Source organism: uncultured Dokdonia sp., assembly GCF_947496725.1.
Taxonomy (GTDB): domain Bacteria; phylum Bacteroidota; class Bacteroidia; order Flavobacteriales; family Flavobacteriaceae; genus Dokdonia.
The window spans coordinates 173,015-230,685 of sequence record NZ_CANMDS010000001.1; the positions used below are offsets into that span (position 1 = coordinate 173,015).

Sequence of the window (57,671 nt, forward strand, 5' to 3'; positions counted from 1 at the left end):
GTAATTACAATAGCCGTTACAGACCTGCAGAGGTACTCATAAAAGGCGGTAAAGCTCACCTTATACGCAAGCGAGAGACCTTTGATGATCTTATTGCAAATCAAGTTCTCATAGAAGAATAGTAATGATATATTTTATAAAAAGACCAGTCCTAAGCTGGTCTTTTTTATGAATACTAACTACATTTATAATATGAGATATGTACTTATATTATGTTTATTTATGGCAAGCTGCTCTACACCCATAGAGAAAGCCCTTAACTCATCTAGCCCGCTTATCACAAGGGTTACAGATGGTATAGACAAATACGAAGTCCAGATTCTTTTTACTCAGATTGACTCCACAGATAGTGGTGAAGTTCAGTTTACAGATTACAGTTACGGACTCAATGAACAGAATTACTTTTACCCAGCAAGCACTGTAAAACTTCCAGTTGCTGTACTCGCCGCAGAATATACAGATGCTAGAGAAGATATAACCCTAGATACACCTTACATCATAGACGGTGATGAGGAGTTGCACAGCATAAGTAATGACCTACGACAGATTTTTGCCGTAAGCGATAATAAAGCGTATAACCGTCTTTATGAATTACTAGGTAGAGATTATATAAACTCCCGCTTACGCGAAAAAGGCTACACACAAACTACCATACAACATAGACTAGCTACACCTGAAGCAGCAGTTAATGCTAGAAAAACAATTCAATTTTTCCCAAGCTATACAGCCGAAAGTGTTATTATCACAAATAAAGAAGACAAAGACCTCATTCCTAACAATGTGGTAGGTAATAAAAAAGGACAGGGCTATATTGAAAATGGAAAACTTGTAAATGAGCCTATGGATTTTGGTTTAAAAAATCACTTCCCATTACAAGAGCAACATCATTTTGTAAAAAGTCTGGTATTTCCAAACTCTTTTGAAACCTCAAAAAGATTAGAACTATCTGAAACATCTAGACAAAGAGTACTTAAGGCTATGAAAACGCTCCCACGTGATGCAAAGTATAATCAAGAAGAATACTACGACAGCTATGTAAAATTCTTTATGTATGGAGATGTAACAACACCCATCCCAGATAATATACATATCTATAACAAAGTAGGGTTTGCATACGGCACGCTTACAGAAACCGCCTATATTGAGGATACTCAAAATGATTTACGCTTTATACTCTCTGCCACCATACTTGTTAATGAGAATCAAATTTTTAATGACGACACTTATGAGTATGAGCAAATAGGTATTCCCTTTCTCGCTCAATTAGGACGTGAATTTTACGAGCAAGAAAAAGAGCGAAAGGAATAACTAGCTTACGGCTAAATTTTGTTTCTTCGCGCTATTACCCTACATATTCTTTTTATCAATAAAAACTAATTGCCGTGAGCTTAAGAGAACTTAATAAACGTACCATCATTTGTGAACTTTGTAGTAATGAGTATGACCTCTCCCCTTTTATAGTAGTTCCTAAAGAAGAAGATATACTCGCTTGCAAGACTTGTATTACTCAGATAGAAAATCCTGAGGAGGTAGATGTAAATCACTGGCGCTGTCTTAATGATAGTATGTGGAGTACTGTACCAGCTGTACAAGTCGTGGCGTGGCGTATGCTTACTAAACTTCGTAAAGAAGGCTGGCCACAAGATCTTCTTGATATGATGTATTTAGAAGAAGAAACCTTAGAGTGGGCAAAAGCTACAGGTGAGCATATAGAAGAAGATGAGAATACAGTAATACACAAAGACGCAAATGGTACACGCCTAGCAAATGGTGATAGCGTCGTGCTCATAAAGGATCTTGATGTAAAAGGAGCAAACTTTACAGCAAAGCGTGGAGAGTTTATGAGAAACATAAGTCTAGTACACGATAATGCAGAGCATATAGAAGGTAGAATACAAGGGCAACAAGTTGTTATTGTAACAAAATATGTAAAGAAGAGCAACTAGTAAATAACAAGATTCATACATCTCAAAGGTGTTTATAAATTGAATAAAAAAGACCAACTATCACATTAGATAGTTGGTCTTTTTTTAATCTATAATAGTAGTATTACCAGTTATCAAAATTGAGTAATGCATTTTTTGCCTCCGTATACTCAGCTATCATATCGCTTACTATAGTTGCAGCAGGTTTTATGTCATTTATAAGTCCAGATATTTGTCCTATTTCAAGTTCTCCTTGTTCTAGGTCTCCCTCAAACATCCCTTTTTTTGCTCTTGCACGACCTAATAATTGAACTAATTGCTCTTTAGTAGGTGCTGTAGTATATAAGGCTGCTACCTCTTCATAAAATTTATTTTTTATAAGTCTTACAGGTGCCAGTTCTTTAAGAGTTAATACCGTATCTCCCTCTTGCGTATCTATAATGGCTTGTTTAAATAATTGATGCGCGCTAGACTCATCACTTGCTGCAAACCTACTTCCTACCTGCACACCGTCTGCTCCTAGTGTCATTGCGGCAAGCATACCTCTACCTGTAGCAATACCTCCAGCTGCAATAAGAGGTACATCTATCTTATCTTTTACCATAGGGATGAGTGTAAAAGTTGTTGTTTCCTCACGACCATTATGACCACCCGCTTCAAAACCTTCGGCTACAACGGCATCTACACCAGCTTCTTGAGCCTTTAGTGCAAACTTCACACTACTTACTACGTGTACAACTTTAATACCGTGCTTCTTTAATTCTTTAGTCCAAAGCTTTGGATTACCTGCGCTTGTAAAAACAATAGGCACCTTATAATCTACCACAGTCTTCATATGCTCTTCTATGTTAGGGTACAACATAGGTATGTTAACCCCAAAAGGTTTATCTGTAGCTTTCTTGCACTTCTCAACGTGCTCTACAAGCACATCTGGATACATAGAAGCAGCACCTATGATACCAAGACCGCCAGCGTTACTTACAGCACTAGCAAGACGCCATCCAGAGTTCCAAATCATTCCTCCCTGTATAAGAGGATATTTTATTTTAAATAACGAAGTAATTCTATTCATTAGGACTTTATAAATTTTTGTGTGATAAGCGTGGTACCATCATTTATCTGTATGAGATACACTCCTTTTTTTAGATTTGATACAGGTAGATAACTTGCCTGAGACTCTACTGTTTTTGTCGCTACGAGTTTTCCAAGAATATCATAGATATGTACATCTACTTTGCTTACATCTTGAGGAAATACTATCATAGCAATCTCCGAGGCAGGATTAGGCACGATTTGGTACGTGCTCTTATTATTATAATCTTCTAGAGTTAATAAATCATCTAGTGCTGCGCCAAAATCTGGTATTCCGTACCCAAGCTGTGCCGTAGGGTTTGTATATAGAGAAGCAGACTCCCTCACTATTTGCATAACATCTGCATTAGTACGTTGCGGGTTTGCTTGCCAAAAGCTTGTAATAGCACCAGCCATTATAGGTGAACTAAAGCTCGTACCATTGTTTGTAGTTATGTTATTATTTTGATCTATCACAGCACTACCAGCACCCTTTGCAACCACATCTGGTTTGATACGACCATCACTAGAAGGACCTATACTACTAAAACTCGCATAATCGCCGTTTTCATCTACAGCTCCTACCGTAAAAGATCCAAAAGCATCTGCTGGGGCACTTATCATCCCATTACCACTGTTGCCAGCACTAGTTACGACAAGCATTCCTTTCTCAAAAGCGAGATTTGCACCGCGCGATATAAAGGTAGTCTGGCCATCCATATCTGCATATGTATAGTCATAATCTGGATTGTCAAAAGTGCGATAGCCTAGTGAGGTATTTATAACATCTACACCCAGACTATCTGCTCGCTCTGCTGCTTCTACCCAGTAAGACTCCTCTACAGGATTTTCACTAGCTACATCTTCTGTACGGAAACAATAAACAGCAGCATCTGGAGCTGTTCCCACAAACTCATCTTCTATAAAACCTACAATATCGCTCAACACACGTGTACCGTGACTGCTATTTGAAAATGCAAACTCATTATCTTCTCTACTTACAAAATCATAACCATCTAGTAACTTTCCTGCATCTCTTAATCGTGCAAAACCTTCATTTTCATCTACTCCAGGAAAACCAGAATCCATAACGGCTACAACCATCCCCTCGCCTGTATAATCTTGCAAATGCAACTCATCTACCGATAGCATAGTAACTTGATTATCTGTCACCCCATAATTAAAAACTACTCTACTTTGAGATTGTAAAGGATCTTCTTTAGAAAAAAGTATTGGTGTCGCAGCTCTAGTAATATTCTTATTTGCATACTCAATAGCGCTAACAAATGATAGGCTTTCTAGTGTTGCTATCTGGGTTTCTGTACCACGTACGTGTACACAGTTCATCCATTTTGATTTTGCAAGCACTGTAATACCTGTTTGTGATTTTATCTCAGTAATGTAACTTTCATTTACAGGGACATCACGCTCATCTATAATAACACCGTGTAGTTCTTTACGATCAAGTGCTTCTTGTGAGAGTATCGTTATGGGATTTTCTAGGCTCTGGGTGACATTTTCTTTATCTACAAAATAAACCCAGGCATCTTGTGCGTCTTGAGCATTTGTGTAAAAGGATACAAACAGTAGACTTAAAAATAATAGGGATCTCATAGCGACATAGTTTATGAGCCAAGGCTCGTAGGATTTCGTACGTAAGTTACGAAATAACCCCAGAACCAAGACACTCCTCACCGTGATGCCAGGCTACAAATTGCCCCTCGGCTATGGCTGTTTGTGGGTTGTCAAATATGACATACATACCCCCATCTACTCTATATAAAGTGGCTTTCTCAAGAGGTTGACGGTAACGTATGCGTGCCTCTACCTGCATTGTCTCATCTACCGCAAGTGTAAGATCTTCTCGTATCCAGTGTATCTCTTCTTCCTTTACAAAAAGTCCTTTACGGTATAAACCTCTATGGTTTTTACCTTGACCGGTGTATATCACATTATCCTTTACATCTGTATCTATTACAAAGAGTGGCTCTACCGTTCCTCCTACGCCTAGTCCTTTGCGCTGGCCTATGGTAAAATAATGAGCCCCTTGATGCTTCCCTACTACTTTTCCTTCGGCTACGGTATATGATGGTTTTTTTACAAGGTTTTCTAATTCCGCTTTCGCGAAAGCGTTACTAGCCTTCTCCCCACCCGCAACTTCAGGTATAACGGTCTCTGGCACCTCAACGATAACACCTTCCTTAGGTTTAAGCTGCTGCTGAAGAAAATCTGGCAGACGTACCTTCCCTATAAAACAAAGTCCTTGAGAATCTTTCTTACCTGCAGTAACGAGTTCTTGTTGTAGTGCAATGTCACGTACCTCTGGCTTTTGTAAATGGCCTATAGGAAACAACGTTTTTGCCAGTTGCTCCTGCGATAGCTGACATAAAAAGTAAGATTGATCTTTATTATTATCTGCCCCAGCGATAAGTTGGTATACTGTCTTACCATCTACCTCTATAGATGATTTCTGACAGTAATGTCCCGTTGCGACGTAGTCTGCACCCAGTGAAAGTGCAATTTTCATAAACACGTCAAATTTAATCTCGCGATTACATAAAACATCTGGATTAGGCGTGCGCCCCATCTCATACTCTCTAAACATATAATCTACAATACGTTCTTGGTACTGCTCACTAAGATCTACCGTTTGAAAAGGGATTCCTAACTTTTCGGCAACAAGCATCGCATCGTTACTATCATCTAGCCACGGGCACTCATCAGAGATTGTTACAGAGTCATCGTGCCAGTTTTTCATAAAAAGGCCTATCACATTGTATCCCTGCTCCTTAAGCAAGTATGCTGTAACACTACTATCTACTCCTCCACTTAGACCTACTACTACCGTTTTCATAACTTTTACTTAGATATTGTATACTCAATAGTCTCTTTTGAGACTCGCATAAAGTGTCTAGAAACACTTAAAAAAATTGTGGCGCAAAATTACAAAATAACAAGCCATTATAAGAATGGCAAAATGTTACTTATATACCCACTATATAACTACATATTTATACTAGTCTATTGTAGTAGTAACTGGTAAGATATCCTTACAGTACTATTGTACGCCTATTTTATTGCGAGGATACTTAATCTCCTTGTCTACTTGACCATTTTTGAAATACTTCCAGAGGCCGTGTTTTCTATTATTCTTATAATTACCCTCTACCTCTTTCTGTCCATAACCGTTATAGAAGATGGCTGGTCCTTCTAGTTTATCTTGTTTATAGGTTACACTTTTAAGCACCTTTCCCTCTTCTGTATATGTGAGAGCCTTTCCTTCTTTGTTTCCATCTACATACTGCTCGACTAGTGCTGGAAGTCCGCTTATAAAAAAGACATTGCGCTGTCCTTCAAGAAGACCATTACTATAAGCTTCTTTTATCATCACAGTTACACCATCTTGATGATAAGACAGCCACTCACCTCGTCTTTTACGGTCCTTCATCTTACCTGAGCTTACTTTCTTTCCTTCTGTGGTATAAAAAGTAACGTCTACAAAGGGTGTATCTGTCGTATATTCTTTTATAGCCGTGGGGTGACCACCACTAGAATCAAAAAATTTAAATACTCCTACTTCTTTACCGTGGTTAAAAGATCCGGTATATCTTAGTTGTTTTGAGCTGTCATAAAACTTTTGCCAGCTACCGTGACGCTTACCTTGAGCGTCATATTCATTGAGAGCTTGCGCAGATGCTGTAAGGTTAATATGGGCAGTTATTAAGAAAAAAAGGATTGTTAATTTTGACATTTTAACTTTCTGTTGGGATTATTTTTTGTTTATCTATTCTAGTTTTACATTAAACAAAAACTACAAACTATGAAAAATCTATTTAATTTTACAAAACTAGCGTTTCTTGCATTAACGCTATTAGTCTCAGTATCGTGTGATGATGATGATGATAATGGAAATATTATTGAAGGTGAAAGCAATACCATCGCAGATTTTGTGGCCGGTAATGATGATTACAGTTCGCTACTAGCTGCGCTACAAGAGACAGATCTAGATGCAACACTTGCAGGTAGTGGTACTTTTACAGTATTTGCTCCTAACAATGCGGCTTTTGAAACATTTCTAGATGGAGCAGCCCTAGAAGACGTAGATACAGATGTATTACGTGAGGTATTACTAAATCACGTTCTTAACACGACACTTACATCTACAGACCTAACAACTGGTTATGTAACAAACCTCGCAACAGAACCTTCTTCTAATGCAAACATTAGTCTCTATGTAGACACAACAGATGGTGTTGTTCTTAATGGACAGTCTACTGTAACAACACCAGATATTGAAACTGATAATGGTGTCATACACGCTGTAGATACGGTTATAGCCCTACCTACCATAGCAACATTTGCCACAACAAACCCTGCACTTACCTCACTAGTTGCAGCACTAACAGATGAGGGAAACACAACGTTTACAACACTACTAAGCGACACAGAACAAGACTTTACAGTATTTGCTCCTACTAATGATGCTTTTGCAGCTTTTCTTGATGGTGCAGCGCTAGAGGATGTAGATAATGATGTACTAGCACAGGTATTATCTAACCACGTGGTTCCAGGTGCAGTTGCCATCTCTGGAACACTTACTAATAGTTATGTAAATACTGCAGCTACCTTTAATGGTGAGGTAGATGCTCCTTTAAGTTTATATATTAATACAGATAACGGTGTCACTCTTAACGGTGGGTCTGATGTAATCATCGCCGATATTGTTGCGGTAAATGGTGTCGTACACGTAGTAGATACAGTAATAGGGTTGCCAGATGTAACAACATTTGCTACGGCAGATCCTAACTTTTCTACACTAGTTGCAGCGCTTACAGCAGATGCATCATTTGGATACGTAGGTGCTTTACAAACTCCTAATGGAACAGATCCTGCGCCATTTACTGTGCTTGCTCCCGTAAACACGGCTTTTGAAAATTTACTTACTGATCTTGGCGTAGATTCTCTAGATGATATTGATACTGCTACACTCGCTGCTACACTAGAACTACACGTTATTGCTGGAGCAAATGTAAGAGCAGAAGATCTTGCTGGTCTTGATGGAATGATGGTAGAAACACTAGGCGGTACAAATATTACTATCCAGGCAGATCCTGCTGCGGCAATTGATCCAGATAATGGTGAAAACCCAATAGTTGCTACAAATGTACAGGCTACAAATGGCGTTATACACGCTGTGAGCAGAGTATTAAGAGACTTATAATTTTCCCCCGAAATTTGTTTAGATAAGCTCCATTGTCCTTCTCAGACAGTGGAGCTTTTGTTTACTTAGATTTCTATTGATAAAAAAGGCTCTCTTTCAATGTTGAAAGAGAGCCTTTTTACTTTTCGCGAAAGCGCTATCCTATTTTAGTGAGCCATACTTAGATGCATACTCTAGCATTTGTGACTCAAAGCTTTCTGGTTGCTGTATAGAAAAACCAGTGATCTCCTCACCATCCATAGTAGGTACAATAGCTGGGTTTACAAAACCGCTGTAAGGTGCACTTTTAAACTGGCTGTTACGGTCAAGCACTTCTTTGTGAATGTCTTGATCTACTTGTACTCCATAATCTTCTACAAGATTTTTTGCAGCTTCATAATCTCCTTCAGAAGTAATGCGTTGTGTTTCTCTAAGAAGTTCTCCAAAAATCTCACGCAGCTTTACATAGTCATTTATGTTATAGTATGTCTTACCATCTCTAGTAACTTTTTCTATCACATTATCTTCTAGGCCACGCTCGTAAGACCAAGCACTCACCCACTGGCGGTTTACCATATGTGCTTCTTCTACCATATCACCAAGTTCTAATCGTATAAGTTGCGTCATAAGACCGTTACGTATGTAACCGTCATAGGCCGCCTTACCAGTTTTCTCCCAGTCTTCTACAAGACCTAGTTCTTGAAGTTTTGGATCCATAAGATAGTACAGCCCAAAAAGATCTGCTCTACCCTCTTCTATGGTAGACTTATAACGTTTAAGCGTTTCCTTAGGTGTACCTACTCCTTTATTAATTTGACCAGAGGCGTGACCTACTACTTCGTGTAGCGCTGTGTGAAGTTTATCTCCTAGTTGACCATATTGCTCCTCTAGTGCAACCTCTTCTTCATCGTGTGCAAATTCTTTAAGACGTCCAGAACCTCCCGCATTGTTATATGCGTTTATAATATTACCTAGCGATACAGACTTACTACCGTGCGTCTGGCGTATCCAGTTATTGTTAGGTAAGTTTACTCCTATAGGTGTAGAAGGTGATGCATCTCCAGCCTCACCAGCAACAATTACTGTTTTATAAGAAACACCTTTTACAGTTTCCTTTTTATGCTCTGGCATAAGTGGTGAGTTATCTTCAAACCATTGTGCCTCTGTAGAGAGTACAGCCATCTTTTTTGACATATCAAAATCTTTGATTTGTACGATGGTTTCATAAGACCCCTTATATCCCTTAGGGTCATTATATACTTCTATAAAACCGTTTATCCAGTCTATATTTCCCTCGGTAGAAGTTGCCCAGGCGATACAGTAATCATCCCACGTGTCTAGACTTCCCGTCTGGTAGTACTCGATAAGTAATCCTAAGGCTTTTTCTTGTTGCTCATTTTCGGCAACAGTTTTTGCCTTTTCTAGCCATCCTATGATATTATCTATCGCCTCTCCATAAAGACCTCCGCTCTTATAGACTTGCTCTACAAGTTTTCCGTTTTCTTTTACTAGACGTGTATTAAGTCCTTTTTCTATAGGCTCATTTGCATCTACTTTTATGGCGTCATAAAACTGCTCTGCCTCTGCTGTGGTAACATCTGGACCATAAAAATTTATCGCACTCTCAAGTACAATATCTGCATCTTTAGAAAGGTTTACTTTCTTGCTGTCTTTATCATTAAAAAGTACATCAAAAGCCTCACCTTCTAGCGTAGCACCGCTCTCTACAAGTACTTTTTTAAGATACTCTGGTGAGAACGCAGGTTTCATCTTTGCATTGCTATAATGGTGGTGTATCCCGTTTGCAAACCAGATTCTCTTTAGGTATGTTTCAAACTGTGCCCACTCTTCGCCTGTTTTTTCAACCTTATCTGATGTATATACAGTCTCAAGAGCCTCTCTAATAGTAAGATTATGTCTGTAGTTTTGTGCCCACATAATATCACGACCAGCAAGACCAGCCTGTGTCATATAGTACACTAGTTTTTGCTCTTTTAGTGTAAGATCTTCAAATCCTGGTATTTGATAACGTAGTATTTTAATATCTGCAAACTGACCTACTGTAAAATCAAAGTCTGTTGTGGCGGTTTTTTCCGCTTTCGCGAAAGCGTTATCACCCTTCTTTTCTTCTGCACATCCTACTGCTACCATAGCGGCAATGGCAAGTGCGTATACTCCTTTATATTTCATATGTTTTGTGTAAATAATGGTCGTAAATATAACGAAATTCCACACGATGAATTTTATTATCTTTACCCATAAACCAAACCACCACCAATGAAATTTTTAAAATTCTTCCTTTTTCTTATCCTTATCGTAGTTATAGGAGGTGCTATTTATTTTGGTACGCAAGACGGTACCTATAAAATAGAATCTACTCGTACTATAAATGCACCAAAAGAGGTGATTTATGATATAGTAAATGAGTATAAAACTTGGGAAGACTGGGGACCTTGGAAAAAAGAAGAACCTACAATGGTTTTTAATTATGCAGATAAAACATCTGGCGAGGGAGCTTCATATAGCTGGCAAGGTGAGATGGATGGTAGTATGACTACTACAGAAGCTGTACCACACACTTCTATAAAACAAAATATGACTTTACAAACTCCTGGAGGAGAGCGCAAGCCAGAGGTTTACTGGACTTTTGAAACAACACCAGAACTAGCAACCATTGTTACCTGGGGTATACAGGGAGAGCATACACTTATGGATAAAGTATATTATGCTATCACAGGGATGGACTTTGACGGTGATATGATGGCAATGTATGAAGAAGGACTTACTGGTCTTGAAACGGCTGCAAGAAAAGAAATCTCAAAATACACGATAAATGTAGATGGTATCACGCAATACAGTGGTGGCTTCTACCTCTATAGAACTACCTCTGCAAAGGCTAGTAAAGTCTCTCAAATAATGGGCGAGAACTATGGTGGCATAACGTCATTTATGAGTGAGAATAACATTGCAATAACTGGAATGCCATTTACAATTTATAACGAGACACTTGAGAATGGAGATGTTATTATGACTAATGCACTTCCAGTAAGAGAAAAAATAATCGTTGCAGGTGATGCAAACGTCTTTAGCGGTTATATGCCTACCGTAACAGCTGTAAAAGCAACTTTAAAAGGCAATTATGTAAAACTAGGAGAAGCCTGGGCAACTGCAATGCAATATGTACAAGATCAAGGATACACCTTATCAAGCGAAAAACCGTTTGAGGTGTATGTGACAGATCCTCAAAATCACCCTAATCCTGCAAACTGGGTTACAGAGATTTATGTACCTATAGAAGATATAAAATAAGCTATTTTGAAATCGCTCTTACTCGTTTTTATAGGTGGTGGTACTGGTAGTGTAGCCAGATATTTATTAGGTAAATATCTTAACAGCACGACAACGGGAATACCCTATGGTACCTTTGCAGCAAACGTACTGGGTAGTTTGCTTATAGGTATCATCTTAGGGTGGGCGCTTAAAAACAATTCTCTTTCTAGTAATACTGCTCTGTTGCTCGCTACAGGTTTTTGTGGTGGCTTTACGACCTTCTCAACCTTTGCTTATGAGAACCACGTGTTTCTTAAATCTGGAGATTTTATGACCTTTGCCCTCTATGCAATTGCTAGCTTTGCGCTAGGGATACTTGCCGTTTTTGGCGGTATGGAAATTGCCAAAGCTTTATAAATAAGAAGCACGCACTACAACATTGTTATAGTTTAATACGCTTTTTCATTTCTTCTACTATATTAAAAGCAGCTGGGCACATTTTTACATTTTGTAATGTAAGCTTAGAGATTTGTTGAAATTTCTTTCTATCCGTATGCGGAAACTCTCTGCAAGCCTTAGGACGCACATCATATATAGAACAGTAATTATCTGTACCTAGAAACGTACACGGCGTTTCTTGCAGTACATAGTCCTTATCTTCATCTATTCTAAGGTATGCGTTTATAAAATCAAATTCCTTCATTCTAAAATGTTTAGAAATACGTTTTATATCCTTATCTGTAAATAAAGGTCCCGTGGTTTTACAACAGTTTGCACACGTAAGGCAGTCTGTCCTTTCAAACTCCTCTTCGTGCAATTCTTGCATTATGTAGTCAAGCTTTTTTGGCGGTTTATTACGCAACTTTGCAAAGAACTTTTTGTTCTCATTCTGCTTATCTTTGGCCAGCTGTGGGAGGCTTTTTAATACTTCTTCCATCGCGCAAAGGTAATAATAAAGGTATGGGTACAAAGGCAGATATTTTTGGGGCAGCGCTTCTTGATTTTATAAATGATGAGTATACAGAAGATATTCTGGTACACTCTTCTATAGCCGAAGATGATGTAATACCTGTTCCTTACCTATTCAGAGATTTTAAAGAAATGCCTCTGCTTGAACAGAAAGCCTTATCCCTTTCTAAAGGAAAAACACTTGATATAGGGAGTGGTGCCGGTAGCCATAGCCTTTGGTTACAAGAGCAAGGTCTTGATGTTACTGGCATTGATATAAGTGAGGGTGCTGTTACGCTTTCGCGAAAGCGTGGTCTTAAAAATTCTATACACGGTACTATACTTGATCACAAGGGCACTTATGACACGCTACTATTACTTATGAACGGCACGGGAATATTTGAAAAAGTGCAAAAAATAGATAGCTACTTAAAACATCTCAAATCACTCTTATCGCCGGAAGGGCAAATTCTCATAGATGGGTCTGATATTGCCTATATGTTTGAAGACGAAGATGGTGGTTTCTGGGTAGATACACATCGTGATTATTATGGTGAAGTTACTTACAGTATGAGCTACAAGGGTGAGCAGGGAGACACTTTTGACTGGTTATATCTAGATTATGCAAAGCTTGAGTGGTATGCAAAAAAAAATGAGCTCAAGTGTGAGCTCATTTTTGAAGGTGATCATTATGATTATCTTGCAAGGCTATCGCTTACATAGAGTATCCCTTTTCGGCAAGTTTATCTACCATAGAGCGATATAAATCTCTACTCCATATTTGAGAAATCTCTCCTATATTTTGTGCTATATCTGGCTCTGCCATTAATATTTTTTGTCCTGTAGGTGTGTTGTAAAATACAGATGCTTCTTTTTGCTGTTCATAATCTAGCGCTGTTCTATCTGCAAGTAACTGGCGACCTGTACCTGTTTCATAAAAGGCAAGCATATTCTGTATATCCTCGTGACTATATGTCCCTCTGTAAGCAGAAACTAGCATATTTAATACACGCTCTACCTGTTTTGGAGAGTCTGCTTTAAGCTCTGTCCATACAGATTCTGGCACATTTTGACTTTCATATTGCTTTTTAAGTAAATCAAATAATCCGTCTGTTGCATTACTGTACTGAGCGGCGGTTCCATTTACTTTAAAATAAGCAAGTACATCTTCGTGATAACTAGTATCTTGAGCCTGAATAGTCAGAGAAGAAATAAAAAATATGGCTAAAAGTAATTTTTTCATCATTTTTACGATTAAATTATAGCGATAAATATAGAACATATTACATATGAAATCCTCACAATGGCTCACATTTTTATTTGTATTCCTTACTATCACTTTAGGTTGTAGTGACGATGATACAACAACCGTTCCAGAAACAAATGAAAATGCAGCAAACCAACAACCTCTAGGTAGCTCTGCTGCAGAATTACTCTCAAGCGAAGACTTCACGAGCTTACGTGTAGAGGTAGCTTACCCGCAAGGCTTTAGACCTACACAGCAAACTCTAGATTTATTGATTCCGTTTTTAGAAGAAAGACTAGATAAACCAGACGGTATTACAATGGTGGAATCTATAATAACAACAGATGAAACAGGACCTTATGATATAAACGAGATAGTAGCTATTGAGGATGCTAATAGGACGGTGTTTAACAATGGTGATGAACTAGGCGTGTGGCTTTTCTTTTCTGACGAGCGTAGCGAGGGAGACAGTGGCAACTCTGTGGTACTAGGCTCTGCTTATAGAAACACATCTATGGTTATTTATGAGAAAACTTTTATTGATATAGCAAATAACTCAACTACACCTGTTAATAGAACACTTATAGAGACCTCTACCATACGTCACGAGTTTGGACATATATTTGGCCTTGTGAATGTGGGAACTCCAGATCTATCTGCTCACGAAGATTTAGATAACCCTAGACATTGTAATGTAGAAGATTGTCTTATGTATTTCCAGACGGTAACAAACTCTTTTAATACAAGTTCATTAGAAAGTATACCAGACTTTGATGATTTATGTATTCAAGATTTACAAGCAAATGGTGGGCTATAACGCACACTAACTTGAATAAAAAAGGGCGATTGATTACTCAATCGCCCTTTTTTGTTATCTAATAAGATAAAGGTTTAATCTTCTACCTCTGTAAAAAGTACTTCTTCTAGTTGTAAACCATCTGTGTACTTTAGTAAGTACACTGCCTGATTAGAAAAACCACCTGCCCCTCTTCTATCGTACTTAAATTTATTCTCTATATAATCTGTCTCTACTCCAGAAGAAGCTGCACTATATAAATCTTGTGCATATGCTAGACGTAATAACGTATCATACATAAGGTCATACCCACGTATTGCATACTCACTAGGACTTACATTATATCTACTCTCATAGCTGTCTACAAAAGCTTTTACATCTTTATACTTATACTCTTTCTCTACAGATGGAAAATGAAAAGAAAGATTTTTTAAATGCTCGTGTTGTATCTCATCGCTGTCATAAGCACTACCTCTGTTTGTAGTAAATAATATAACCTTACGAGCTCCTACTTGCGCATTAAGATTAGTCGTTACATTACTTATTAATGGGACATCATTAGACTCTATAAACACCCAGTTTTCTAACTCGTCAGAAAGTTGATTAGGTATATCATCTGGATATAAATAGTATCCATTATCACCAGAACGTGGTGTTACAGTTTTTGCGCTAGGAAAAAGTGCTTTTATTTTTGATTTTGTAGTTCCATTTTTTGCATCTGCAATAATCACTACGTTTTTACCTTGCCCATTAAGTTTAAGGTAAGAAAGCATTTTATCTCTTAACAACCCGTCTGCAGGTCTTGATACAAAAATATTGCTTCTACCATTAACCTTATTAGACATAGGTGATATTACGGGTACATTTTGAGAAGCCAATAATGATGAAGCTCGGTCTATATTACTACCTAAAAGAGGTCCTATTACAGCATTTACACCATTAAAATCATTAGACTGTATCACAGTCTCAACTTTTCTAGCATTTACTGCCTTACCGTCTTTACGGTTATATGCTGTATCATAAGTATCTAGTTGTACAGATATTCCTAGCTTTTTTGCATCTTCTGCAGCCATAAGGATACCGCTATATAAATCTAATGACAAACGTAGGATACGATCATTTTTAAGCAAATCTTCATTAGTCTCTACATTATCACTAGAAACACGGTTTACACCAAAGGGCAACATAACCGCAACTCGCTTTGTAGAAAAATCTGTTAGACTAGTAGCTAGGCTACCTTTTTTACCCTGTGCTATAATCACTTCTGTTTGTGTAGAGGTCTCGCCGTATGCTGGCGTAGGGTTATCTGAACCTGGACTTCCTTTAGGTACTTTAAGTATCATCCCCTCCTTAAGTCCTTCGTCTAGTGCAGGGTTAAGGGTTAAAAGTTCGTCTGCCTCAAGGTTTAAAGAACGTAATAAACTATACATTGTATTACCTTTCTTAACTTCATAAAAAGCATACTTGTCATTATTAATAATTGTACTCTCTGCAAAGTTTGCTTTAGGTACATTTATAACATCTCCTATCTTAAGCCCACCTTTTACTTGTGGATTTGCCTGCTCGAGCTCTGCTATTGTGATACCATACTTTCTGGCAATACCGTACTTGGTCTCTTTTGCAATTACCTTATGAGTGGTTTGCTCAAGAGTAGTTTGAGGCTCAGGAAGTGTTACAACAGACTCCGTAACTATTTCTGGTTTATAGTTAGTCGGGATACGAAGTTTATCACCCTTTCTAAGAGTCTCACTGTATAAACGCTTATTGTATCTCTTAATCACATCTTGAGGCACTCCATAACGCTTAGATAAACTATACAATGTCTCCTTGCGTTTTACTTTATGCGTCTTAAATTTAAGATTATCTTGTTCTACAACTTGTGCACTTCCTTGTGAAGAAGCTGGTAAGATGAGTACTAGACCATCATAGATTTCCTTTTTGGCATCTGGATTAAGCTTAGTGATCTCTTTCTCACTAATACCGTACTTTTTTGCAATATCCTTTACAGTCTCACCGCCTTTTACTTGGTGAGATATAAACTTTTGAAAAAAGGTGCTAGATGCTTTTGAGACTGCTGTGGTTGGGTTCGCTTTCGCGAAAGCGAAACAAAAAACAACCGCTATTACTGCAATATATTTAGTCATATTCATATTTTATTCCCACTCAATAGTGGCTGGTGGCTTAGAGCTTATATCATATACTACTCTATTAACGCCTTTTACCTTATTAATTATATCGTTAGACACTTTTTGTAAAAATTCATAAGGAAGATTTACCCAGTCTGCCGTCATACCATCAGTACTCTCTACTGCTCTTAACGCTACACACTTCTCATAGGTGCGCTCGTCTCCCATAACTCCTACAGAGTTTACCGGGAGAAGCATTGCTCCTGCTTGCCATACCTTATCATATAATCCCCACTCACGAAGACCACTTATAAATATATGATCTACCTCTTGTAGTATGCGTACTTTCTCTGCCGTAATATCACCTAGTATTCTAATAGCTAGACCAGGCCCTGGAAAAGGGTGTCTACCTAAAAGCTCTTGTGATAACCCCATACTCGCTCCTACTCTACGTACCTCGTCTTTAAATAACATTCTAAGTGGTTCTACCACCTTAAGTGTCATATAATCTGGTAATCCACCCACGTTGTGGTGAGATTTTATTGTTGCACTAGGACCTCCGGTTGCACTTACAGATTCTATCACATCTGGATAAATAGTTCCTTGACCAAGCCACTTTGCATTTTCTACGAGCTTGCTCTCATCATCAAAAACCTCTACAAAAACGCGACCTATAGCTTTACGCTTAGTCTCTGGATCACTTTCACCTTCAAGAGCATCCAAGAAGCGTGCCGAAGCATCTACTCCTTTTACATTAAGTCCCATACCTTCATACTGCTTAAGTACTTGTGTGTACTCATCTTTGCGCAGTAAACCGTTGTTTACAAAGATGCAGTATAAGTTTCTTCCTATTGCTTTATGTAGTAATGTAGCTGCAACTGTGCTATCTACACCTCCAGAAAGACCGAGTATCACACGATCTTCTCCTAGTTTTTCTTTTAAATCTGCCACAGTGGTATCTACAAAGGCATCTGGCGTCCAAGTTTGTGCTATACCAGCAATTTTTACTAAGAAATTTTCTAAAATTTTCTTACCATCTGTAGAGTGATATACCTCAGGGTGAAACTGTATACCATAAGTATCTTCACCTTCTATTTTATACCCTGCATTTTCTACATCGTGGGTAGAGGCTATGCGCTTTGCTCCTGCTGGTAATTTTTTTATGGTATCACTGTGACTCATCCATACTTGACTACCAGTAGATACACCTTCTAAAAATGTTTCTCCCTCTTCTACCATAGATAGATTTGCACGACCATACTCACGTGTGTTAGACTGCCCTACTTCTCCATCAAAAAATTGTGCTAAGTATTGCGCTCCATAACATACGCCCAGTAAGGGTTTTTTTCCTTTTATTTCAGAAAGGTCAGGATGTGGTGCATCTTCACTACGTACAGAGTGTGGAGACCCAGATAAGATTACAGCCTTGTAAGAAGACAGATCTTTAGGTTGATTGTTAAATGGTTTAATCTCGCAGTAGATATTTAACTCACGCACACGTCGTGCTATTAACTGCGTATATTGAGACCCGAAGTCTAAGATGAGAACGTTATTTTGCATAGACAAAAATAGTATAATTATATAAAGTTATAAGGCATATAATTAGACAAAAAATAACGGAGTTTTTAACAGTATATATCTGCTCCGTATTTTGTCTCATAGCCGTTATTTAAAAGTCTTTTTTTCTGCATTATGACTTCTTGTACTATGTAGCAATACGTACACTTAGTTTTTATAATTGAAAAACGCATCCCCTTGTCGAGTCTTTCTCTCTAGTTATCGAAAAGTGAGCTACATACGTCTATTTAAGAATAATACAATCTAAATAAACTGTACATTTATAAGAAACCAATAGGCTTTAAAAGGCTCACTGCTTTAACTATACCAACTTTACTACCCAATTATGATAAATGACGAAGATGAGCGTTTTAATAGTGAACTAGACGAGTGGCGTAAACTTCCTGTTTTTAAACAAGGTCTCGTTATTCTCCATCTTATAGAGCATATTATAGAGAGTATACACTTAGATGATCCACATCCAAGCACTCATTATAAACTTAAATTATACGAGCGCTATACGAGACAAATGATGGAAAATGCACTGCTCATCCCTTCAGAAATAGCCACTGCAGACTCTACAGACCTTTATGATCATAAAATGGAGAATGCAACTATGATACGTAAAGCAGCAAAAGAAATTCTAGTAGATAGTAAAGGCTTACAAGCCTCTGGATACAAAGAAACAGAGTACTTAGAGCTACTTTATGATGCCGTAGAAGAATTTAGACCACTCTTTGCAGAGTGGGTGCAATCTTTTGATACAAAAAACTTTATCATAGATCGCTGGGGGCTATTTAATCCTCCAGGAATCGCATATGATGACCCTATAGATAGTTTGAGCTTTGACTCCTCTGCATTTTTAAGAGACTTAGAAGATGACTGGGATGATGGAGATGATGACGACCTTATTTAACAATAGGATTATAAGACACTACGTGTGACAATACAATCTGGGTTTTAGACTCACCATAGGTAATAACCCTGTCTATAAGCTCTTCCAGATGCTTCTGGTTACGGAGTACAACTTCCATAACAATATTCTCATTACCGGTAATACGATAACAGTTTACTACCTCCTCCCATTTTTTTACATTTTCTAAAAATGGTTTTAATTTACCCATAAAAGCACGTATTGTTATAATTGCCTTGAGTTGATATCCCATTGCCTCGGGGTTAACTATTGCTTTATACCCTTGTAAAATACCTGCATCTTCCATTTTACGTATACGCTCACCTACTGCCGGAGAGCTCACGCCTACCTTTTTTGCAATAGCAGTATTAGACTGCCTAGCATCTTCTTGTAAACATTGTAAAATGCGATTATTTAATGAATCAATCATAATTTTTAAAGTTATTACTTAAAAATACATTTATTCATAAGCAAAACAAATTTTTTACTTAAAAATCTAAATAGAGTTATCAACTCAAGCTTGTATTTTTACCTTACTGATGGTAACTTTTAAAGACATACAACTTGCAAACACTAAGGATGTTTCTAGATGCACGCTATATGCAGATGCAGTAGCATTTTTTACGCTTTCGCGAAAGCTGTCTAAAAATCATTTATCATCAAGCGCTTGGCGCTGCTTAAAACAAAGGAATATAGCTTCAAACCTAAGTCAAGATATTTCTACAAGCGCACTAACACTACCTATGACAATAGCCGAAGCATCTGTTACTGCAGATTATGGCAAGAAACTATTTTTTAAAGAAACTCTAGAACAACGTGTAGAAAAGATTCTCACACTATGTGTTACTCTACAAAACGTATATCAGCCACAAGACAAAAGAGCAAAGCAATTGTATAAAGCTGCAAATAAACTACAAGCCGGACTCAAAAAATGGTCTCTCCATTTAACATCTCAAAATTAAAAACTGTAACGCCCATAGGCTCTTAAAGAGCTAAGGCAATATTTACTTTAAGACTTTGTTGTTAAATATCGTTAAGCCATACTGAGCTACATAAAAACCAATGTACTTTTAATGTATGATGATTAATATCAACTATATACCAATAAGGTGATATTAATTATTTAAAAACAATTAACCATTAAAATCAAACATTATGACAAAGAGATTTTTAACACTAGTAGCTGTAGCCATATTTACACTTTCATTCTCTAGCTGTAGAGAAAAAACAACAGGAGAAAAAGTAGGTAACGCAGTAGAAAACGCTGTAGATGATGTTGAGAATGCCGTAGATTAATCATCAATACATATAAACAAGAAGCCTTTCTATAACAAGAAAGGCTTTTTTTTGTGATCTAAAATTAAAAAAGGTCTTAACACTGTAGCGTTAAGACCTTTTATTATCCAGAGGAGGGTATAGATAACGATGGCTATTTATTAATCTATTGTAAACGAAACCTTATACGCTCAAATAGTCAATACAATTTATATACGTCAAAACAAGAATTATGGATCTCTAGAGAAAAAAATATTGCGCAAAAAACACTCACAGCAAGCACGTTACCATAAATATCCTAAGCTATGGAAACAAATTTTGTAAGTGCCTGTATAATGCTACGTCAAAGAACTCATAACAATCATACAGTCTCTAAAATAGAAACTGAAATAAAAAAATCAAATAAAGAAAAAATTGCTATGAAAAAATTAATCTCAATGTTCGTTTTACTTTTATCTGTAACATTTGCAGCACAAGCGCAAGATAAAATGATGAAAGATGCTCCTACAAAAGTTATTGCCTTAGAGCAAACTAAAGGTGAGTTCACTCAAAAACAAATCGTTGTAAATGAAGGAACTTACACCTTCTCTATTGCAAATAACAACGTAGGTACAGATGTAGGGTTTGTTTTAGTGCCAAAAGGTAAAGACATTTCAAATCCAGAAAATCACATTAAAACGGCTTATGTAACTGCCGTTGTACCTAACAATACGACAGGTAGCTCAAACGCAACTACACTTAAAAAAGGTGAGTACGTATACTTCTGCCCGCTTAACAAAACAACTACAGATAACGTTCTTATAGTACAATAAGATACACTACTGTTATCAAAGCCCCATACATAAGGTATGGGGCTTTTTTTTGGTTATTTTTGAACCAGAAAACTATCACTATGAAAAAATACATCGCATTACTATCTCTTTTTGCCATAACGATAAGTTGTAATGAAAATTCAAAAACAGCAACTCAAGATGAAGCAGAAGTAGCATTTACTCCCACTACCGAAGCCGAAAAAATTGCTTATGCAAACGGTATAGAAAACTGGGATAAGGTAACACAGCTAGACTTCACCTTTAATGTAGATCGCGGGGGTAATACCGTCGCAAAACGTTCTTGGTCTTGGAAACCAAAACAAAATGAAGTCACAATGACCGCTGCCAGCGATACCGTTACTTACAATCGTGCAAGCGTAGACAGTACATCTATGGCGGCAGACCAAGGTTTTATAAATGATAAATACTGGCTACTTGCACCTTACCAGATATTATGGGATGAAGGAACAACAGTAACTGTAAATGATAGTGTTATGAGTCCGCTTTCGCGAAAGCGTAGTCATAAACTTACCTTACTTTATGGAGATGAAGGTGGTTATACACCAGGAGATGCTTATGATTTTTATTACGGTAATGATTATCGTATCACAGAGTGGGTTTTTAGAAAGGCAAATGCTAGCGAGCCGTCTATGATTACCACTTTTGAGGGTTATGAAGATATAAATGGCTTACAGATTGCTACAGATCATAAAAGTGAAGATGGCAGTTTTAGGCTCTATTTTACAGATGTAAAAGCATACAATTAATATGAGTTTTAGTCAAAAAAGCAAAAGCCCAAAGTGGAATTTAATCACCTTGGGCTTTTTTATATTTCTAAGTTCCTTAATGCTATCATACAGCGATTATGGAACGCTACAGAAGTCTTCACAGTCTATTGTATACATACCTGTCATTATAGGCATTGCAAGCATTATTGTTTATGCGCTATCTAGGCTGTTTACAAAGCGTTACAACTGGATTGTAACGCTACTGGGCATTGCTATTATGCTTATGATTGCTATCCCCATTTTTTTTGGGGCAGCAAAGCATAATTAATTATTTACCCTTAGACATTGCTCTGTGACGCTCTCTTGCTAGTAATGTGTTTTTAAGTAACATAGCAATAGTCATAGGCCCTACTCCACCAGGTACTGGGGTAATAAAACTAGCTTTCTTACTTACAGCATCAAAATCTACATCACCCGTGATGTAATACCCTCTCTCTCTAGACTCGTCTGGGACACGTGTGATACCTACATCTATAATTACTGCATCATCTTTTACCATCTCTGCCTTAAGGAAACCAGGGACACCTAATGCGGTAATAATAATATCTGCTTGCGAGGTAATCTGCGTTATATTTTTTGTGTGACTGTGAGTTAATGTCACCGTAGAGTTTCCTGGAAAACCTTTACGTCCCATAAGGATACTCATAGGTCTTCCTACTATATGACTACGACCTATTACAACAGTATGTTTACCCTTAGTCTCTACACCATAACGATCCATAAGTTCTAATATACCAAATGGTGTTGCAGGTATAAACGTACTCATATCTAGTGACATCTTTCCAAAGTTTGTAGGGTGAAAACCATCTACATCTTTATCTGGATTTACTGCTAGTAGTACCTTTTGAGTATTTATTTGTGGTGGTAATGGTAACTGTACGATAAAGCCATCTATATCATCATTATCATTAAGTTCCTCAATCTTATCTAGCAACTCTATCTCACTAGTGGTATTAGGCATACGTACCATAGTAGACTCAAAGCCTACACGCTCACAAGCGCGCACTTTGCTACCTACATAAGTAAGAGAAGCACCATCATTACCTACAATTACTGCAGCAAGGTGAGGCACCTTCTCGTTATTTGCCTTCATCTTATCAACGTCGGCTTTGATTTCGTTTTTAATGTCGTTTGAGGTTTTTTTACCGTCGAGAATTACCATAAGTGACTCCTTATTATTTTGATTAGTTAGGTATATAAAAGAGCAAAGGCATCCTTTTAGAATGCCTTTGTATATAATTTATTTCATTTGATTCATCATCTGCATCATCTTTCGGCCACCGCCGCCTTGCATCATTTTCATCATTTTGCTCATTTGGTTAAACTGCTTGAGCAACTGGTTTACTTGTTGTACAGAGGTGCCAGATCCTTTTCCTATGCGCTTTTTACGACTTGCGTTTATAGTAGAAGGGTTTTCACGTTCTCCTGGTGTCATAGAGTGTATGATTGCTTCTATATGTTTAAAAGCGTCGTCATCTATATCTACATCCTTGAGCATTTTTCCGGCACCTGGGATCATCCCCATTAGGTCCTTCATATTACCCATTTTCTTTACTTGCTGAATTTGCTTTAAGAAATCGTCAAAACCAAACTGGTTCTTTGCTATCTTCTTTTGAAGCTTTCTAGCTTCTTCCTCATCAAACTGCTCTTGTGCTCTCTCTACTAGTGAGACAACATCTCCCATACCTAAGATACGGTCTGCCATACGAGAAGGATAAAAGACATCTATAGCCTCCATCTTTTCTCCAGTACCTATAAACTTAATAGGTTTATCTACTACAGATTTTATTGAGATTGCTGCTCCACCTCGTGTATCACCATCTAACTTTGTAAGTATAACTCCATCAAAGTTAAGAATATCATTAAAGGCTTTTGCTGTGTTTACAGCATCTTGACCTGTCATTGAGTCTACTACAAAGAGTGTCTCTTGTGGTTGTATAGCAGTGTGTACATCTGCTATTTCTTTCATCATTGCTTCATCTACTGCTAGACGACCTGCGGTATCAATGATTACTACGTTGTGACCGTTTGCTTTCGCGAAAGCGATACCATCTTGAGCAATTTTTACAGGATTCTTCTCATCACGGTCTGAGTATACATCTACCTTAATCTGGTCTCCCACTACGTGTAGCTGGTCTATTGCCGCTGGACGATATACATCACAGGCTACTAGAAGTGGTTTTTTAGTTTTCTTAGTTTTAAGAAAGTTTGCCAGTTTACCAGAGAATGTTGTTTTACCAGAACCTTGCAATCCAGACATAAGGATAATAGACGGAGTTGCAGAAAGGTTTATGCCTGCAGCATCACCTCCCATAAGTTCTGTAAGCTCATCCTTTACTATCTTAACCATTAATTGACCCGGTTGAAGAGTCGTTAACACGTCAGATCCTAGTGCCTTTTGTTTTACACGATTTGTAAATTCTTTGGCAGTTTTAAAGTTAACATCGGCATCTATAAGCGCACGACGTACTTCCTTAAGAGTTTCGGCTACATTTACTTCTGTAATGCTTCCGTGTCCTTTTAAGACGTGGAGGGCTTTATCTAACTTATCACTTAAATTATCAAACATAGTTTTCTGGTAGTATGTAAAGGTTGCAAATTTAAGAATTTGAAGCGGTTTTGCATAGATTAACAGATGTAGATTCTATAAAAAAGAACCAAAAAAATATGGCTACCTATAAAGATAGCCATATCATATATGTCGCTTACTCAGTACTGCGATTGCCTCACCTACTCACAATCTTCTGGAATTAAGTTTATAGCAGCAACTGTATACTCAAGTGTATCTGGGTTTTCAATACGGGCATAAACTACTTGAGTTCCCGCTGTAGCACTTATAATATATTGATCTACAAGTACATTTATTGCAGCATCTGCATCACTTTGAGAAGCATAGTAGGTAATACCCCACTCTACTAGTGGTGATACTTCACCCGTGACCTCATCTACTTCTTGTTGTGGTGCCGCGATAATTACAACACAATCATCATAATCTGATAATGTAAATGAAGCTTCTCCATCTATAATACAACTCTCAAAGTCTAAAGTTTTACAATAGTCTGCCTCATCACATTCTTTATTGAGCACAAAAGAAACACCCTCATCATTTTCAATAGTAAAACTATTATTGTTGTCTACAATTAACTTCCAATCAAAATTCCAATCTGATTGTACATCTCCATCTCCCTGTAGATTAATATTAACGTGTACCTCTCCTTCTATTGCAAAAACAATCCAAGTCCCATTATAAGACTCTCCTCTATAATAAAACTCTGTGAGGCCTTCATTACCGTTGTCAAAAACGGCATTTGTATAGGTGTTAAAAACCTCATCTTCTGGTAACATCACTTCCCAAACACATTCAAGAAGCAACTCTGTTCCCGATTCTATGAGTTGTTGCTCTTCCTCGGCCCTACAAGCAATTATTGCTTCCTCAAGCTCTTCTTTATTTGCTACTTCAAAAGTAGTTCCATCTTCTAGCTGACTAGTTATAGGAAAACTTACATTTATAAAGTGATTTTCTTCTATGCTACTTAGTAGAGACGCAAACTCACTATCATTTGAAACGGTTTGAGATGAAATAATCTGTAAATCTTCATTATACTCAATAACAACAAAGGAATACACAAAGTCTATACAAGTAACTTCTCGAGCATCTGGATCATCTGTAACAATACGATCTATTAAATTAAAAAGGTTAGACTCTTCGGCAATAAGGTCTGCTGTTGTGATTTGACTTAAATCGTCTACATCTTCATTATCGCAACTAGCAAAAACTAGAAGTGCAAAAATTGAGAGGATTATGTGTGATAGTTTCATAGATAAAATTTAATTGATGATTATTGAATATCTGTTTATACCTATAAGACTACTATCTACGTATAGGTTGCGTTATTTTTACTATTATCTATAGAAAAATATTATTGTGCTGAATATGATAATTTTTTGCACAAAAAAAGCCTCCTTGAATAAGGAGGCTTTTTATAAATTAAAGTATAAGAATTACTTCTTAAACTTAGCGTATTTGTTTTTGAACTTGTCAATACGTCCAGCTGTATCTACTAGCTTAGCTTTACCAGTATAGAATGGGTGTGACGTTCTTGAGATTTCAAGTTTGATTAAAGGATACTCAGTTCCTTCTATCTCAATTGTTTCTTTTGTATCTGCAGCAGACTTAGTTAAGAACACCTCATCGTTAGACATATCCTTAAATGCTACTACTCTAAAATTTTCTGGGTGTATTCCTGCTTTCATCTTAATTCAGTGCTTTAATATTCGATTTTTCGAGGTGCAAATTTACATAATTTTTAAAAAACTACAACTATTATTTAAAATAATTCTCACCTATTGTACGAAGTTACGATTTTTATAGGCTCGATGTAACGATATTGTATCTTTGTGTACTAACTAGCCATAACCAAACCATCATACTATTATGAAAATTGAAACTACAAACACGACCACTATCAAAGATGTAATGATTAAATTCGGTGTCGTACTTGGTGTAATGTCTATACTCTTCAATGTTGTACTTTATGCAACAGATAATTTTCTTGCACCACACTGGTCACTAGGGGTTTTAAACTTTGTGATTACAATCATTATAATTATAATGGCTCTAAAAGCTTTTAAACAAGGCAATGGCGGGTTTATGAAGCTTGGTCAAGCGATAAAAATTGGACTAGGCGTATCACTTATAGCAGCACTACTAGGAGGTATATGGCTTCTTATACTCACCCAAGTGCTAGAGCCTAATTATTCTGAACTTGCACTAGATGCGGCTCGTAATCAAATAATCGAGATGTACCCAGATATGAGTGATGCACAGTTAGACCAATCTATTTCTTTTCAAGAGCCTTTCACAAAGATTAGCTTTATGTTACCAGTAGCTATAATGATGTCTCTGTTTTTTGGTTTTATCATATCGCTTATAGGTGGATTAATATTAAAGAAAGAGAACCCGCACGCAGACGCTTAGAAAATACATATGCAAATATCTGTTGTTATCCCTCTACTTAACGAGGAAGAATCACTAAATGAATTACACCATTGGATTTCAGAAACCCTGGATTCCAATGGTTTTTCTTATGAAATCATATTTGTAGATGATGGTAGTACAGATGGCTCTTGGGAGGTGATAAGTACGCTTTCGCGAAAGCGTAACAACATAAAAGCGATACGTTTTAATCGCAATTTTGGAAAATCACAAGCGCTACACGCTGGTTTTAAAGCTGCCGAAGGTGATGTAATTATCACAATGGATGCAGACCTTCAAGACAATCCCGAAGAGATCCCTGAGCTCTATAAAATGATTACAGAACAAAATTTTGATCTTGTCTCTGGCTGGAAAAAGAAGCGCTACGACTCTGTAATTGCAAAAAACTTACCTTCAAAACTCTTTAACGCCGCCGCTCGTAAAACGAGTGGTCTTAAACTACACGACTTTAACTGCGGTCTTAAGGCTTATAAAAATGAAGTTATAAAAACAGTCGATGTTTATGGCGAGATGCACAGATACATCCCTGTACTGGCAAAAAATGCTGGTTTTTCTAACATAGGTGAGAAGGTTGTACAGCATCAAGCTCGTAAGTATGGGGAGACTAAGTTTGGGATGGAACGTTTTTTAAACGGTTTTCTTGATCTATTGACTATTTGGTTTTTAGGAAGTTTTGGTAAGCGACCTATGCACCTTTTTGGGGCACTGGGCGTGGTGATGTTTATAGTAGGTTTTGGCTTTGCGGCATATTTAGGTATTGATAAGCTATTCTTAAATAAAGCCGGGAGGCTCATTACACAAAGACCACAGTTTTATATCTCTCTTGTATCTATGCTCATAGGTATACAACTATTTATAGCTGGTTTTATAGGAGAACTCATCTTACGTACAAAGAGAGAAAAGCAACGATACCACATTAAGGAAACATTATAAATCACCTCTTGTTATTAAAGTAAAGAAACCATATGTAGTTCTTTCTTCATAAGTGATTTTATACCAGTATGTATTAGTTGCTAGTTTTCTACCGTTGTGGGTACCATCCCATCCTGGTGAGTTACTTGTGAGTGAGGTCATTTGTTTTCCAAATCTATCAAATACCTCTACGGTCAATCCTGGATAATTTTGAGCATTTATAACGTGCCAGGTGTCATTGTAACCATCGCTGTTAGGTGTAAAGAACTTGGGCGCACCCCTTACTTCTACCTCTCTCGTAATATAATTGCAACCCACTTCATCTCTCACAGCGATATTATAGATGCCAGGAGATAAGTCCTCAAACACATTTGATGTACCAAAAGTCGCTCCTCCATCTATACTGTAATAAATAGTCCCTTCTGCAAGGTAGGCATCTACAATAATCGTGTTACTCTGTAAAAAATCCTCTACTTCTACCTCTACTTGTAATTCTAGCCCTGCTACAACTTCATAATATAGTGAACCACTACAACCTGCAAATAAAGTAACATCTAGTGTATATACTCCTGCCTCTGTTATGAGCAAGTCTTTTGTAGTTTCTCCAGTACTCCACTCATACTCCATAAAGCCTTCTGGACCTTCTAAGACGGTGCCCTCTTCTGTAAAACAAATAACGAGTTCTTGATTTTCTAAGTCTAGAGGTTCACCTAGCGTTATCGATGCTAAACCCACGCCAATACAATCATCTGGCTCACCTAGTCTGTAGTATAACGAAGTGGGTTGAGAAAAATCAAATAGGATTGAACCCTGGATTTCATTGGTCTGTAAACCCGCAAACTCAATAGATTCATATAGACGTATTAAAACGTCAGGATAAATATCTTGCAGAGCATCAATAATGTTTTCTACTTGTACTACTGATGAGTTCTCCCCTTCTACTGATGGGCATATAAGCAACTCGATATCTTCAAAAGGTTGTCCAAGATCGACACTTAGAATAATCTCGGTCGCTCTTCTACAATCTAAAGATGATTGAACACTGGCGTACACCGTTTGTCCATTATTCAAATTAGTATAACTCTCCGGATTAATAATTTGATTTTGGTCTAATAGCGCATCAATTTCAGTTTCATAAAACTGAAGGTTAACTCCACCTACAAGCGTGCCATCTTCAATAAAAAGTACATCAAGCGCGTCATATAGATTAAATTGAGAAATACCATCGAGATTTCCATCTACATCACATTGATATAAAAAAGCAGGTATAATTATTGGCGCTAAGACATTTTTTACAAGCACACTGTAAACCTCTACTAATCCAGACAAATATGTAACCTGTGCAGTAACTGTATATGTACCTACTCCAGAAAAAATATGTGATGGTGCAAGCTGAACACTTTGATTTGAGACTCCAGAATCTGGGTCTCCAAAATCCCAAACAACACTAGTTATCGCATCTTGAGTATTTAAGCTAAATAAAGTTTCATCACCGCTACATAAATTTTCATACTCTATAATGTTTCTATAGTTATCTTCATTTGTTATCGGTAAACCTAAAGAAGAAGTATTATTTCCTAATCCTACCGCTCTAAATTCAAAATTACAATCTACTCCTAGTCTATTAGGCAAGGTTATTACAGATAGTGTAGCACCTCCAAAACTATGATACAGTTTACCATCAATAGAAAGTTGTAATAAGCCTGCAAGGTTAATAAATGGACTTGATAGATAATCTGCTAGCTGTATTCTTGACCCAGGTATATCTGCTACTTGCAGGTTATATTGAAATACTCTAGAATTACCTGTGTCTTGCCCTCCTACAATGGGCACCTTTCCAGAAGCATAAAGCACTTGAGAGTTTGGAGAAAAAGAAGCTCCATAATAAACAACATCATCACCAAGTAATTGCTCATTACTCAAAACGCCAGTACTCATATTGAAATCATATAAATACAATTCACCAGCAAGTGCTGGTTCAAAATAAGAGTGACAGATGGCAACCTTAGAGCCGTCTGGAGAAAATTTTATAGCTCCTCTTATGTTTCTAAAATCGGAAATATTAGGTCCTATTGTAGTTATAACAGGAGTACCTACTCCAGCCGCTGTAACAGGATATGCATAAAAACTATCTTCATACTGAGTTAAAACCCAATAACCATTTGCGTTCCTTACAGCTGTTAGCTTTTCTGAACCTTGATTTAAAATATTTATATTTTTTTCTACCACAGCACCATTACCACCCGCAGCGTTCATATCTACGACAGAATAATTAATACCGTTACCCTGAGCGCTAGACTGGTAATGCTGTACCGCATCTGCAGTAAAAATGTAATATCTAGTAAGGCTGCCAGGTTCTGGTATTATGAGTGTACCATTCGTAGATGAAAGTTCTCCTAGAAGTCCGGTGCCATTTTCCATCACTTCATTATCTGCTGTATAAACTGTAAGTCCATCACTATAAAAAAGAAGAGCTCCAAATGAACTACATATAGCACCACTACTTTCAATAGTGTTGATAACACTTCCATCAAATGGCATTGGGCAACCCTCAGAAAAATCTAACCCTGCCCCATTACCAAAATACCACTTACTCGCTTCGAGCTGACCAAAGCTAACTGTGCTGCATAATAGTAAAAGAAGCGAGAGATTTTTAATTGACATACGTCAAATATCAAATCTATTTATGAGAAATTGGTATTTCCCGATAAAAATTAACACAAAACCGTACTTTTGTTACTCTAACAAATAGAATATTATGGTATACCACGATCCTGCAATTTTAGAAAAGGCAAATGCCTGGCTTACTGACACTTTTGATGCACAGACACAACAAAGCATTAAAAATAACATAGCTCATAACCCAGATGAGCTCGCAGATAGTTTTTATAAAAATCTAGAATTTGGTACAGGAGGTATGCGCGGTGTTATGGGCGCAGGAACCAATAGAATTAATAAATATACCCTAGGTAAAAACACTCAGGGACTCTCAGACTATTTATATACTCAGTTTACAGATGAGCAAATAAGTGTCGCCATAGCTTATGACTGTCGTCACAATAGTAAAGAACTAGCACAAGTTGTAGCAGATGTATTTTCGGCAAATGGCATTAAGGTTTTCTTATTTTCAGACCTAAGACCTACACCAGAGCTTAGCTTTGCTGTGAGACACTTAAACTGTCACTGTGGCATTGTACTCACTGCGAGTCATAACCCACCAGAGTATAACGGTTATAAAGTATACTGGCAAGATGGAGGACAACTAGTGCCACCACAAGATGCTGCAATAATTAAAACCATAGATGCACTAGACTTTAGTGATATAAAGTTTAAGGGTAATGATGATCTCATAGAGCGTATAGACACCACAGTAGATAAAGCTTTTATAGACGCAAGTGTTGCAAAGGTATCTTTTGGTCTTGACAATAAAACCAAAGAAGATTTAGGTATCGTTTTTACTTCTTTACACGGGACTTCTATAACTTTAGTGCCAGACACTTTGAAGCAGGCTGGTTTTACAAACCTATCTATTGTAAAAGAACAAGAAGTACCAGATGGTAACTTCCCTACCGTGGTATCTCCTAACCCAGAAGAGACTGCTGCTCTTAAAATGGCTTTAGAGCTAGGAGAAAAAGAAGGAGCAGATATAGTGATAGGTACAGATCCAGATTGTGATCGCCTAGGTATAGCCGTGAGAGGTGATAATGGTAAACTTACCATACTCAACGGTAACCAGACTATGATCTTAATGACAGATTATTTATTAGAACGCTTTCGCGAAAGCGCAAACCAGCACCCACAACCATTTGTAGGGAGTACAATCGTATCTACACCTATGATGGACGTACTTGCTGCCTCTTACGATGTAGAGTGTAAAACTGGACTTACTGGCTTTAAGTGGATAGCAAAAATGATTGAAGACTACCCACAGCAACACTTTATAGGTGGTGGTGAAGAAAGCTTTGGCTTTATGGTAGGTGATTTTGTGAGAGATAAAGACGCCGTAACCGCTACCCTACTCGCTTGTACCATCGCAGCAGAAGCAAAGAAAAATGGACAAACACTATTTGAAAAACTAAAAGCGCTTTACCTAAAGCACGGATATTATCAAGAGTCTCTAATCTCACTTGTTAAAAAAGGACAATCTGGCGCAGCCGAAATAAAACAAATGCTCAAAGATTTACGTGAGAACCCTATGCAAGAAATAAATGGTAGCAAGGTGACTCGTGTAGAAGATTATCAAGCATCTACTTCTCTTGACCTAGCCACCGGAAACACTACTACCATTGACATTCCAAAATCTAACGTGCTTATTTATTATACAGAAGATGGTAGTAAAGTAGCCGCTAGACCAAGTGGTACAGAGCCAAAAATTAAGTTTTACATAAGCGTTAATGCACCACTTTCATCTCTTGAGGAGTATGACAGTATTACTGCAAATCTAGAAAATCGCATTGCTGGTATAAAAACTGCATTAGGGGTATAAACTTTTTTAGCTTTCGCGAAAGCGCACACATACTTTATGGAATATTTTAAGAAGATTATTTCTTACGCAATGCCTTACAAGGGATATGGGATTCTCAATATCATTTGTAATGTCTTTTATGCATTGTTTAGCACATTAGGTTTTGTAGCACTTATACCTATGCTACAGGTCCTTTTTGATAAAACAAAAACAGTTACCGAAAAACCAGAGTGGAACGGCCTCCTCAAAGCAAAAGACTTTATGGAAGACTCTCTGGGATATTATGTTACAGAAATTGCTAGAGATGATAAAGTGCAAGCCCTCACGCTAATGATAGGATTTGTAATTGCGGTATTCTTACTCAAAAACCTTTTCGGTTATCTAGCGATGTACTTCATTACCTTTTTAAGAAATGGAGTCTTGATGGATATTAGAAATGCAATGTATGAGAAAATTGTCTCACTACCTGTGGCTTACTTTACAGAAAAACGCAAGGGTGACACCATTGCTCGTGTCACATCAGACGTGCAGGAGGTACAGCATTCATTTTTAAGCATCCTTGAGCTCATTGTAAGAGAACCTCTTACCATCATATTTGCACTGGGAACTATGTTTTTACTCAGCCCGCAGCTGGCAGTATTTGTGCTTACATTTATACCTATAATGGGATTTGTAATATCACTCATAGGCAAGCGTCTTAAAAAGAAGTCTGACCGTGTACAACGTGAGCAAGGAGAGATTTTATCAAAACTAGAAGAAACTCTAGGCGGACTTAAAATCATAAAAAGTTTTAATGCCGAAGACCGTTTTCAAGATAGCTTTAACACGAGCACAAAACGCTTTAATGATTATGCAAACAGCTTGATGCAACGCCAGGCTCTTGCCTCTCCTACTAGTGAGTTTTTAGGTATTGTAGTGATAGGTGTTTTACTTTGGTTTGGTGGTAATATGGTGCTTACAGAAGGAACTCTAGATGGCCCTACATTTATCGCATTTATGGGACTCGCTTATGGGATATTAACCCCGGCTAAAGCATTTTCTAAAGCTAGTTACAGTGTAAAACGTGGTAATGCCTCTGCTCAACGTATTCTAGAAATTCTTGAAACAGAAAATACGATTACAAATAAAGATATCACAACACCAGTAGAAGGCTTTGCAAAGGCTATTGCGATTAATAATATTTCATTTAAGTATGAAGAACAACTAGTACTTAAGAATTTCACACTTAACGTCCCAAAAGGCAAAACAGTTGCACTAGTAGGCCAGTCTGGTTCTGGTAAGAGTACCATTGCAAACCTACTTACCCGTTTTTATGATGTCGTTTCTGGTGATATTACAGTAGATGGGGTAGACATACGCGATATGTCTCTTAAAGACTTAAGAAAAAATATAGGTATTGTAACGCAAGATGCTATTCTATTTAACGATTCCCTACGCAATAATATGATTGTAGGTAAAGCAAATGCAACAGACCAAGAGATTATAGAATCACTTAAAATTGCAAATGCTTGGGAGTTTGTAAAAGAGCTTCCAGAAGGTCTTGATACTAATATAGGTGATAGTGGTAATAAGCTAAGTGGTGGACAAAAGCAGCGACTGTCTATCGCGAGAGCAGTGCTTAAAAACCCGCCTATTATGATACTTGATGAAGCTACCTCTGCTCTTGATACAGAGAGTGAGCGTCTCGTGCAAAAGGCCCTAGAAAATATGATGAAAAATCGTACCTCTATTGTGATTGCTCACAGACTCTCAACTATTCAAAATGCAGATGAGATTGTGGTTATGCAAAAAGGTGAAATTGTAGAACAAGGAAAACATCAAGAATTAATAGATCAGAAAGGAATGTACCACAAACTGGTATCTATGCAATCTTTTGAGGAGTAGACTACTCTTCTTTTACAATAATAACGGTAGCGGTAAATCCAGAAGCAAGAAACCAAGAGTTTGACGAGATGACCTGTCGCTCATCATCATACATAACAAACTGTGCAGTATTTGCTCCTACAGAGCCTTGATTTAAGGCCTTTACTTCTATTTTATTAAAACCTTTTACAAGATCAAGATAAAAACCTTGAAACTCTCCTTCTAAAAAGATACGAGGGTGAATTACTGTACCATTAACGCTTACACTCACGAGGTCACCATCTACAGTACCGTGATCACGATACGTAAAGTTTACAAACTTAGAGCCACTTTTAAAATCTCCTAGATATTGATCTCTATAATATTCTGGCTTTAATTTTTCTTTATCCTTTGCGTTAGAGTTATTCATTTTATTCTCAAGAGCGCTAAAGTCTTTTTTTGCAAAATCGTCTCCTTTTATGAGATTGATTTCGCGCTTTTCCTTTGCGGCAAAAGGGTCGCTTAACTTTATCTTACTCTTAAATATGAGTGATCCAGACTGTATCGTGTTATCCTTTTTTGGAGCTGTAGGTGATACAAAAACTTCTGTAGGCACCTCATTAGGTTGTTCTCCCTTTATTTCTATAGAAGCTCTAGGTGCATCTATCTGCGCATTTACTGTACCTGCAAAGCATACCACTACACCCAGTGTAATGAGCCATAACGTTATGGGAGAAATAGTTTTCAAGGGGTCAATTCGTTTTTTTAAAAATGTGACATTATGTAATAAGGGTGTTACACAAAGTATGCCAATAGTGGATTTTAGTACGCTTTCGCGAAAGCGTTATCTCATTAATCTACATTCAAATATAAAATAATTACAACTCTTAACGTATTTAATAGGTAGTGAAAAAATAGAATCCATTACAATTACAAAGAAATAAATACAAAAGTAAGGCGTTCTTTAGTCAACAATCTCAAATGACTAATTATGAAATTATACATATTAATTTTTACCCTTGTAAGTATTTCAATTTTCACCTCTTGTAGCTCAAGAGACGATGATGGAGGTGGTGATGATAGCATTGCTTGTCTTAACTTAGGTACCCAAGAATTAAATATTACCATACAAGAATCATACACAACCTTACCATCTAAGGTTTCTGTATTTTTTAAAGTAAATGGTACAGATGGAAGCCCTGTGGCCGGGTTAACTCCTTCCAGCTTTACCATTTTTGAACAAGGTCGCAATGATGACTGTTATAATGAAATCTCTAGCTCAGAAGCATCTGCCGCGATATCTCCAAATGCTCAAATTTTTTCAAACAACACCCTCCTTGTACTTGATTTGAGTAATAGCGTGTTGAGTTCAAGTCTACAAGAATTAAAACAAGCCTCTACCAGTTTTATTACTAATGTGATGCCAGCCGTACCTACAGAATCTTTTAAAATGGCTATTTATTGGTTTGATGGAGAAGATGTACTGCACGAGTTACAACCACTTACTACGAGCGCAACTCAACTTCAAGAGGCTATAGATGGTATTACAGATGACATAAGTAATGACCCCTCTACAGACTTGTATGGAGCTGTAATCAAAGCAGCTACGAATGCCGAAAATATAGTAGACACCTTAGAAAATGAAGATTTATTTGCAGCTGCATCTGTCGTAATATTTACAGATGGGAAAGATCAAGCTGCTAGATATAGTGAGCAAGAAGCACTAGACGCTGTAAGTAATGCCGGAGAAGATATAAGTTTTTTTACCATAGGTTTAGGCTCAGAAATAGATGAGGAGGTTCTCACAGCAATAGGTAAAACAGGTAGCGCTTTTGCCGAAAATAGTAACGAACTGGAAACTGTTTTTAATGACATATCAAACGGAGTCGCTGGGCAGGCAAATAGTTTCTATCTTTTTGAATATTGTAGCCCAAAACGTGATGGTAGTGGTGATAATGATCTTATTATACAAGTCATAACTGGTGACAGAGATGGTATTGTTCAAACCTCTTTTGATGCAACAGGGTTCACTAGTGGCTGTGAATAACACAATATTTTACTCATTTACAGTACTTTATCGATAACTTTAAACCTATTATCTATTGACATACTCACTTAAAATCTTTAAATTTAAGATTATTACTAAAGATTTAATTTTGACATATGTTAGTATCCGAATCAAATCTTAATTACGAATTACAAGACATCTACATTCTTGATAATGGCACTTTTTACTTCTTTGATAATTTTATTATCTCAGAAATAAAAGAAGGTGTGTTATTTGACTGGGAGATGGCTCAAGAAATTATAACTATCGCAGAGTCTTACTATGGTGTAGGTCAAAAGGTAGCTTACATTTCTAACAGAGTACATCCATACTCACTTGTTCCTCAAGACTGGCTAAAGTTTTTTAAAGCTAGAAACTCTATTAGCGCTTTTGCTGTGGTATCATACAGCCAGCAAGAACGATCTAATATTTTACTAGAACGTTTATTTTTTAAATCAAAAATTAAAAAATTCTTTGATTTAGAAGAAGCAGTAAAATGGGCTATAAGTGAGCAACTAAAGTATGATGATCGTAGAACTACTGCTTAAGTGAAGAATGAATGAGTGGAGATGTATAAAAATTTATACCTAGTATCTCCATTCTAGAATAGTGTTTTTGTAATCTCCCTCTGTAATTATCCCAATTATAATTTGCTGGATTACTCCAGCCTAATTCTGCGTGCCCTATAACTCTAGGGAAAGCCAGATACTCAATATCTTCTGATGTTTGTATTGTCTCTGCCCATAATGGTGATTCTAAACCTAGTAATTGCGAGGTATCTATATCCTTAAATATAGAAGACGGCTGCCAGATATAAGCACTATCTACCTCTACCATACCCGCCCAAGTAAGACCTATGGGAGACTGTTTTGTGTATTTCATATCTAAGTACATCTTCTTAGCCGGTGAGAGAATCACTTTTGCCCCTTTATCTATTCCTTTTTGAGCGGTAGCTTCTTTTTGCCAGTGCTGTATTACATAGGTACTATCTATATCTGCACTTTGTATTTCTTCCCAGCCCACAACACTTTTACCATACTTTTTTACAATAGGAAAAACCTTATTTAAAAATATATTATAGTCCGTTTTTGAAGTAACGTGAGATTCATCACCACCTAGATGCATATACTCTCCAGGAGTTATTGCTGCTACTTCTCTTATTACATCGTCTATAAATTTATACGTGATATCTTTATCTACACATAGCGTACTAAAACCTACACGCATACCTCTATAAAGTTTTGTTGCTTTACCATTGCAATTAAGCTCTGGGTATGATGCAAGAGCTGCATTAGTATGACCTGGCATATCTATTTCGGGAATTACCGTAATATATTTACTTTGTGCATAAGCCACAATTTCCTTGTATTCTTCTTGTGTGTAAAAGCCTGGACTCTCATCACGTACAGATGAGCTTCCTCCTATCTCTGTAAGTTTGGGCCAAGATTTAATTTCAATACGCCATCCTTGATCATCTGTAAGGTGCAAGTGTAGCTTGTTGAGCTTATAAGACGCCATTTGATCTATGACACGCTTTATTTGGTTTACGGTAAAAAAATGTCTGGCTACATCAAGCATCATCCCTCTGTATGCAAATCTAGGCTCATCTATTATACGTATACCTGGTATAACAAGACTATCCAAACGCTTAGCTGCTATTAGACTGTCTGGAAGTAGCTGGGTCAATGTTTGCACACCTTTAAAAAGTCCCGCTTCTGTAGATCCTGCAAGGGCAATTTTATGATGCGTTATGTCTAGCACATAACCCTCTTCAGATTGAATACTATCTGGAGAGACCAGAGAAAATGAGATAACATTTTCTTCTTTCTGGGTGGTTTGTACGGCTTCTTTTAAAAATGGTGTTACCTTAAAGTACTTTTTAAAATCACTAGCCACATTTCTAACTTCTGTGAGCGTGTCACTTACTATAACTGTTTCTATATCAAAAAGAAAACCATATGAGTGCGCTTTTACCTCATTAGGTATAGGGATAAAATTTACATCTTCTATAGTGGTTTCTACAAGCGGTTTTTCTTCTTTACAAGAAAGTATAGCTATCGATATAAAAAGAACCAGTAGGCAACGCATATGTTTATTTTTAGTATAATTAATTAAGCCTGTAATACCCACATTTGAGATAAGCACCTTCTGGAAAACCTATAGGGTGATCTATGTCGTGGTAGGTTTTATCTTCTACATTAAAGGTTCTATTAGACTTTCTTATATGTGCCTCACATATATCAAAAAAGACCTGAGCCTCCACTCTAGAAGAGCAAGACGCTAGTACCAGTAACCCATTTCTCTTAGTGAGCTGCGCTCCCAGTTGTGCCAGTCTTGCATAACTATTTCTAGCAGTAGGCACTTCTCTTGCACTTTTTGCAAAACTAGGTGGGTCTATTACCACAATATCAAACTGCTGTTGCTCATCTATAAGTTGCTGTAATCCCACAAAAGCATCTATAGCCATCGTTCTATGTGTACCCTTATGCGGGTTTAACTTTCCGTTTTGTACGGCCACTTCTAGAGCCTGTGCGCTTATGTCAAGACTCACTACCTCTTTTGCCCCACCAGCAAGCGCGTGTACAGAAAATCCTCCGGCATAACTAAAAACGTCTAGTACGCTCTTTCCTCTAGAAAGTTCTCCCACACGCTTACGGTTGTTGCGATGATCTAAAAAGTAACCTGTTTTATGACCATAAATCACATTTGCCGAAAATTTTACACCGTGCTCCACAAAAGTGACAACGTCGTTTTTAAGTACGCCGTGTATCACCTGTCCATCTGCAAGACCGTAAGTATTGCCTTTACCCACGTTACGACTCAACCTCAACACCATAGTCTCAGTATGAGAAACAGCTAATAAATGTGGTAATACCATCTCTAAGTATGGAAACCAGATAGCACTATATACTTTTACTACAATCACGCTATCGTACACATCGGCAATGAGCCCAGGAAAACCATCATTCTCACCAAAAAGAAGTCGATAACTATTAGTATCTGTACGTAAGAGTTTAGCTCTTTTTTTAAAAGCTACTTGAATTTTATCCCTAAAAAATACTTCGTTTGCAGTAGCTGGGGTACTACTTAGTACCTTAAGACGTATGGGTGAATCTGGATCATAAAGAGCGATACCATACACCTTATCTGCCCTGTTATCAAAAAGAATAGCAAGATCTCCAGCTTGACCTTCCTTATTGAGTTTTGCAATACTATTATCAAAAACCCAAGGGTGCCCTTGTTTAACAAGCTTTTCAGCTCTAGCAGTGAGCTTTACAGCAAGACGTTTGGTTTCAATTTTAGGTAAATCAATCATTAAGGAGCGTTGTATTATTAAAATTACGCTTTCGCGAAAGCGTAAAAAACCAAATTAATCGTAATTTTCCAGTATGAAGATATATCGCACGTTTTTTTTAGTACTATCAGCACTTTTTTTTCTTGCAATGCAAAGCGATCAAGAAAGTCCGCTGGTGAATATAGCCGAATTTGATTCAAAATTTTCATATGATGTACGCTATGCTACAGATGATAATTTTCTAGAACAAACCGTTTACGACTGTGTGCAATGTCTCCTTATACCAGAGGTTGCAGAGGCGCTCGTTGAGGCAAATAATTACTTTTGCGAGTTAGGGTATATGATACAGCTTTATGATTGCTATCGCCCACTCTCTGTACAAAAAAAGATGTGGGAGATTTACCCTAACCCTGGCTACGTGGGCAATCCTTACGGTAGTGGGTCTATACACAACCGTGGTGCTGCAATAGATATGACCATTGTAAAGCTGGATGGCACACCGCTAGATATGGGTAGTGACTATGACTTTTTTGGAAAAGAAGCTCATATAGACCACCCACATAACGATACCATTACGGCAAATAGAAAACAGCTGTGGTCTGTGATGAAAAAATTTGGCTTTTCACCCATACGTACCGAATGGTGGCACTTTAACTATGACGCAAAAAATTACGGGTTAAAAGTGCTCGACATAGACTTTGACTGTGAGTAATTATTTTGGATCTAGTAATTGATTTATACGTGCAATTGCATCTTCATAATGGTACTTAGTCATTGTATCTACACTTGCATTGCGTGCTGACCTTAATGTCTTTTTAAGTTTTTGTAACTCTCCACGTACTAGGGGTCTTACATCTGATGCGCTTATATCATAACGTAAAGCTCCCTCAAAACCTGGTCTTCCAGATCTTGATTTTGGCCCTTCATCTGTCATTAAAAATGCCATACGATCTAAGTATGATCGCTGTAAGTTACGACGATAGATATCTACAGAAGCACCTTTTCTTGTCTCAGACCAGATACCAGACCTCAGGTCTGAAAGCATCTCTAGAGCGCTATAATATTCTGTCTGTGTAGTCTCTGCATCTATTAATCTCCCTAGTCTATCAAAACTTAAAAGTCTATTTAAGTATCTAGATTGTGTTCTTCTTATTTTTTCTGCATAACCGGCGTGGTCTATATTTTGTAAAATAGCAGGGTCTACAAGCCAGGTAGGTGTTTCAAAAAGGTTATTCTGTAACCATTGCATAGATTCCTTTTGTGATGCTTCATCTAGGTGCGTGTACACCACGCCGCCCTGTGCAGGAGTTTTGATATTTTCATATACGCCACCTACGTTAGTCACCACGTGACCTACAAATCTACTATACACCCCTATGAGTTCTCCATAGAGTTCTTCTAGGTCTTGGTAATCGTTTGTTTTGCTAGATGTCCACGACGGTAAGTTTTTCGCTACGTAGCGTAGGTTTTTAATACCATATGTACTTGCCTTTACAGGATCATTACCTATAGCCTCCGTTTGTGATTGTGGGTCAAAGCTACTAGACTGTCTCCCAAATTTATAGATTGGATCTCCTGCTTTTTCCTGAATCCATTGGTTAAGGGTTGCTTTCTCCATTAGTGGTGAGGTAGCATCTGGTATCCATCTATAACCCCAGTTTGTAGCATAGTGATCATAAGGTCCCATCTGTCTCACAAAGCGAATGTTTGTATCTCCTGGCTGTGCGATATAGTTATAACGAGCATAATCCATAAGACTCGCTGCGATACCATTTTTTTGAGTAAATGCCCCATCACGGTATGACGCTACATTATATGCATAACTTGCCGCCATATTGTGAGGAAAACCAAGTGCGTGGCCTACCTCGTGAGCTATCACCATACGCATCATCTCCCCTATCTCCTCTTCTGGAGTATCTAGTGTGCGTGCGCTTGGATTTGCCGCTCCAGTCTCTAGTAAATAACGGTTTCTATAACTTCTTAAGTGATTATGATACCAGATAATGTCACTTTCTATAATCTCCCCGCTACGTGGGTCAGACACGCTAGGGCCCACGGCATTACGAGTTGTACTGGCTACGTAACGCACTACAGAGTAACGTATATCTTCTGGACTAAACTCTGGATCTTCTTCTTGTGTAGGAGCATCTTTTGCTATAATGGCATTTTTAAAACCTGCTGTTTCAAACGGTTTTTGCCAGTCCTCTATACCTTGTTTTATATACTCCTTAAGTGACTCTGGCGTACCAGGGTCTAAATAATATACAATAGGTTTTACAGGGTCTACAAGTTCTCCTCGCTTATATGCTTCTACATCACTAGGCTCTAGTCTCCAGCGGCGTATGTATGTTTTTTGATCTGCCTTGAGCGCCTCACTACCGTAATCATATTGCTTTACTGTAAAGAAGCCTACTCTTGGGTCATACAATCTAGGTTGCATAGGTTGCTCTGGCAGTAATATCATAGACTGGTTTACCTGAAGGCTTATACTCTCTGCAGCCCTCTCTGTAGGTGGCTCTGCCGCATCATATGTAAAGTCTTGTTTTACCTCTATATTTTCTGGAAAACTCTTAACACTGTTTATAAAACTACGATTAGCATCTAGTTTTTTTACTTTATACTGTTTACGTATACGACCAGATAGTGCACTTATACCCTTTACATCAGACGAGAATAGCTTTGTTACATTAATAACAGCTGCTGTAGAGTCTTTATCAAAAGTCTTGATATCAAAGGCGTAGAGTGTAGGCTCATAATTATTTACACGTACAGAATTACTTATCGCCTTTGTACTATCTGCTACACTGGCATATGATTTAATTTTAATAAGTATTTTATCTTGAAAACGCTCCCACTGCACTACTTGCTCATTGGTCTTTGAGCCAGCATTTATATAACCTCCTCCTAATCCATTAGGAATTTGAGCAATACGGGTTACCCACAGCATATCTTTATTAAGCTGTGAGAAAGGAATCTCATAAAAGAACTCATCCTTAACTTTATGTACTTGAAATAATCCAGAATCTGTAACCGCTTCTTTTGTGATTACTTTATTGTACGGTTTAAAACCACTCTTATCTGGCTTTTCTTCTGGAGCTTTCTTCTCAGTCTTATTTTTAGATTTTTTGCGGCGTGTTTTTTTGCCTTGTGCAAAGGAATCTTGTGTTGTAAAAAAAGTAGCTAATAAACAAAGGAGTAGTATTCTTTTCATCGATAGTGTATTTCTACTCGAAAATAAGAATTGACTGCTGGGAGTTAATTTAATTTAGATAATATTAACAATTGGGTATTACGCTTTCGCGAAAGCATAAATATATCATTGCTTTGTAAATCTATAAGTAAACTCTCTCTCGTTATTTCCTAACTGTCCATCCCAGCCCTCATAACCTATCACGATAGTCATATCAAATACGGTATCATCTATTAAGTTTACTTGTCCAAAGGACGTATCACTTGGCCCTGTAAGAATATGAAAAGTAGAGTCTCTACAAAAGCCGTTATATGATCCATAAATTTTTGGATAAATAGATGTTCCAGCAATAGTTAATTCTAACGCATCTGTATATAATGGCATAGTGCGTACATTAGGCATAGTCGTACTAGATATTGTAATAAAACCTTGTTTAGGAACTCCATCGGCATCATCTCCACCTATTATTTCATAAAAATAGGTGCCTGTAAAATCTGCATCAGGGATGGGTTCTATCACATTAATCACATAACGATATGGGGATTTAAAAAAACAAAAATCTGTAAGTATAGAAGCAGAGCCACTATCATTACTATAACTACGACCGTCTGTTAAGAAAACCTCTAGCCTTACCTCAAACTGATCTCCAGGCTCTATATTATCCAGATCTAAACTATGTGCATTTATCATCTCCTCATAGCTTACCTCAATGATATCTCTAGGCAAACCAAAGGGTCCAGCAGTAAAACTCGACGCTTCAATATCTGACAGTATAACCTCTGCTGTACTATCGTTGCCATTAGACAAATCTCGGTCTATAAACTTCGTGTATACACGCACAAAATCTAATAGAGCTCCGTCTTCTTCATCTTGCTCCTCTACCTCTACCGCAAATGTGCTGGTAAGATCTCCATCTACAAAATTCTTTTCTATACGATTGATGTTTCTCAACACAGCACCACGTTCTATTCCCTCAGTAACAACCTCTATCGCTTTTTCATCATCACTACAAGCTGTTAAAATGCCTACTAAGATTATAAAATATATTTTTTTCATAATTTATTGTTTTGTAAATCTATATCTAGATGGTGCGGTGTTAAATCCACAACCTCCATCAAAGTTAAGGTAGCCCTCAACAAACCAGAGTTCAAAAACAGTATCATCTACAATATCTGCACTCCCATTTTCTATATCAGGTCCTAGCAAAATAGGCGCCGTAGAGGTACAATACCCTTCTGGTGAAGACAGCTGGTTTTTACCAAAAACAATCTCATCTCCCACTACATTAAACTCCCATCTTCGTTTTTGCTCTATTCCTCTATGATACCTCCAGTGCCAGGCATAAAATTGTCTTGTGGTATTAGACCGCCCTTTTGTAATTTCTACCGTATAGCAATCTACAAAGGTTTCTCCATCTGGACCGGGTCCATCCATTATAGACTCTACGGCATACACCCCCGTATATGCCGTGTCATCTATGGGTGATACTACATTAATAGTATAAAGAAATGGGGAACTATAGAACGTATCATAAGCGATTATTATAGAGCTAGAAGTGCCCGTGGTAAAATTTCTACCATCGGTAAGTTTTAAATTAAGCCTGTATATAAATTGATCTTTTACAGCAACATCGCTAAGCTGTAAGTCTACAAAGGAAAGTGCCTCTTGAAATGATATATTAAGTTCATATCGAGGTAAACCAAATTCGCCTTCATAAAAATCTGAAGCCGGTATGACATCATATAATACCTCTTGTGTAGAAAGTGCCTCTGTGACCGAAGTACTACCTATATACTGTATATAAACCTCAACCTCATCTAGCAAGTCTCCATCTTCAAGATCTTGCTCTTCAATTACAACGTGAAAATCACTTTGTACATCTGTAATTAAGTAGTCATTATTTATGTACTCCTGCGTTCTTAAAACAGCCCCTCTTGTAATCTCCTCTGCAATAGTTTCGGTAGAGACGATATCTCCCTCATCACAAGATGTGATAATAATAAGTAATACAAGTAGTAATAGTTTTTTCATTTAGTAAAGCATTATTTTGATACTATAAAACTAAACGTAAAATATTCATTTATAGGTGCAACCGATAAGAGTTAACCCATTCTTAAGAAGAATTACCCTCTCTACTCTGTAGATGCGCCCAGTCTATTTTTTACATACTCTATTTCTGTCTTACCGTGTGGTTGGGGCTTACCTTCTTCATCTAGCCCTACCATAACAATACGTTCTATAGTAATAATAGTCTCTCGTGTCATTTTATTTCTCACCTCACACTTAAGAGTAACAGATGCTGTCCCAAACTTAGTAGCCTCAAGACCTATCTCAATAATGTCACCTTTTTTTGCGCTTGCGCGAAAATCTATCTCACTCATATACTTTGTGACAGATCGAGGGTTTTCTATCTGAATTATAGTATATAATGCAGCTTCTTCATCTATCCACTCTAACAACCTTCCTCCAAACAAAGTTCCATTTGGGTTTAAGTCTTCTGGTTTAATCCATTTGCGTGTGTGAAAATTCATAGGTTTTTCTTTTTATATTTTAATCTACTCGTATAAAACTAAGATAAAATGGAACTTAAAGACCTAGCATCTTCAAGACTTTTAAAACGCTCGTGAGACACTTCTATATCTACCTGCTCGTGAGCCCAAGTAGTATGAAAAGGAATATGCACCGCATAACTACCTACCTCAAGCACTGGCAACACATCAGACTTTAAAGAGTTCCCCACCATTAGAAATGAAGTAGGGTCTATATCTAGATGTTTTATAAGCTTTAGATAATTTGCCGGTTGTTTATCAGACATTACCTCTATGTGGTGAAAATATTTTGACAGACCAGATTTCTCGAGCTTACGTTCTTGATCTAGTAAATCACCTTTAGTAGCAACTACAAGCTTGTAATGCTTTGATAGCTCCTCTAGCACCTCTTCTATATGCGGTAGTAAGGTAACAGGCGCGTTGAGCATATCCTTACCTAGATCTATAATATCGCCTATAATGGCATTAGAAACTTTTCCATCAGACACCTCTTGCGCACATTCTATTAGTGATAATGTAAAAGGCTTGATACCATAACCATATAGTGCTAGGTTGCGCATCTCCATTTCAAAAAGACGCTTCTGGCAATTATCGTAGTCTATATAATCACTTAACAGTTCACAAAAAGTATGTTCTGCATCTCTAAAGAAAGTTTCGTTTACCCATAGAGTATCGTCTGCATCAAAAGCAATAGTCTTTATATTCTTCATTATATTACAATCATCTTAGTGACTATAAAAGTACAGAATACAAGGAGAAAATCTCCTAAAACTACAATACTAGACTCGCAAAAAACGACGCAATAAACCTTCTTAAATTATGATATTGATAATGACAAATAAAAGCTAGCGCTTCTATCCCTTGTAGTTGTCATCCCAGTCTTTAACCTTAGGATCACCTAGTTTATCTACAGACTTTGCAACTACCATAGATACCGCAGCATCTCCAGTCACATTTACTACTGTACGACACATATCAAGAGGTCTATCTACCGCAAAAATAAGTGCAAGTCCTGCCTCAGGTATTCCTGCATAACCTAGCACACCCACAAGCATTACCATACCCGCACCAGGTACTGCAGCACTACCTATAGAAGCTAGTGTTGCTGTTGCAATAATACCCAGTTGTGTACCCAGTGTAAGATCCATACCAAAAGCTTGTGCTATAAATACTGCCGCTACTGCTTGATATAAACTGGTACCATCCATATTGATAGTCGCTCCTACAGGTAAGACAAAACTAGCCACCTCTTCCTCTACACCTAGGTGTTCGGTAACTCGCTCCATTGTTACTGGTAATGTAGCAGCACTAGAACTTGTTGAGAATGCTAATAATTGTGCTGGAGAAATACCATTAAGAAATGATGCTGGACTTCTTTTTGTAAAGATGATAACGATGAGCATATAAACACCTATCATACACAATAGACCAAGTACAACCGTAAATGCATACCAGCCCAGGGCTTTAAAAAGATCTGCATTAGGCGACTCTACCACAAGGGCTGCAAGAAGTGCAAACACACCGTAGGGTGCTGCGAGCATAATGAGATCTACCATTTTAAGTATCACTTCATTTACACCATCAAAAAAACTTTTTACCGTCTTACTCTTTTCTTCTGGTATTAAAATAAGCCCTATACCAAAGAACACTGCAAAAAAGATTACCTGTAGCATATTACGATTACTAGTCGCTGCCGAAAATATATTTTGTGGTACAAGGTCTTCAAGAGCCTGCAATGGTCCTGTTTCTTTTTGTGCCTTTGCAGTTTCTTTGTATTTATTTGTGCTATCTGTATAACCATCTACAAGCTCTGTACGCGTCTCGTCTGAGATAGATTTACCAGGAGATACAATATTTACTAAAACAAGCCCTATAGACACTGCAATAACCGTAGTGACAACATACGTCCCTATGGTACGTCCTCCCATCTGTGAGAGCTTAGATATATCTTTAAGATCTGACACTCCTTTGATGAGTGCGGCAAGTATTAATGGTATTGCAATTAACTTTAAAGAGTTAATAAAGATGGTTCCAAAGGGTTTTATCCAGTCACTTACAAAGTCTTTTCCCCACTCAAAATTTGTCATAATGAGAGCAAAAACAACTCCTAAAACCATTCCTATTAATATTCTCCAGTGTAACGCAAGTTTTTTCATAAAGGTCTTAATATTTACTAGGCACGACGTAAAGCCACGCTATATCGATATAGTTTATACAAAAGCCTACTTTTTAGTAAGTGAGCTTTTTATTGAATAAATAAATTATGCTACAATCTAACAGATTTATCTCGTAGTACAAAATCTGCAATCACAAGTGCTGCCATTGCTTCTACTATAGGCACCGCTCTAGGGACTACACAAGGATCGTGACGCCCTTTACCTTGCATCTCTACAGTTTCTCCGGCGGCATTAATCGTTTCTTGCTTTTGCATCACCGTTGCTACCGGCTTAAACGCTACTTTAAAGTAAATATCCATCCCGTTTGAGATACCGCCTTGCACGCCACCACTAAGATTGGTCTTTGTAGTACCGTCATTATTAAAATGGTCGTTATGATCTGAGCCCTTCATCTTTGCTCCCTCAAAACCGCTTCCATACTCAAAGCCTTTTACAGCATTTATAGAAAGCATAGCCTTACCTAACTCTGCGTGTAGTTTATCAAACACAGGCTCTCCTAACCCTATAGGTACGTTTTGTATCACACAGGTTATAACACCTCCTATGGTATCACCTTGCTTTTTTATTACTTTAATTTTTTCTTCACACGCTTTCGCGAAAGCGGGATCAGCACATCTTACATCATTTTTTTCAATCTCATTAAAGTCAAGTTCTTGATATGGAGTATCCATAGATAAATCTCCTACCGCACTTGTAAATGCGTGAAAGGTAATGCCTTGTAAAAATTGCTTTGCAATCGCCCCAGCTACTACTCTACTCGCAGTCTCTCTAGCCGAAGATCTTCCACCACCACGATAATCGCGATTACCATACTTTTTATCATACGTATAGTCTGCGTGGCTTGGTCTATAGGTGTCTTTTATATGCCCGTAATCTTTAGACTTCTGATTTGTGTTTACAATTTGAAAACCTATAGGAGTCCCTGTAGTCTTTTCTTCAAAAATACCAGATAAAAAGTCTACCGTATCCGGTTCCTTACGCTGGGTTACAATTTTAGATTGTCCTGGTTTACGACGATCTAGATCTCTCTGTATTGCATCAAAATCTATCTCAAGACCTGCAGGACATCCATCTATGATTCCTCCTATTGCCTTACCGTGAGACTCGCCAAAAGTGGTGAGTTTAAATATCGTTCCGTAGGTATTACCAGCCATTGTACTTGTTTTCAACAAATGTAAATTGAAAAGCTCATAATCAAAAACTAATAACTCACTTAATGATTAATTAAAGTAGCTCTCAAATCATAACAAAAACTTTTAAACCACTTAACCCCTAATTAACCAACACAAAATGTTTTATAACAAACTTGCAATCAAAACGATACATTGAAGAGACCTGTAGAAATAGTTGTACTTTCAGACATACATTTAGGCACTTACGGCTGTCACGCTACAGAGGTTTTTCAATATCTAAACTCAATAAAACCAGAAATTCTTATCCTTAACGGTGATATTGTAGACATCTGGCAGTTTAGAAAACGGTTTTTCCCAAAAGAGCATCTTAAGGTTATTAAAAAAATCATCACACTCGCCTCAAAGGGTACACAGGTGTACTACATTACGGGTAATCACGATGAGATGCTTCGTAAATTTAGCGATGCTGTGATGGGTAATATCCATCTCATAGACAAGTTAGTACTTAACCTAGATGGTAAAAAAGCGTGGTTTTTTCACGGAGATGTTTTTGATGTCTCCATACAGCACACCAAGTGGATTGCAAAACTAGGCGGATGGGGTTACGACTTTTTAATACTCTTTAATAGGCTACTTAATAAATGGCTTGTAAAAATGGGAAGAGAGAAATACTCGCTCTCTAAAAAAATAAAGAATAGTGTAAAAGGAGCTGTTAAGTTTATAAATGATTTTGAAAACACAGCTACAGATCTGGCTATAGAAAACAAGTTTGATTATGTAATATGTGGTCACATACACCAGCCTGCTATACGTAAGGTTAAAAATCATAAAGGAAGTACCTTATACCTAAATAGTGGAGACTGGATTGAAAACCTTACATACCTTGAATATCACGATAAAGAGTGGAGTCTCAAAAACTATAGAGCTGAGTTTGATAAAACCTCTTACATTGAAGAAACCTTAGACCCTATGTATGATCTTAGCGCGTTGTTGCCTAATGTCTTAAAATAGCAGCAAGGCTTTGTTTACTATATTTGTTTTAAAGCAAATAAGTACATTATGAAATTTTACACACTACTCGCCTTATCCCTTTTTATAACCTTAGCAAGTTGCAGTGACTCAGATGAGGATACTCAGAGCACTACAGATATGAGTGAGAGTGAGGACCAGATGGAAGATGCTCCGGTTTATAGCTACTACTCTTTAACCACTGGAGATAACTGGCAGTATGACGTTACCACAGATGATATGGACACTACACAAGACAATCTTGAGGTAATAGGACTTACCGAAATTAATGGAACAAGCTTTACAGATTTTGAGTCAAATGTAGATAGCGCAGGCTTTATTACAAATCTTATCGCTGCTGGTGGACTTGTAGAAAGTGAAGGTACCTTACGTTACTCTGGAGAAGTGACTATACCTCTAGATGAGACTAATAATATCTCGCTGCTTATACCAGTAATAAAATTATATGATCAATCCATTACGACAGCAGGCACGCAAGTAGATCAGATTACACAAACTATTACTCAAGAAATAGAAGGAATCCCTGTTACTATAGATGCACTTGTTACATCTACTAGTGGTAATACAATAGAAAATAGTAGTATAAATGGAGAGACATTCCCGCGTGTTCTGACAGCAACACTTACTATTAATGCTACTATAAGCGCATCTATACTAGGTGTACAAGTAACGCTTCTTGAGTCACAAGATGTTATCGTAACTACTAACACCTATGCTCAAAATATTGGTCTTGTAAATTCTGATCTAGATTTTCAATATGAATTTGAGGACTTAAGCAGCTTTGGTGTAACGCTCCCATTCCCTGAGAGTGCTTCTAGTTTTACTAATCAAGTGATTACTACCTATGATGTCGCTGGTGATGATTAAATAAGCGCTTGTCTTAAAACTGTAACAGGATGTAAAGCTACACGTTGTGTACCATCCTTTATTTGGTGTCTACAGCTAGTCCCGTTTGCAACTATAACAGTGTCGTTACTTGCCCTACGCACTGCGGGAAATAAGGTTTGCTCACCTACCTTCATACTCACTTCATAATGCTCCTTCTCATACCCGAAGCTGCCCGCCATACCGCAGCAGCCAGATGGTATAATGGTAGGCACATAGTTTACCGGTAAATTAAGTATTGCAAATGTGTGTGATACAGATGAGAGTGCCTTTTGATGGCAATGCCCGTGTATTTTGAGTTTTTTCGCTTTCGCGGAAAACTGCTCTGCGGTAATTACTCCTTTTTTAATTTCATTATGTAAAAACTCTTCTATAAGAAAAGCCTTTGCAGCTATTTGTTTTGCTATCTCTACGTCATCTGCCAGTCGAATATATTCATCTCTAAACGTAAGCAACGCCGAAGGTTCTATACCCACTATGACAGTTTGATCCCCAATATCTTTAAACGCCGCAATATTTTTATTTGCCAAAACTTTTGCTTCATCTAAGAATCCCTTTGAGATGTAAGAACGACCACTATCGTGGTTTGTAATTACCTGCAAGTCGTATCCAAGATTAGTTAAAAGTACAACTGCATCTTGCGCTATTGATCCATCTAGATATTGAGAGAATTCATCTATATAAAGAACAACTTTAGTTTTGGATATAGCTGGAGTACTTAAATTAGTGTAGCTAGCTACATTACTTTCTTGAGGATTTAAAAATACCTCAAGTTTAGGCAAACTACGCTTTTTTGCTATACCTAAAGTGGCTTTTGCAATACCACCAGTTACCGCTAGCATTGTATTATAAAACCTAGGAGCTGCAGCTCCTAACTTATTAATTTTTGTGTTATGCGCAAATAATTTGGTGCGTAAACTACTCCCATTAGATTTTTGATATTGATACTCAAACTCTGCTTTGAGCGTAGCAACATCTACATTACTTGGACACTCACTTGCACACGCTTTGCAACTAAGGCATAAGTCAAAAACATCCTTAAGTTCCTTGTGATTATACTTATTTGCCTTTTCTGAAGTTGTTAAAAACTCACGTAAGGTATTGGCCCTCGCTCTAGTTGTATCTTTCTCATCACGAGTCGCACGATAACTAGGGCACATAGCACCTCCAGCGCTAGGCATCTTTCTACAATCACCACTACCATTACATTTTTCGGCTAGGCGTAGTATTCCTTGATTGTCATTAAAATTTAATAGCGTCTCTACCTCTGGTTCTTGACGACCAACTTCATAGCGTAAATTTTGATCCATAGGGAAAGCATCTATTATCTTTCCGGCATTAAAAATATGATGAGGGTCAAAAGCACTCTTAACTGCTTTCATCATCTCATAATTTTTTTTACCCACCATAAGTGGTATGAACTCTGCACGTACAATACCATCACCGTGCTCACCACTCATTGAGCCATTATATTTTTTAACCAGATGCGCTACATCTGTAGTAATCTGTCTAAAGAGCGATACATCTTCCTTTTTCTTTAAATCAAGTATAGGTCGTAAATGCAACTCTCCAGCGCCCGCGTGTGCATAATACACAGCATCTTGCTCATAACGGTCCATAATAGCTGTAAACTCGTCTATATAAGCCGCAAGATCCTCTAGAGCCACTGCCGTGTCTTCTATGCAAGCTACTGCCTTCTTATCTCCTATTATATTTCCTAAGAGACCCAGGCCTGCTTTGCGCAACTCCATAGCTTGAGCTATTTCTGCTCCTTCCAGTATTGGAAAGGCATAACCTATTTGCTCCTTTTGTAAATCTGTAATAACAGCACTTGCTTGTGCTCTTGCACCTTCTAGTGTATGGTCACAAACTTCTAGCATTAATATTGCTGCCGGATCACCGTCTACAAAAAATCTATTTTTGAGCTGATCACGATTGTTTTTTGTGCAGTCTAAAATCACTTTATCCATCATCTCACAGGTAAAGAGATTATGACGCATAGCCGGCACAACAGCTTTAAGACAACTAGTTAAATCCTCAAAATGCGCGGCTACAAGTACATTATATGCTGGAGGTAACTCGTCAAGTTGTAAAGTGATTTCTGTAGTAAAAGCAAGCGTACCCTCACTTCCTGCGAGTAAACTACACATATTAAAATCTTTTCCACTTACGTGAAAAGGGTTCATTTGTGCCAAGTAATCTAGGGCATAGCCCGTATTTCTTCTATGTATCTCTGGTTTTGGAAAATGCGCTACTATTTCAGCTCTTGATTCCTCGTCTTTTAGTGATGTATAAATTGTGTTGTATATACTCCCTTCTAAGGTGTTATGTGTTAACTTTTCGCGAAAGCGTACTTCATCTAAATTTTCAAAAGTAGCCTCACTACCATCAGATAAAATCGTTTTAAGTTTTACCGTCTTATCTCTGGTCACACCGTACTGAATACTAGTGGTTCCGGAAGAGTTATTACCCACCATACCCCCTATCATACAGCGGTTTGCAGTAGATGTATTAGGTCCAAAAAACAAGCCGTGAGGCTTTAAAAATAAATTAAGCTCATCGCGTATCACTCCGGGCTGTACAACAACCTGTTTTTTTTCTTTATCAAAAGAGATGATGTTTGTAAAGTGTTTTGACACATCTACCACAATCCCATCTCCCACACACTGTCCCGCTAGGGATGTTCCTGCGGTGCGCGGTATGAGTGTGATGTTATTTTGTAAAGCAAACTCACATAAAACTTTAATATCCTGCCCTGTTTTAGGAAGAGCAACAGCTAGCGGAATTTTACGATATACAGATGCATCTGTCGCATAAATAGTTTTATGTAGATTATCGTAGTGAAGTTCTCCTTCTAATTGAGTCTGTAATTTTTTTAATAATATTTTCACGGGGATAAAAATAGATAAAATTTTATGCAGTCGTTAACGTTATAGAGGTGGTGTTCTTAATAATTTTACACTTAAAATAAATAACTATGAAACATACAATATATACCCTACTTCTCTTTATAGGAATTAGCGTAACGGCTATAGGGCAAGAAATCTCTCCAAATGCTATAGGTTTAAGACTAGGCGATAATAATGGTTTTAGCACAGAAGTAAATTACCAGCGAGCACTAAGTGAGAATAATAGACTAGAGTTAGGCCTCTCGTGGAGAACGGGTAATAACTTTGATGCTATAAAAGGTACAGGTATTTATCAGTGGGTATGGAATATAGATGGTGGCTTAAACTGGTATGCCGGAGCAGGTGCATCTGTAGGGTCTTTTGATGTAGATGAAGATTTTCCTGGATTTGATAATAACGACAGTGAGTTTTTTCTCAATGCAGCTGGTGATATCGGGATTGAATATAGGTTTGACTTCCCACTACTACTCTCTCTAGATTTTAGACCAGAGATAGCAATACTTAATGACTTTGATGATAGTCTTGAGTTTGATGTAGCACTAGGTATAAGATACCTTTTTTAAGAGGAATCTAAGCTTTTACTAAAGCTCTTTCATATAACTCCTCATAAAGCGGTACAATGTTTTGAATATCAAACTTGGCCGCTTCTTTTTTGGCATTAGTTTTAAATTCTTCAAGAATCTTATCGTCCTCAAGTATGCGTATAGCATTTTGAGCCATATCTGCAATGTTCCCTACGTTACTTAAATAACCTGTTACACCATCTACATTTACTTCTGGTATACCACCGGCATTACTTGATATAACTGGTACACGGTTTACCATAGCCTCTAGCGCTGCAAGCCCAAAACTCTCTGCCTCAGAAGGCAGTAAGAAGAGATCAGAAAAGCAAAGTATTTTATCTATCTCATTACTATTACCTAAAAATCGTACTTTCTCCTCTATACCTAGTTCTCTCACGCGCTGCTCTGCCGCTTCACGTTCTGGCCCCTCACCTACCATAAGAAGCTTAGAAGGAATCTCAAGTTGTAATCGATAAAACACCTCAATAACATCAGAGATACGTTTTACCTTTCTAAAGTTACTTATGTGAGTTACTATGCGCTCATCTTCATTTGCCATAAGGCTGCGCTGGCAGTCTGTAAATGTATCATCTACAGCAGTGTAGTCTATAAAGTTAGGTACTACATCTATTTCTTTTGTGATATCAAATAAGCGTAGCGTATCCTGCTTTAAACTTTCTGAAACAGAGGTAACAACATCACTATTATTAATACTAAAACTTACTGCTGGTCTATAAAAAGGGTGACTCCCCACAAGAGTTATATCTGTACCGTGAAGTGTGGTTACCATAGGCACTTCTATTCCCTCTTGCTTGAGCATTTCTTTTGCCATATAACCGGCATATGCGTGTGGTATTGCATAGTGCACGTGTAAGATATCAATGCTCTCTTTTTTTATAATACGTACTAGCTTACTAGACAAAGCAAGCTCGTAAGGTTGATAATGAAATAGCGCATAGTCTGGTACATTTACCTCGTGAAAATGAATATTGTCATTAAGCAATGCAAGTCTCACTGGCTGCTTGTAAGTAACAAAGTGTACCTCGTGACCTCTTTTTGACAAAGCGATTCCAAGTTCGGTTGCTACTACACCACTTCCTCCAAAGGTTGGGTAACAGACAATTGCAATTTTCATAGTACGGTTTTTTGGGTTGTTTCTTTTACGCTTTCGCGAAAGCGGACTCATACACTTTATAAGTAGTACAAGTAGCTCATAGCCTTACAAATTTAATCAATTAAAGATTGATAAATCACCTCTTGAATGGTGGTTCTCAATCCTGATTTTATAAGTGCTCTATTGTCCATAGTAGGAAATGTTCTGTTAGATAAGAACACGTAAACTAACTCATTTTCTGGGTCTGCCCAAGTGTAAGTCCCTGTAAAACCGCTATGTCCAAAACTCGTCATAGGCACACAACCGCAAGTAGGGCCTCCACCACTAAGTTGTGGTTTATCAAAGCCTACACCTCTGCGCACTTTATTATCACAATAATTACAGGTGTTAAAGCGGTCCATTGTTTCTTTTGAGAAATAGCGTTTGCCTCCATAATAACCATCTTGAAGATACATTTGCATTAACTTGGCAACATCATTTGAGTTTGAAAACAACCCGGCGTGGCCACCCATATTGCTTTGCATCGCTGCTCCCATATCGTGTACATATCCTTGTACTTTCTGGTTGCGCCAGTAGGTATCATTTTCTGAGGGTACAATCATTTCTTTTTTAAACTTTCTAAGGGGTCTGTAGCCGGTGTAATTTGCACCAAGCGCATTATAAAAATGACTGCTTGTAATTGCATCAAGATTTTGCCCATAGTAATCTTCTAGAAATTTTTTCATCAGATAATAAGGCAAGTCGCTATACTTATAAGATAAGCGAGAGCGCAAGTCACTGTCTGCTATTTTCTTTATGATGGTATCTGTATATCCAGTGCGCAGATACATCTTCTCTGCCACCTTAATGTTATAATTAGGCGAGTATGAGGTACTGTAGTAATCATCTAGCGGTTTTTTTGTAACCGAGTCTAGCGTGCTCACGTAAAACGGAATCCACGCCTTGAATCTACCATAATGAGAAAGGGCCTTCTTAAGTGTTATGTTTGCTTTATTACTACCCTTTAGTTCTGGTATAAGCGTACCTAACTTATCTTCTAGATCGATACTTCCCTCGCTCTCAAGCTCCATTAACAGCGGTAATGAGGCAAGAATTTTTGTCATAGAGGCGATGTCATACATACTCTCTGGACGTACAGGTTGTTTTTTATTATAGGTGTGATAACCAAAACTTTTATCATATATCACCTTTCCCCTGCGCGCTACAAGTACCTGTGCTCCAGGCATCATTGCTCTTTTAATACCTAGATTAACAAGAGAGTCTATCTTAATATTGAGCGTGTCTGAGTCTACACCTACCTCTTCTGGTATACCGTAAGACATTCTTCTTAAGGTTCCAGACTGTAAGCCTGTGCGTATAGGTGTCTCACCTAGCGATACGGGTAATCTTCCTTTACTGGGGATTGCTCCAAAAATGAGCTGTGCACTTTTTTCTTGTGCTAGTTTACTGTTCTGGTAACTATGTATTATCGCTTCTATATCTTGTGTGTCTTGCAAGTCTAGCATTGCATACGGACGCACAAAAAGATCTAGTACTACCGTTTTAGTTTTGGCTATCTCCTTAATCCAGCGTATGTTTTCTTTTGTAAACTTATAGGACTTCCAAGGGTTTACATTAGATCTGTGGAAACCAATAATCACATAGTTGAAATCGGCTAGTTTTTCTTGAGTTGCCTCTAGGGTTTTTGTAGTAATATTTTCAATAGAAGCATACTTACGTAGTTGCTGTTTAAAAGCCGAACCGTCATCATCACCAAGACCTACATAAGCTATCTTTTTCTGATCAATATTTGTAACTGGGATAACGTTATTATTGTTTTTTGTAACAGTAATTGCATTTTCGATTGCCTCGCTATATACGATATCGTCGTATCTAGAATTCAGGTCATTTACTAGATTTTTAGTTGAGACAGGCTTATGGTTGTGTAAGCCTACTTTGTATTTGGCATATAGTATCTTCTTAACAGAATGGGCTAACCGCTCTTCTGTAATCTCACCTTGTTGTAATGCATTTAAAATTTTGGCGGAAGCCGAAGGAACATTTTCACTTATGAGTAAGATATCATTACCTGCCTTAAAGGCTGCAAGATCAATATCTCCAGGTTCTTTAAAGTTTGCAGCGCCTTTCATATTAAGGGCATCTGTAAATATTAAACCGTGAAAGAGGTAATCTTCCTTGAGCATTTTTGTAACCACCGTAGGTGATATACTTGTGGGTACACCTTCTTCTGGCACAAGTGCTGGTACATTGAGGTGTGCTACCATAATGCTGGCAATACCATTTTCTATAATAGGTTTATAGGGATACATCTCTACACTCTGAAGTCGCTCTTTTGTAAAATTGAGAGTAGGGAGCGTTTTATGACTGTCTTTATCTGTATCTCCGTGACCAGGAAAATGCTTTGCACTGCCTAAGACACCCGCCTCTTGCATTCCTTCCATAAAGGCAATTGCCTTTTCTGTAACATTTATTTTATCTTCTCCAAAAGAGCGGTTACCTATAATAGGATTTGCAGGGTTGATATTTATATCTACTACAGGAGCAAAGTTAATGTGTACACCAAGACGCTTTGAGTGCTCGCCTATGCGTCTCCCCACCTTCTTTACAATATTATTATTTTGTATGGCACCTAGTGTCA

Annotated in this window: 52 protein-coding genes (2 of these 52 running past the window's edge); 24 read left to right on the forward strand and 28 right to left on the reverse strand. The window is 37.6% G+C overall.

Annotation, left to right across the window (positions count from 1 at the left end; all coding sequences use genetic code 11):
- From lysA to Q0948_RS00795, 3 genes are all read left to right on the forward strand, one after another.
- A protein-coding gene (lysA, locus tag Q0948_RS00785) for a diaminopimelate decarboxylase (protein ID WP_298348479.1) crosses the window boundary here: on the forward strand, positions 1–122 show its final stretch. Its footprint begins 1,084 nt before the window's first position; only the last 122 of its 1,206 coding nucleotides appear in the window; its start codon lies beyond the left edge, outside the window; the stop codon is at positions 120–122.
- A gap of 46 nt (positions 123–168) precedes the next feature.
- On the forward strand, positions 169–1,308 hold the full coding sequence (locus Q0948_RS00790; protein WP_298348477.1) for a serine hydrolase: 1,140 nt from the start codon (positions 169–171) through the stop codon (positions 1,306–1,308).
- Between the two features lie 74 nt (positions 1,309–1,382).
- Positions 1,383–1,946: an alkylphosphonate utilization protein gene (locus Q0948_RS00795; RefSeq protein WP_298348475.1), complete on the forward strand. Its 564-nt coding sequence runs from the start codon at positions 1,383–1,385 to the stop codon at positions 1,944–1,946.
- A 103-nt stretch (positions 1,947–2,049) separates the two neighbouring features.
- Here Q0948_RS00795 and Q0948_RS00800 read toward each other — a convergent pair whose 3' ends face one another.
- The 4 genes from Q0948_RS00800 to Q0948_RS00815 all read right to left on the reverse strand — a co-directional run bounded on the left by Q0948_RS00800 (position 2,050) and on the right by Q0948_RS00815 (position 6,747).
- A complete protein-coding gene (locus tag Q0948_RS00800; protein WP_021778778.1) occupies positions 2,050–2,997 on the reverse strand; it encodes a nitronate monooxygenase in 948 nt (315 codons plus the stop codon).
- Positions 2,997–4,610, reverse strand: a complete 1,614-nt coding sequence (locus Q0948_RS00805) for a S8 family serine peptidase (protein WP_298348472.1) — start codon at positions 4,608–4,610, stop codon at positions 2,997–2,999. Before Q0948_RS00805 ends, Q0948_RS00800 begins: the two co-directional genes overlap by 1 nt.
- 46 nt (positions 4,611–4,656) lie before the next feature.
- Complete coding sequence (gene mnmA / locus Q0948_RS00810) at positions 4,657–5,850, reverse strand: tRNA 2-thiouridine(34) synthase MnmA (RefSeq protein ID WP_298348470.1); 1,194 nt, start codon at positions 5,848–5,850, stop codon at positions 4,657–4,659.
- Positions 5,851–6,054: 204 nt separating this feature from the next.
- Positions 6,055–6,747, reverse strand: a complete 693-nt coding sequence (locus Q0948_RS00815) for a hypothetical protein (RefSeq protein ID WP_298348468.1) — start codon at positions 6,745–6,747, stop codon at positions 6,055–6,057.
- 69 nt (positions 6,748–6,816) lie between these two features.
- Here Q0948_RS00815 and Q0948_RS00820 point away from each other — a divergent pair, with 69 nt between their 5' ends.
- Positions 6,817–8,217 carry a fasciclin domain-containing protein gene (locus Q0948_RS00820; protein ID WP_298348465.1) on the forward strand — a complete coding sequence of 467 codons (1,401 nt, stop codon included), beginning with the start codon at positions 6,817–6,819 and terminating at the stop codon, positions 8,215–8,217.
- Positions 8,218–8,358: 141 nt separating this feature from the next.
- Here the strand turns inward: Q0948_RS00820 and Q0948_RS00825 are convergent, their stop codons facing one another.
- Complete coding sequence (locus Q0948_RS00825; RefSeq protein ID WP_298348464.1) at positions 8,359–10,386, reverse strand: dihydrofolate reductase; 2,028 nt, start codon at positions 10,384–10,386, stop codon at positions 8,359–8,361.
- A gap of 87 nt (positions 10,387–10,473) precedes the next feature.
- On the opposite strand from Q0948_RS00825, the gene Q0948_RS00830 reads away from it, so the two are divergent.
- Both Q0948_RS00830 and crcB read left to right on the forward strand, forming a co-directional pair.
- Positions 10,474–11,505, forward strand: coding sequence for a GyrI-like domain-containing protein (locus Q0948_RS00830; protein WP_298348463.1), 1,032 nt, complete (start codon positions 10,474–10,476; stop codon positions 11,503–11,505).
- A gap of 6 nt (positions 11,506–11,511) precedes the next feature.
- Entirely contained in the window at positions 11,512–11,883 is a 372-nt protein-coding gene (gene crcB / locus Q0948_RS00835; protein ID WP_021778771.1) for a fluoride efflux transporter CrcB, read from the forward strand.
- Positions 11,884–11,908: 25 nt separating this feature from the next.
- Here crcB and Q0948_RS00840 read toward each other — a convergent pair whose 3' ends face one another.
- Positions 11,909–12,403, reverse strand: a complete 495-nt coding sequence (locus tag Q0948_RS00840) for a YkgJ family cysteine cluster protein (RefSeq protein WP_298348462.1) — start codon at positions 12,401–12,403, stop codon at positions 11,909–11,911.
- A 23-nt stretch (positions 12,404–12,426) separates the two neighbouring features.
- Between Q0948_RS00840 and Q0948_RS00845 the strand changes: the two genes are divergently transcribed.
- Positions 12,427–13,137: a methyltransferase domain-containing protein gene (locus Q0948_RS00845; protein ID WP_298348461.1), complete on the forward strand. Its 711-nt coding sequence runs from the start codon at positions 12,427–12,429 to the stop codon at positions 13,135–13,137.
- Here the strand turns inward: Q0948_RS00845 and Q0948_RS00850 are convergent.
- Positions 13,130–13,657: a DUF2059 domain-containing protein gene (locus tag Q0948_RS00850; RefSeq protein ID WP_298491235.1), complete on the reverse strand. Its 528-nt coding sequence runs from the start codon at positions 13,655–13,657 to the stop codon at positions 13,130–13,132. The genes Q0948_RS00845 and Q0948_RS00850 overlap by 8 nt on opposite strands.
- 46 nt (positions 13,658–13,703) lie before the next feature.
- Here Q0948_RS00850 and Q0948_RS00855 point away from each other — a divergent pair, with 46 nt between their 5' ends.
- Entirely contained in the window at positions 13,704–14,477 is a 774-nt protein-coding gene (locus Q0948_RS00855; RefSeq protein ID WP_298348459.1) for a hypothetical protein, read from the forward strand.
- Between the two features lie 74 nt (positions 14,478–14,551).
- Here the strand turns inward: Q0948_RS00855 and Q0948_RS00860 are convergent, their stop codons facing one another.
- The gene (locus Q0948_RS00860; RefSeq protein WP_298348458.1) at positions 14,552–16,600 is read right to left on the reverse strand and encodes a LysM peptidoglycan-binding domain-containing protein; all 2,049 of its coding nucleotides are present in this window, start codon (positions 16,598–16,600) and stop codon (positions 14,552–14,554) included.
- A 9-nt stretch (positions 16,601–16,609) separates the two neighbouring features.
- Complete coding sequence (gene guaA / locus Q0948_RS00865; protein ID WP_298348456.1) at positions 16,610–18,142, reverse strand: glutamine-hydrolyzing GMP synthase; 1,533 nt, start codon at positions 18,140–18,142, stop codon at positions 16,610–16,612.
- A gap of 343 nt (positions 18,143–18,485) precedes the next feature.
- On the opposite strand from guaA, the gene Q0948_RS00870 reads away from it, so the two are divergent.
- Entirely contained in the window at positions 18,486–19,055 is a 570-nt protein-coding gene (locus tag Q0948_RS00870) for a hypothetical protein (RefSeq protein ID WP_298348454.1), read from the forward strand.
- Here the strand turns inward: Q0948_RS00870 and Q0948_RS00875 are convergent.
- The gene (locus Q0948_RS00875; protein WP_298348800.1) at positions 19,048–19,485 is read right to left on the reverse strand and encodes an Lrp/AsnC family transcriptional regulator; all 438 of its coding nucleotides are present in this window, start codon (positions 19,483–19,485) and stop codon (positions 19,048–19,050) included. The two genes, Q0948_RS00870 and Q0948_RS00875, sit on opposite strands and share 8 nt — an antisense overlap.
- Positions 19,486–19,591: 106 nt before the next feature.
- Here Q0948_RS00875 and Q0948_RS00880 point away from each other — a divergent pair, with 106 nt between their 5' ends.
- The 5 genes from Q0948_RS00880 to Q0948_RS00900 all read left to right on the forward strand — a co-directional run bounded on the left by Q0948_RS00880 (position 19,592) and on the right by Q0948_RS00900 (position 22,195).
- Positions 19,592–20,014, forward strand: coding sequence for a hypothetical protein (locus tag Q0948_RS00880; RefSeq protein ID WP_298348452.1), 423 nt, complete (start codon positions 19,592–19,594; stop codon positions 20,012–20,014).
- A 193-nt stretch (positions 20,015–20,207) separates the two neighbouring features.
- Complete coding sequence (locus tag Q0948_RS00885; protein ID WP_298348450.1) at positions 20,208–20,348, forward strand: hypothetical protein; 141 nt, start codon at positions 20,208–20,210, stop codon at positions 20,346–20,348.
- Between the two features lie 398 nt (positions 20,349–20,746).
- Positions 20,747–21,139 (forward strand): hypothetical protein, encoded by a 393-nt coding sequence (locus tag Q0948_RS00890; RefSeq protein WP_298348448.1) that lies wholly within the window; start codon positions 20,747–20,749, stop codon positions 21,137–21,139.
- Positions 21,140–21,219: 80 nt separating this feature from the next.
- Positions 21,220–21,906: a hypothetical protein gene (locus Q0948_RS00895; protein WP_298348447.1), complete on the forward strand. Its 687-nt coding sequence runs from the start codon at positions 21,220–21,222 to the stop codon at positions 21,904–21,906.
- Between the two features lie 79 nt (positions 21,907–21,985).
- Complete coding sequence (locus Q0948_RS00900) at positions 21,986–22,195, forward strand: hypothetical protein (protein ID WP_298348445.1); 210 nt, start codon at positions 21,986–21,988, stop codon at positions 22,193–22,195.
- Here the strand turns inward: Q0948_RS00900 and Q0948_RS00905 are convergent, their stop codons facing one another.
- From Q0948_RS00905 to Q0948_RS00920, 4 genes are all read right to left on the reverse strand, one after another.
- The gene (locus Q0948_RS00905; protein ID WP_298348442.1) at positions 22,196–23,089 is read right to left on the reverse strand and encodes a bifunctional 5,10-methylenetetrahydrofolate dehydrogenase/5,10-methenyltetrahydrofolate cyclohydrolase; all 894 of its coding nucleotides are present in this window, start codon (positions 23,087–23,089) and stop codon (positions 22,196–22,198) included. It abuts the gene before it with no gap.
- A gap of 78 nt (positions 23,090–23,167) precedes the next feature.
- On the reverse strand, positions 23,168–24,496 hold the full coding sequence (ffh, locus tag Q0948_RS00910) for a signal recognition particle protein (protein ID WP_021778756.1): 1,329 nt from the start codon (positions 24,494–24,496) through the stop codon (positions 23,168–23,170).
- Between the two features lie 161 nt (positions 24,497–24,657).
- Positions 24,658–25,746, reverse strand: coding sequence for a hypothetical protein (locus Q0948_RS00915; RefSeq protein WP_298348440.1), 1,089 nt, complete (start codon positions 25,744–25,746; stop codon positions 24,658–24,660).
- A gap of 183 nt (positions 25,747–25,929) precedes the next feature.
- A complete protein-coding gene (locus Q0948_RS00920; RefSeq protein WP_021778754.1) occupies positions 25,930–26,181 on the reverse strand; it encodes a type B 50S ribosomal protein L31 in 252 nt (83 codons plus the stop codon).
- Positions 26,182–26,362: 181 nt separating this feature from the next.
- Here Q0948_RS00920 and Q0948_RS00925 point away from each other — a divergent pair, with 181 nt between their 5' ends.
- Positions 26,363–26,905: a DUF4199 domain-containing protein gene (locus tag Q0948_RS00925; RefSeq protein WP_298348436.1), complete on the forward strand. Its 543-nt coding sequence runs from the start codon at positions 26,363–26,365 to the stop codon at positions 26,903–26,905.
- A 9-nt stretch (positions 26,906–26,914) separates the two neighbouring features.
- Positions 26,915–27,856 carry a glycosyltransferase family 2 protein gene (locus Q0948_RS00930; protein WP_298348434.1) on the forward strand — a complete coding sequence of 314 codons (942 nt, stop codon included), beginning with the start codon at positions 26,915–26,917 and terminating at the stop codon, positions 27,854–27,856.
- On the opposite strand, the gene Q0948_RS00935 is transcribed toward Q0948_RS00930, so the two are convergent.
- Positions 27,851–30,499 (reverse strand): T9SS type B sorting domain-containing protein, encoded by a 2,649-nt coding sequence (locus Q0948_RS00935; RefSeq protein WP_298348432.1) that lies wholly within the window; start codon positions 30,497–30,499, stop codon positions 27,851–27,853. The two genes, Q0948_RS00930 and Q0948_RS00935, sit on opposite strands and share 6 nt — an antisense overlap.
- A 94-nt stretch (positions 30,500–30,593) precedes the next feature.
- Here Q0948_RS00935 and Q0948_RS00940 point away from each other — a divergent pair, with 94 nt between their 5' ends.
- Both Q0948_RS00940 and Q0948_RS00945 read left to right on the forward strand, forming a co-directional pair.
- Positions 30,594–32,321, forward strand: coding sequence for a phospho-sugar mutase (locus Q0948_RS00940; RefSeq protein ID WP_298348430.1), 1,728 nt, complete (start codon positions 30,594–30,596; stop codon positions 32,319–32,321).
- 36 nt (positions 32,322–32,357) lie between these two features.
- A complete protein-coding gene (locus Q0948_RS00945; protein WP_298348427.1) occupies positions 32,358–34,184 on the forward strand; it encodes an ABC transporter ATP-binding protein in 1,827 nt (608 codons plus the stop codon).
- A gap of 1 nt (position 34,185) precedes the next feature.
- Here the strand turns inward: Q0948_RS00945 and Q0948_RS00950 are convergent, their stop codons facing one another.
- Positions 34,186–34,890: a hypothetical protein gene (locus tag Q0948_RS00950; RefSeq protein ID WP_298348425.1), complete on the reverse strand. Its 705-nt coding sequence runs from the start codon at positions 34,888–34,890 to the stop codon at positions 34,186–34,188.
- A 243-nt stretch (positions 34,891–35,133) separates the two neighbouring features.
- Between Q0948_RS00950 and Q0948_RS00955 the strand changes: the two genes are divergently transcribed.
- Both Q0948_RS00955 and Q0948_RS00960 read left to right on the forward strand, forming a co-directional pair.
- A complete protein-coding gene (locus Q0948_RS00955; protein WP_298348423.1) occupies positions 35,134–36,189 on the forward strand; it encodes a VWA domain-containing protein in 1,056 nt (351 codons plus the stop codon).
- A gap of 116 nt (positions 36,190–36,305) precedes the next feature.
- A complete protein-coding gene (locus tag Q0948_RS00960; RefSeq protein ID WP_298348421.1) occupies positions 36,306–36,737 on the forward strand; it encodes a hypothetical protein in 432 nt (143 codons plus the stop codon).
- Here the strand turns inward: Q0948_RS00960 and Q0948_RS00965 are convergent.
- Positions 36,727–38,277 (reverse strand): family 20 glycosylhydrolase, encoded by a 1,551-nt coding sequence (locus tag Q0948_RS00965; RefSeq protein ID WP_298348419.1) that lies wholly within the window; start codon positions 38,275–38,277, stop codon positions 36,727–36,729. The genes Q0948_RS00960 and Q0948_RS00965 overlap by 11 nt on opposite strands.
- 19 nt (positions 38,278–38,296) lie before the next feature.
- Entirely contained in the window at positions 38,297–39,505 is a 1,209-nt protein-coding gene (locus Q0948_RS00970; RefSeq protein WP_298348417.1) for a class I SAM-dependent rRNA methyltransferase, read from the reverse strand.
- Between the two features lie 73 nt (positions 39,506–39,578).
- On the opposite strand from Q0948_RS00970, the gene Q0948_RS00975 reads away from it, so the two are divergent.
- Positions 39,579–40,196, forward strand: a complete 618-nt coding sequence (locus Q0948_RS00975) for a M15 family metallopeptidase (protein WP_038597025.1) — start codon at positions 39,579–39,581, stop codon at positions 40,194–40,196.
- Here Q0948_RS00975 and Q0948_RS00980 read toward each other — a convergent pair whose 3' ends face one another.
- The 7 genes from Q0948_RS00980 to aroC form a co-directional block, all read right to left on the reverse strand.
- Complete coding sequence (locus tag Q0948_RS00980) at positions 40,197–42,695, reverse strand: zinc-dependent metalloprotease (protein WP_298348411.1); 2,499 nt, start codon at positions 42,693–42,695, stop codon at positions 40,197–40,199.
- A 105-nt stretch (positions 42,696–42,800) separates the two neighbouring features.
- The gene (locus Q0948_RS00985) at positions 42,801–43,730 is read right to left on the reverse strand and encodes a hypothetical protein (RefSeq protein WP_298348409.1); all 930 of its coding nucleotides are present in this window, start codon (positions 43,728–43,730) and stop codon (positions 42,801–42,803) included.
- A gap of 3 nt (positions 43,731–43,733) precedes the next feature.
- Positions 43,734–44,705: a hypothetical protein gene (locus Q0948_RS00990; protein WP_298348407.1), complete on the reverse strand. Its 972-nt coding sequence runs from the start codon at positions 44,703–44,705 to the stop codon at positions 43,734–43,736.
- A 101-nt stretch (positions 44,706–44,806) separates the two neighbouring features.
- A complete protein-coding gene (locus tag Q0948_RS00995; RefSeq protein WP_021778739.1) occupies positions 44,807–45,205 on the reverse strand; it encodes a hotdog domain-containing protein in 399 nt (132 codons plus the stop codon).
- A gap of 38 nt (positions 45,206–45,243) precedes the next feature.
- Positions 45,244–45,933 (reverse strand): HAD family hydrolase, encoded by a 690-nt coding sequence (locus tag Q0948_RS01000; protein ID WP_021778738.1) that lies wholly within the window; start codon positions 45,931–45,933, stop codon positions 45,244–45,246.
- A gap of 144 nt (positions 45,934–46,077) precedes the next feature.
- The gene (locus Q0948_RS01005; protein ID WP_021778737.1) at positions 46,078–47,379 is read right to left on the reverse strand and encodes a dicarboxylate/amino acid:cation symporter; all 1,302 of its coding nucleotides are present in this window, start codon (positions 47,377–47,379) and stop codon (positions 46,078–46,080) included.
- A gap of 110 nt (positions 47,380–47,489) precedes the next feature.
- A complete protein-coding gene (gene aroC / locus Q0948_RS01010; protein WP_298348797.1) occupies positions 47,490–48,554 on the reverse strand; it encodes a chorismate synthase in 1,065 nt (354 codons plus the stop codon).
- Between the two features lie 171 nt (positions 48,555–48,725).
- Between aroC and Q0948_RS01015 the strand changes: the two genes are divergently transcribed.
- Positions 48,726–49,544 (forward strand): UDP-2,3-diacylglucosamine diphosphatase, encoded by an 819-nt coding sequence (locus tag Q0948_RS01015; protein WP_298348400.1) that lies wholly within the window; start codon positions 48,726–48,728, stop codon positions 49,542–49,544.
- Positions 49,545–49,592: 48 nt separating this feature from the next.
- Positions 49,593–50,429 carry a hypothetical protein gene (locus Q0948_RS01020; protein ID WP_298348398.1) on the forward strand — a complete coding sequence of 279 codons (837 nt, stop codon included), beginning with the start codon at positions 49,593–49,595 and terminating at the stop codon, positions 50,427–50,429.
- Here Q0948_RS01020 and Q0948_RS01025 read toward each other — a convergent pair.
- Entirely contained in the window at positions 50,426–53,338 is a 2,913-nt protein-coding gene (locus tag Q0948_RS01025; protein WP_298348396.1) for an FAD-binding and (Fe-S)-binding domain-containing protein, read from the reverse strand. The genes Q0948_RS01020 and Q0948_RS01025 overlap by 4 nt on opposite strands.
- 86 nt (positions 53,339–53,424) lie before the next feature.
- Between Q0948_RS01025 and Q0948_RS01030 the strand changes: the two genes are divergently transcribed.
- Positions 53,425–53,919, forward strand: coding sequence for a hypothetical protein (locus Q0948_RS01030; protein ID WP_298348394.1), 495 nt, complete (start codon positions 53,425–53,427; stop codon positions 53,917–53,919).
- 7 nt (positions 53,920–53,926) lie between these two features.
- On the opposite strand, the gene bshA is transcribed toward Q0948_RS01030, so the two are convergent.
- Complete coding sequence (gene bshA, locus Q0948_RS01035) at positions 53,927–55,054, reverse strand: N-acetyl-alpha-D-glucosaminyl L-malate synthase BshA (protein WP_298348392.1); 1,128 nt, start codon at positions 55,052–55,054, stop codon at positions 53,927–53,929.
- Between the two features lie 92 nt (positions 55,055–55,146).
- On the reverse strand, positions 55,147–57,671 hold the 3' portion of the coding sequence (locus Q0948_RS01040) for a glycoside hydrolase family 3 N-terminal domain-containing protein (RefSeq protein ID WP_298348390.1). It continues 397 nt past the right edge of the window; only the last 2,525 of its 2,922 coding nucleotides appear in the window; its start codon lies off the right edge, out of view; it ends in the stop codon at positions 55,147–55,149.

What these genes read in the sequence shown, in the direction of transcription:
- Q0948_RS00790 (WP_298348477.1), top strand. Translation starts at nt 169, where the DNA reads ATGAATACTAACTACATTTATAATATGAGATATGTACTTATATTATGT.
- Q0948_RS00800 (WP_021778778.1), bottom strand. Translation starts at nt 2,997, where the DNA reads ATGAATAGAATTACTTCGTTATTTAAAATAAAATATCCTCTTATACAG.
- Q0948_RS00805 (WP_298348472.1), bottom strand. Translation starts at nt 4,610, where the DNA reads ATGAGATCCCTATTATTTTTAAGTCTACTGTTTGTATCCTTTTACACA.
- mnmA (WP_298348470.1), bottom strand. Translation starts at nt 5,850, where the DNA reads ATGAAAACGGTAGTAGTAGGTCTAAGTGGAGGAGTAGATAGTAGTGTT.
- Q0948_RS00815 (WP_298348468.1), bottom strand. Translation starts at nt 6,747, where the DNA reads ATGTCAAAATTAACAATCCTTTTTTTCTTAATAACTGCCCATATTAAC.
- Q0948_RS00820 (WP_298348465.1), top strand. Translation starts at nt 6,817, where the DNA reads ATGAAAAATCTATTTAATTTTACAAAACTAGCGTTTCTTGCATTAACG.
- Q0948_RS00825 (WP_298348464.1), bottom strand. Translation starts at nt 10,386, where the DNA reads ATGAAATATAAAGGAGTATACGCACTTGCCATTGCCGCTATGGTAGCA.
- Q0948_RS00830 (WP_298348463.1), top strand. Translation starts at nt 10,474, where the DNA reads ATGAAATTTTTAAAATTCTTCCTTTTTCTTATCCTTATCGTAGTTATA.
- Q0948_RS00840 (WP_298348462.1), bottom strand. Translation starts at nt 12,403, where the DNA reads ATGGAAGAAGTATTAAAAAGCCTCCCACAGCTGGCCAAAGATAAGCAG.
- Q0948_RS00845 (WP_298348461.1), top strand. Translation starts at nt 12,427, where the DNA reads ATGGGTACAAAGGCAGATATTTTTGGGGCAGCGCTTCTTGATTTTATA.
- Q0948_RS00850 (WP_298491235.1), bottom strand. Translation starts at nt 13,657, where the DNA reads ATGAAAAAATTACTTTTAGCCATATTTTTTATTTCTTCTCTGACTATT.
- Q0948_RS00855 (WP_298348459.1), top strand. Translation starts at nt 13,704, where the DNA reads ATGAAATCCTCACAATGGCTCACATTTTTATTTGTATTCCTTACTATC.
- Q0948_RS00860 (WP_298348458.1), bottom strand. Translation starts at nt 16,600, where the DNA reads ATGACTAAATATATTGCAGTAATAGCGGTTGTTTTTTGTTTCGCTTTC.
- guaA (WP_298348456.1), bottom strand. Translation starts at nt 18,142, where the DNA reads ATGCAAAATAACGTTCTCATCTTAGACTTCGGGTCTCAATATACGCAG.
- Q0948_RS00870 (WP_298348454.1), top strand. Translation starts at nt 18,486, where the DNA reads ATGATAAATGACGAAGATGAGCGTTTTAATAGTGAACTAGACGAGTGG.
- Q0948_RS00880 (WP_298348452.1), top strand. Translation starts at nt 19,592, where the DNA reads ATGGTAACTTTTAAAGACATACAACTTGCAAACACTAAGGATGTTTCT.
- Q0948_RS00885 (WP_298348450.1), top strand. Translation starts at nt 20,208, where the DNA reads ATGACAAAGAGATTTTTAACACTAGTAGCTGTAGCCATATTTACACTT.
- Q0948_RS00890 (WP_298348448.1), top strand. Translation starts at nt 20,747, where the DNA reads ATGAAAAAATTAATCTCAATGTTCGTTTTACTTTTATCTGTAACATTT.
- Q0948_RS00895 (WP_298348447.1), top strand. Translation starts at nt 21,220, where the DNA reads ATGAAAAAATACATCGCATTACTATCTCTTTTTGCCATAACGATAAGT.
- Q0948_RS00900 (WP_298348445.1), top strand. Translation starts at nt 21,986, where the DNA reads ATGCTATCATACAGCGATTATGGAACGCTACAGAAGTCTTCACAGTCT.
- Q0948_RS00905 (WP_298348442.1), bottom strand. Translation starts at nt 23,089, where the DNA reads ATGGTAATTCTCGACGGTAAAAAAACCTCAAACGACATTAAAAACGAA.
- ffh (WP_021778756.1), bottom strand. Translation starts at nt 24,496, where the DNA reads ATGTTTGATAATTTAAGTGATAAGTTAGATAAAGCCCTCCACGTCTTA.
- Q0948_RS00915 (WP_298348440.1), bottom strand. Translation starts at nt 25,746, where the DNA reads ATGAAACTATCACACATAATCCTCTCAATTTTTGCACTTCTAGTTTTT.
- Q0948_RS00920 (WP_021778754.1), bottom strand. Translation starts at nt 26,181, where the DNA reads ATGAAAGCAGGAATACACCCAGAAAATTTTAGAGTAGTAGCATTTAAG.
- Q0948_RS00925 (WP_298348436.1), top strand. Translation starts at nt 26,363, where the DNA reads ATGAAAATTGAAACTACAAACACGACCACTATCAAAGATGTAATGATT.
- Q0948_RS00930 (WP_298348434.1), top strand. Translation starts at nt 26,915, where the DNA reads ATGCAAATATCTGTTGTTATCCCTCTACTTAACGAGGAAGAATCACTA.
- Q0948_RS00935 (WP_298348432.1), bottom strand. Translation starts at nt 30,499, where the DNA reads ATGTCAATTAAAAATCTCTCGCTTCTTTTACTATTATGCAGCACAGTT.
- Q0948_RS00940 (WP_298348430.1), top strand. Translation starts at nt 30,594, where the DNA reads ATGGTATACCACGATCCTGCAATTTTAGAAAAGGCAAATGCCTGGCTT.
- Q0948_RS00945 (WP_298348427.1), top strand. Translation starts at nt 32,358, where the DNA reads ATGGAATATTTTAAGAAGATTATTTCTTACGCAATGCCTTACAAGGGA.
- Q0948_RS00955 (WP_298348423.1), top strand. Translation starts at nt 35,134, where the DNA reads ATGAAATTATACATATTAATTTTTACCCTTGTAAGTATTTCAATTTTC.
- Q0948_RS00960 (WP_298348421.1), top strand. Translation starts at nt 36,306, where the DNA reads ATGTTAGTATCCGAATCAAATCTTAATTACGAATTACAAGACATCTAC.
- Q0948_RS00965 (WP_298348419.1), bottom strand. Translation starts at nt 38,277, where the DNA reads ATGCGTTGCCTACTGGTTCTTTTTATATCGATAGCTATACTTTCTTGT.
- Q0948_RS00970 (WP_298348417.1), bottom strand. Translation starts at nt 39,505, where the DNA reads ATGATTGATTTACCTAAAATTGAAACCAAACGTCTTGCTGTAAAGCTC.
- Q0948_RS00975 (WP_038597025.1), top strand. Translation starts at nt 39,579, where the DNA reads ATGAAGATATATCGCACGTTTTTTTTAGTACTATCAGCACTTTTTTTT.
- Q0948_RS00980 (WP_298348411.1), bottom strand. Translation starts at nt 42,695, where the DNA reads ATGAAAAGAATACTACTCCTTTGTTTATTAGCTACTTTTTTTACAACA.
- Q0948_RS00985 (WP_298348409.1), bottom strand. Translation starts at nt 43,730, where the DNA reads ATGAAAAAAATATATTTTATAATCTTAGTAGGCATTTTAACAGCTTGT.
- Q0948_RS00990 (WP_298348407.1), bottom strand. Translation starts at nt 44,705, where the DNA reads ATGAAAAAACTATTACTACTTGTATTACTTATTATTATCACATCTTGT.
- Q0948_RS00995 (WP_021778739.1), bottom strand. Translation starts at nt 45,205, where the DNA reads ATGAATTTTCACACACGCAAATGGATTAAACCAGAAGACTTAAACCCA.
- Q0948_RS01000 (WP_021778738.1), bottom strand. Translation starts at nt 45,933, where the DNA reads ATGAAGAATATAAAGACTATTGCTTTTGATGCAGACGATACTCTATGG.
- Q0948_RS01005 (WP_021778737.1), bottom strand. Translation starts at nt 47,379, where the DNA reads ATGAAAAAACTTGCGTTACACTGGAGAATATTAATAGGAATGGTTTTA.
- aroC (WP_298348797.1), bottom strand. Translation starts at nt 48,554, where the DNA reads ATGGCTGGTAATACCTACGGAACGATATTTAAACTCACCACTTTTGGC.
- Q0948_RS01020 (WP_298348398.1), top strand. Translation starts at nt 49,593, where the DNA reads ATGAAATTTTACACACTACTCGCCTTATCCCTTTTTATAACCTTAGCA.
- Q0948_RS01030 (WP_298348394.1), top strand. Translation starts at nt 53,425, where the DNA reads ATGAAACATACAATATATACCCTACTTCTCTTTATAGGAATTAGCGTA.
- bshA (WP_298348392.1), bottom strand. Translation starts at nt 55,054, where the DNA reads ATGAAAATTGCAATTGTCTGTTACCCAACCTTTGGAGGAAGTGGTGTA.